Here is a 56,295-nt window from a genome sequence, read left to right as displayed (position 1 = left end):
GCGCTGGGAAATTCCATCGGCGCCCATCAGGACGGTGCCGAAGTTGCGCGCCAGGCCCGGCAACTGGGTGCGAAGCTGGCCGTGGCCTATGAAGTCAGCCAGGCCCCGGTCATTACGCCGGACCCGGCGCGTGGCGCACCGCTGTACGCTCAGCATTGCTCGGTCTGCCATGGCGATACAGGGGCCGGCGACGGCCCGGCGGGTGTCGGCATGACGCCAGCGCCGACCGATCTGCGTGATGCTTCACGGCTGGACCGCCTGAGCCTCTACGCGATCTACAGCACCCTCGGTCAAGGCATTGAAGGCACTGATATGCCGGCCTTCGCCGACCAGCTGGATGATCGTCAGCGTTGGGACCTTGCCACCTATATCGCCAGCTTCAGCAGCACCCCGGCGACGGCCAGTGCTGACAAAACCTACAACATTGCCGACCTGGCCCGTCAGACTCCGGCCGAAGTGCAGGCCGTCGAAGGCCCGCAAGCCGCCGCGACGTTCCGTGCCCAGCGGGCGCAACCGCCCCAGGTCAAGCGTGGCCCGGCACAACTGCTTGACTACACGGCGGCCACCCTGGACAAGAGCATCGCGGCGTATCGTGCCGGCGAGCATGATCAGGCTTATGACTTATCGGTAGCAGCGTATCTGGAAGGCTTCGAGCTGGTCGAGAGCTCGCTGGATAACATTGACGCCAACGTGCGTAAAGACACGGAAAAATCCCTGATGGCCTACCGTCAGTCGTTGCAGGACGGCTTGTCGGTGAGCGAGGTCGAGCAGCGCCTGGACGTGGCCAAGGACAAGTTGAAAGCATCGGCCGACTTGCTGGGTAGCGACGGTTTGAGCTGGTCGCTGAGTTACATTTCCGGCTTGCTGATTCTGCTGCGCGAAGGTCTGGAAGCGATCCTGGTGCTGGCGGCGATCCTGGCCTTCTTGCGTAACACGGGCCAACAGGCGGCGGTGCGCAGCGTCAACGTCGGTTGGGGCCTGGCATTTCTGGCCGGGTTAGGCACCTGGGCGCTGGCAGCCTATGTGATTGATGTCAGCGGTTCGCAGCGCGAGTTGCTGGAAGGCGCGACGGCGTTGTTTGCCAGTGTCATGGTGCTGTGGCTGGGCGTGTGGATGCATGACCGTCGTCACGCGGCGGCCTGGCAGGATTACATCAAGACCAGCCTGGTGGGTGGCGGTGGGCGTTTCGGCTTTGCGACACTGGCGTTTTTCTCGGTGTATCGCGAACTGTTCGAAGTGATTCTGTTCTACGAAACCCTGTGGCTGCAGGCAGGTCCCGCAGGGCACAACGCCGTGTTGGCCGGTGGGGCCACGGCGGTGGTGCTGCTGGTCGGCCTGGCCTGGGTGATTTTGCGCGGTTCGGCGAAGTTGCCGCTGGCGCTGTTCTTCAGCATCAACGCGGGTCTGCTGTGCGCCTTGTCGGTGGTGTTTGCCGGGCATGGCGTGAAAGCGCTGCAGGAAGCCGGGATTTTCGGCACGCGGCCGGTGCCGTTCTTTGACTTTGACTGGCTGGGGATCCATGCCGATGCGTATTCGTTGAGCGCCCAGGCCGTGGCGATCATTGCGATTGTCGTGTTGTATGGTCGTAGTCGGGTGGTTGAGAAGCAGCGGGTGCAGGTTTCTTAAACCGCATTCGCTTCGCTCACTTTCGCGGGCGAGCCACGCTCCCTCAGGTTTAGCGGCGCGTGGCTTGCCCGTGATGTTTTTCAAGAGAGGAAAAACCAATGCGTGTATGGATCGATGCCGATGCCTGTCCGCGGGCGGCCAAGGATCTGGTGGTGAAGTTCGCCCTCAAGCGCCAGTTTGAAGTGGTGCTGGTGGCCGGGCAGCCGCAGACCAAGCCGGGGCTGGCGCTGGTCAAGCTGATCGTGGTGCCGAGCGGCCCGGATGCGGCGGACGATTACCTGGTGGAGTACGCGGTGCCCGGTGAGCTGGTGATCTGTAGCGATGTGCCGCTGGCCGATCGTCTGGTGAAGAAGGGCGTGGCAGCGCTCGACCCACGGGGCAAGGAATTTGATGCGCAGAACATGGGGGAGCGGCTGGCGGTGCGCAACCTGTTCACCGATTTGCGCGAACAGGGGCAGATGGGGGGGGGGCCAGCGCCGTTTGGCGAGCGTGAGAAACAGGCGTTTGCCAATGCGCTGGACCGGATTTTGACTCGGCTCACCCGAAAAGCCTGAACCCCTGTAGGAGCGAGCTTGCTCCGGGCGGCGATCCGACGATGGACGTCAACGATGACGAGTGCTGGCTGGATGAACGCGGTGCGCTTACATCCATCGCGAGCAAGCTCGCTCCTACAGTTGTGTCAGGCGTCGTTTTCGTGGGTCAGTTCCAGCACCCGGTCTACCAGCTTGTTGATCCCCGACGCCACTTCACTGATCGATTGCGCCAGCATATAGGCCGGGGTGCTCACCAGTTTGCGTGCCTTGTCTTCGACGATGTCACTGACCGCGCAATCGGTATGGGTCGCGCCCATCTTGTTCATCGCGGCAGCGGTGTCGGTGTCATTGCCAATGGTGCAGGTGACGCCGGGACCGTAGATCTTGGCGGCCAGGGCAGGGGAAATGCACATCAACCCCACCGGCTTGCCAGCCTCGGCAAAGGCTTCGGTCAGTGCCAGGACATCCGGTTGAACGGTGCAGCCGGCGCCTTCAATGGCGAAGTTGGACAGGTTCTTGGCTGAGCCGAAGCCGCCGGGCACGATCAACGCGTCGAAGTCATCGACGTTCGCGTCACGAATGTCCTGGATGTTGCCCCGGGCAATCCGCGCCGACTCGACCAGCACGTTGCGCGATTCGGGCATTTCTTCGCCGGTCAGGTGATTGATTACATGCAATTGCGCGATGTTCGGTGCGAAGCACTGCACCTGCGCCCCGCGTTGATCCAGGCGCAGCAGGGTGATGACGCTCTCGTGGAGCTCGGCGCCGTCGTACACGCCACAACCGGAAAGGATCACTGCAACTTTTTTGCTCATGGGCTTTTCTCCAGATTCATGGCGTTAAATGTCCACTAATTTGTCACTCGTTGCCATAGGGTTAATTCGCAGTTACACATAGCATTTGTCTTCAGGATTCCGATCAGGGCGCGTCATGGACTTCATTCTGTACGCGGTGCCGTTCTTCTTTGCACTGATCGCCCTCGAACTGCTGGCCGACCGTCGGCGCGGGGTGAGCAACTATCGGGTGGCTGACGCGATCAACAGCATCAGCACCGGCGTGCTGTCGACCACCACGGGACTGCTGACCAAAGGCATTGGACTGGTGACCTACGCGTTCGCCTTCAAGCATCTGGCGTTGTTCGAGTTGTCGGCCGACAGCGTCTGGACCTGGGTGTTTGCCTTCGTCTTCTACGATTTCTGCTACTACTGGCTGCATCGCCTGGGCCACGAGCGCAACATTCTCTGGGCCGCGCATTCGGTGCATCACCAGAGCGAGGACTACAACCTGTCCACGGCGTTGCGCCAGACCAGCACCGGATTCCTCCTGGGCTGGATCTTCTATCTGCCGATGGCGGTGTTTGGCGTGCCGCTGCTGGTATTCGTCAGTGTCGCGGCGCTGAACCTGCTGTATCAGTTCTGGGTGCATACGCGGCACATTCCCAAGCTTGGCTGGTTCGAATGGTTTTTTGTCACGCCATCCAATCATCGGGCTCACCATGCACAGAACGCTCTCTACATGGATCGCAACTACGGCGGCGTGTTCATTATTTGGGACCGTCTGTTCGGTTCGTTCCAGGAAGAAGACGACAACGAGCCGGTGGTCTTCGGCGTGACCACGCCGCTGGCGAGCTGGAATCCCCTGTGGGCGAACGTGCAGTTCTACGCGCAGTTGTGGGCCGATGCGCGGCGTGCCGAAAGCACCTGGGACAAGCTGCGGATATGGTTCATGCGCACGGGCTGGCGCCCGGCGGACGTGGCGGCCAGATACCCGATGAACAAGCCGGACCTGAACCAGTTCCGCAAATTCGAGGTGCCGCTGGAAGGGCGTCAGCAGCTCTACGTCGTGTTGCAGTTCTGCGTCTATATCGCACTGGGCAGCTACTTGATGAATCTCGAGCCGAAGCTGTCAGTCGCCGCCCTGGTGCTGGGCTGGGGAGTGGTGGCGTTCGGTCTGTTTGTGCTGGGCGTGGCCCTAGAGAATCGCCCGTGGGCGTTGAAGCTGGAACTGGTGCGGCTGGCATCGAATCTGCCATTAGCATGGCTGGCCCCGATGGTGGGGCTGTGGCCGGCCAGCGCGGTGGGCTGGATCGGCCTGCTCAGTTACAGCCTGTTGAGTGGCATCGGTCTCTACTGTTGCAGGAACCGCATCACTCGGTTGGCGTCGTAGGGCCTTCGGTATTGGTCCGCGCAGCTTTCAGGGCCTGCTCGTCGGCATAGACCTGCTTGGCCAGGCGGGCATTCTTGAAGCGCCGGCGCAGCCACAGCACGAGGCCCAGGACCAGCAGGGCGCCGAGCACCCAAAGTTCGTACTTCTTCACACTGCCGAGCATGCCTTCGAGCACTGCGCCGAAATGGTAAGCGGCCGCCGCCAGGGCGGCGGCCCAGATCGCCGCGCCAATGCCGTTGAGCAGCAGGTAACGCCCCGGCGGATAGCCCGACAGCCCGATGGCCACCGGCATGACCGTACGCAAACCGTAGACGAAGCGGAAGCTCAGTACCCAGATGTCCGGATGCTTGCGAATGTGCTCCAGCGCCCGGTCACCCATCATCTGCCAGCGCGGCTTGCGCGCCAGCAGTTTTCGACCGTGCTTGCGTCCCAGGAAATACCACAGTTGGTCGCCGGCATAGCTGCCGAAGAAGGCCACGACCACCACCAGGTTGATGTCCATGTATCCACGGAACGCGAGGAAGCCCGCGAGTACCAGGATGGTTTCGCCTTCGAAGAACGTGCCTAGAAAAAGGGCAAAGTAGCCGAAGTCATGCAGAAATTGTTGGAGCATTGTCTGGGTGCTGGCGAAATGAACGCGCAGCCTAACCCTTCGGACACATTCAGGAAAGTGTCCAAATGTGTCTCGACGTGAACATTTCCTACAACGACAATGGAATGCGGCTACACGTCGCAGGGTGCACATAACTGTCATACGTTCGTCATAATGGGCACTTATAACTGTCACGCTCGCCCGTCTGCGCGGGCTCAGGAGTCTGCCGTGAGCTTTACCCCCGCCAACCGTCTGTTCCCCGCAACCCGCCTGCGCCGCAACCGTCGTGACGACTTCTCGCGTCGACTGGTCCGTGAAAACGTCCTGACCGTCGATGACCTGATCCTGCCGGTGTTCGTTCTGGACGGTGAAAACCGTCGCGAAGCGGTGGCTTCGATGCCGGGCGTCGAACGCCTGACCATCGACCTGTTGCTGGAAGAGGCGGCCAAGTGGGTCGAACTGGGGATCCCGGCGCTGGCGCTGTTCCCGGTGACGCCTTCGGAACTCAAGTCTCTGGATGCTGAAGAGGCCTGGAACCCGGAGGGCATCGCCCAGCGCGCCACCCGCGCGCTGCGTGCGCAATTCCCTGAGCTGGGCGTGATCACCGACGTCGCCCTGGATCCGTTCACCACCCACGGTCAGGACGGCATTCTTGATGAAGAAGGCTACGTGCAGAACGACATCACCGTCGACGCACTGGTCAGGCAAGCCCTGTCCCACGCCGAAGCCGGCGCTCAGGTCGTGGCCCCATCGGACATGATGGACGGTCGCATCCAGGCGATTCGCGAAGCCCTTGAAGTGGCCGGTCACGTCAATGTGCGGATCATGGCCTACTCGGCCAAGTACGCCAGTGCCTACTACGGCCCGTTCCGCGATGCGGTCGGTTCGGCGCTGAACCTGGGCAAGGCCAACAAGGCCTCCTATCAGATGGACCCGGCCAACAGCAACGAAGCCCTGCACGAAGTCGCGGCGGACTTGTCAGAAGGTGCGGACATGGTCATGGTCAAGCCAGGCATGCCGTACCTGGACATCCTGTGCCGGGTCAAAGAAGAATTCAAAGTGCCGACGTTTGTCTATCAAGTCAGCGGCGAATACGCCATGCACATGGCGGCGATCCAGAATGGCTGGTTGAGCGAAGGGGTTATCCTCGAGTCGCTGACCGCTTTCAAACGTGCAGGCGCCGATGGCATCCTGACGTACTTTGCCGTTCGTGCCGCTCAATTGTTACGAGAGCAAAAATAGCCCTCCCAGGAACATTCGATGAATACCGAAGTACTCACTGAAGTTGCCGTAAAAGACGCTCAACCGGTGGTGGAGCAAGTCGACGAGACCCCGCCGGAGCTGGAGCCAGCTCCGCCCGCGGCGGTCGTCGAACCCGCTGCGACAGCACCGGCGGTGGCCATTCCCGGTCTGGATGACAGCAGCCTGTACATTCACCGCGAACTGTCGCAACTGCAGTTCAACATCCGCGTGCTGGAGCAGGCGCTGGACGAGTCCTACCCATTGCTGGAGCGGCTGAAGTTTCTGCTGATCTTCTCCAGCAACCTGGACGAGTTCTTCGAAATTCGCGTTGCCGGCCTGAAGAAGCAGATCACCTTCGCCCGTGAACAGGCGGGCGCCGATGGTCTGCAGCCGCATCAGGCGTTGGCGCGCATCAGCGAACTGGTACACGGTCACGTCGACCGTCAGTACGCGATCCTCAACGATATTCTGTTGCCGGAGCTGGAGAAGCATCAGGTCCGCTTCATCCGTCGCCGCAATTGGACGACCAAGCTCAAGACCTGGGTGCGCCGCTATTTCCGCGACGAGATCGCACCGATCATCACCCCTATCGGCCTCGACCCTACGCACCCGTTCCCCTTGCTGGTGAACAAGAGCCTGAACTTCATCGTCGAGCTCGAAGGTATCGACGCCTTCGGTCGCGACTCCGGTCTGGCGATCATCCCGGCACCGCGTCTGCTGCCGCGCATCATCAAGGTGCCGGAAGAAGTCGGCGGCGCTGGCGACAACTATGTATTCCTGTCGTCGATGATCCACGCTCACGCCGATGACCTGTTCCAGGGCATGAAGGTCAAGGGTTGCTACCAGTTCCGCCTGACCCGTAACGCCGACCTCGCGCTGGACTCCGAAGACGTCGAAGACCTGGCCCGCGCCTTGCGCGGCGAGCTGTTTTCCCGTCGCTACGGTGACGCAGTACGCCTGGAAGTGGCCGACACGTGCCCGAAACATCTGTCCGACTACCTGCTCAAACAGTTCAACCTGAGCGAGACCGAGTTGTACCAGGTCAACGGTCCGGTGAACCTGACGCGGCTGTTCAGCATCACCGGCCTGGACAGCCAGCGCGAGCTGCAATACCTGCCGTTCACCCCGCAGATCCCGAAACTGCTGCAGAACAGCGAGAACATTTTCAGCGTGATCAGCAAGCAGGACATCCTGCTGCTGCACCCATTCGAGTCGTTCACCCCGGTGGTCGACCTGCTGCGCCAGGCCGCCAAGGATCCACACGTACTGGCGGTGCGCCAGACGCTGTACCGCTCCGGCGCCAACTCGGAAATCGTCGATGCGCTGGTGGATGCGGCGCGTAACGGCAAGGAAGTCACGGCGGTGATCGAATTGCGTGCGAGGTTCGACGAAGAATCCAACCTGCAACTGGCCAGCCGCCTGCAGGCAGCCGGTGCGGTAGTGATCTACGGCGTGGTCGGCTTCAAGACCCACGCCAAGATGATGCTGATCCTGCGTCGCGAAGCGGGCGAGATCGTGCGCTATGCGCATCTCGGCACGGGTAACTACCACGCCGGCAACGCCCGCCTGTACACCGACTACAGCCTGCTGACCTCCGACGACGCCCTGTGCGAAGACGTCGGCAAACTGTTCAGCCAGTTGATCGGCATGGGTAAGACGCTGCGCATGAAGAAGTTGCTGCACGCGCCGTTCACCCTGAAAAAGGGCATGCTCGACATGATTGCCCGGGAGACCCAGTTCGCCCTCGACGGCAAACCGGCGCACATCATCGCCAAGTTCAACTCGCTGACCGATCCGAAGATCATCCGCGCGCTGTACAAGGCCAGCCAGTCAGGCGTGCGCATCGATCTGGTGGTGCGTGGCATGTGCTGCCTGCGGCCGGGCATCGCCGGGGTCTCCCATAACATCCATGTGCGTTCGATCATCGGCCGTTTCCTGGAGCACACCCGGGTCTTCTACTTCCTCAACGGCGGCGATGAGCAGATGTTCCTCTCCAGTGCCGACTGGATGGAGCGCAACCTCGACAAACGCGTAGAGACTTGCTTCCCGGTGGAAGGCAAGAAACTGATCATGCGGGTCAAGAAAGAGCTGGAGCTGTATCTGACCGATAACACCCACAGCTGGAGCCTGCAGCCGGACGGTCGTTACGTCCGTAACACGCCGACCGGCAACCAGAACCCGCGCAGCGCCCAGGCGACATTGCTGGAGCGTTTGGGCAGTCCGATCCTCACGGTCCGGTAACGGGACTCGCGGGTGAAAAAAGGGCGATCCATGTGGATCGCCCTTTTTTGTATCGGCGCCGTTCCCTGTAGGAGCGAGCTTGCTCGCGATGGACGTGAACGATTATGCGTACTGCCTGGATAAACGCGTTGCCCTCAGGTTTTTCGCGAGCAAGCTCGCTCCTACAGGGGGGCGGTGGCTTAGCGGGCGGTCAACACGATGTCGACCCGGGTCAGCCACTGCGCTTCAATTTCAAAGTCGGCCTGGGTCAGCTGGTTTTCGTCCAGCCAGTTCTCCGGGAACACCACTTCCAGGCTGTTGCCATAAGCGTTCAGTTCCACCTGGGGCATTTGCTGGGTGCCGCGGATGTGGTGGAACAGGATCGCAAAGCGCAGTAGCACGCACAGACGAATCAATTTGACGCCGTCGTCGCCGAAATCGGCGAACTTGTCCTTGGGAATGTTGCGCCGGTGGCCGCGTACCAGCAGCGCGAGCATCAACTGGTCTTCGCGGGAGAATCCGGCGAGGTCCGAGTGCTCGATCAGGTAGGCGCCGTGCTTGTGGTACTGGTAGTGAGCGATGTCCAGGCCCACTTCATGGACCTTGGCCGCCCAGCCCAGCAGTTCGCGCCAGACGCCGTCTTCCAGGTCCCAGTCTTCGGCCACCTGGTCAAACGCGTGCAACGCCTTGCGCTCGACCCGTGCCGCCTGTTCCTGATCGACGTGGTAGCGCTCCATCAGCGAGGTGAGGGTGCGTTCGCGCACGTCCTCGTGATGATGGCGGCCCAGCAAGTCATAGAGCACGCCTTCGCGCAGGGCGCCTTCGCAGTGATCCATGCGTTGCAGTTCGAGGGAGTCGAAGATCGCTTCGAGGATCGCCAGGCCCGCCGGGAAGATCGCCCGGCGATCCGGCTTGATACCTTCGAAGTCGATTTTTTCGACGTCGCCCAGCTTCATCAGTTTGCGCTTGAGCCAGGCCAGGCCTTCGGCGTTGACCTCGCCGGTGCCGTGGCCGCCAGCCTTCAGCGCCAGACCGATGGCGCGGATGGTGCCCGAGGAGCCGATGGCTTCATCCCAGGTCAGGCGGTGCAGGGCGTGCTCGATGCTCATGATCTCCAGCCGCGCCGCCGTGTACGCCTGGGCGTAACGGGCCGGGGTGATCTTGCCGTCCTTGAAATAGCGCTGGGTGTAGCTGACGCAACCCATCTGCAGGCTTTCGCGCAGCAGTGGTTCGAAGCGCTGGCCAATGATGAATTCGGTACTGCCGCCGCCGATGTCGGCCACCAGGCGCTTGCCCGGGGTGTCGGCGAGGGTATGGGACACGCCGAGGTAGATCAGGCGCGCTTCTTCACGGCCGGAAATGACTTCCACCGGGTGGCCGAGAATTTCTTCGGCGCGATGGATGAATTCGGCGCGGTTGCGGGCTTCACGCAGGGCGTTGGTGCCGACGATGCGCACGGCCCCCGTGGGCATACCGCTGATCAGTTGGGCGAAGCGCTTGAGGCAGTCGAGCCCGCGTTGCATCGATTCTTCGTTGAGATGGCGCTCTTCGTCGATGCCGGCGGCCAGCTGAACCTTCTCCCCGAGACGCTCGAGAATACGGATTTCGCCGTTTTGGGCCTTGGCCACGACCATGTGAAAGCTGTTGGAGCCCAGGTCGATTGCGGCGATCAGGGACAGATTCTTGGCTTGGGATTGCGGCATGGTCGGGGGTCTCGGTCGATAACCTCGACATCGTGCCACGATCAAAGGCTGCCGCCAACGCGTAGGAGCTGCCGAAGGCTGCGATCTTTTACCACGGGGCTCTAGTGGTGCGGCCACTGGCCTCTTCGCGGGCAAGCCCGCTCCCACAGGTTTTTGCAGCGAATACGCAATCGTATTCCAGCAGAAGACCTTGTGGGAGCGGGCTTGCCCGCGAAGACGGCGTCAATAGCACCGCAGATCTTCAGACCGCCGCTTCAACCATCCCAATGAAGTTCGCCAGCTCCGCCGTCTGCGGATTGGCGAACAAAACTTTCGGATCCCCGACCTCATGCACCTTGCCCTGGTGCATGAACACCAACTTGTCCCCAACCTCCCGGGCGAAGCGCATTTCGTGAGTGACCATGATCAGTGTCATGCCTTCCCTGGCCAGTTGCCGGACCACGCTCAGCACTTCATTGACCAGCTCCGGGTCCAGGGCCGAGGTGATTTCATCGCACAGCAACACTTTCGGCGACATCGCCAGGGCACGGGCAATCGCCACCCGCTGTTGCTGGCCGCCGGACAGCCGATCAGGGAAGGCATCGAACTTTTCCCCCAGCCCGACCCGTTCCAGCATCTGTCGCGCCAGTTCGGCGGCCTTGGCCTTTGGCACCTTCTGCACCACTTGCGGCGCCAGCATGACGTTCTCACCCACGGTCAGGTGCGGGAACAGGTTGAACTGCTGGAACACCATGCCGACTTTCTGTCGCAGGCTGCGCAGGTCGGCGCGGGCGGCGTCGAGGTATTCGCCGTCGACTTCGATCACACCGTCGTTGATCGACTCCAGGCCGTTGAGGGTGCGCAGCAAGGTGGATTTTCCCGAGCCACTGCGGCCGATGATCGCCACCACCTGGCCTTCCTCGATGCTCAGGTCGATGCCTTTGAGCACATGATGGTCGCCGTAGTATTTATGCAGGGCGGAAATTCTAAGCAGAGGCATGCAGTCTCCTTTCCAGGTAGCGCGCACTGAGCGACAGGGGGTAGCAGAGCAGGAAGTAGCCGAGGGCGACGAGGCCGTAGACCATGAAGGGTTCGAAGGTCGCGTTGGCGAGCATGCCGCCGGTCTTGGTCAGTTCGGTGAAGCCGATGATCGAGGTGACGGCGGTGCCTTTGACCACTTGCACCGAGAAGCCCACGGTCGGCGCCACGGCGATGCGCAGCGCCTGGGGCAGGATCACATGGCGCAATTGTTCCAGCGGGTTCAGAGCCAGGCTCGCCGAGGCTTCCCACTGGCCGTTGGGGATTGATTCGACGCAGCCGCGCCAGATCTCCGCGAGGTAAGCGCTGGTGAACAGCGTCAGGGCAATCGCCGCTGCCATCCACGGCGAGATTTCCACCCCGGCCAGGGCCACGCCGAAAAACACCAGGAACAGCTGCATCAGCAGCGGCGTGCCCTGGAACAGTTCGATGTAGGTGCGGGCAAAGCTGCGCGGAAGGGATTTACCCGAGATGCGCATGACCATGATCAGCAGGCCGATCAGCCCGCCGCCAACGAACGCCACCAGCGACAGCGCCAGCGTCCATTGCAGGCCGGTGAGCAGGTTGCGCACGATGTCCCAGAAGGTGAAATCACTCATCGGCTGCTCCTTGCGATGAACCGTTGGCCGATCCAGTTCAGCAACTGGCGGATCAGCAGTGCCATGCACAGATAGAGCAAGGTGGTCAGGGCGTAGGTTTCAAAGGCGCGGAAGTTGCGCGACTGAATGAAGTTGGCGGCGAAGCTCAGCTCTTCGGTGGCGATCTGCGAACACACCGCCGAGCCGAGCATGACGATGATGATCTGGCTGCTCAGGGCCGGCCAGACTTTGCCCAGTGCCGGCAGCAGGACAACATGGCGGAACGCTTCGAAGCGCGTCATCGCCAGTGCCGCCGCAGCTTCCAGCTGACCCCGGGGGATCGCCTGGATGCCGGCGCGGATGATCTCGGTCGAATAGGCGCCGAGGTTGATCACCATCGCCAGCACCGCCGCCTGCCATTCGGAAATCTGCACGCCCAGGGACGGCAAACCGAAGAAGATGAAAAACAGCTGCACCAGGAATGGCGTGTTGCGGATCAACTCGACGTAGACCGCGAAAATCCCCGCGAAAGGCCGGATGTTCCACGCCCGCACCAGCGCCCCGACGATGCCCAGCCCCACGCCGAGCACAGCGCCGATGGCGGTCAGCTCAAGGGTGAACAACGCACCGCGCAGCAACAGATCAGTGTTGTTCACTACCGGCAAGAAGTCGAATTGATAAGCCATAACGTCTCTCCTGCACGCGAGATCAGAGGTCGGCCGGCAGTGGTTCTTTCAGCCAGGTCAGGGCGTTTTTCTCCAGCGCGCCGTCGCTCTTGGCGGTCACCAGGATCTGATTGACCTTGTCCAGCAGCGCCGGCTCGTTCTTGTTCACACCGACGTAGACCGGCGAATCCTTGAGCTTCACTTTCAGCGCCGGTACGCGTTTCGGACTCTTCTCGCTGATCGCGACCATCACCACGTTGCCGCTGGCGATCAGGTCGACTTGCCCGGCCAGATACGCGGCGATGGTCGAGTTGTTGTCTTCGAAGCGCTTGATGGTCACGCCTTCGGGGGCGACCTTGGTCAGCTCGATGTCTTCGATGGCGCCGCGGGTGACGCTGATGGTCTTGCCCTTGAGGTCGTCCAGGGTCTTGATGTCGGCGTCTGGCGGACCGAACACGGCGAGGTAGAAGGGCGCGTAGGCGCGGGAGAAGTCGATGACCTTCTCACGTTCCGGGTTCTTGCCGAGGCTGGAAATCACCAGGTCTACCTTGCCGGTGGTGAGGAACGGGATGCGGTTGGTGCTGTTGACCGGGGTCAGTTCGAGTTTGACCTTGAGTTGGTCGGCCAGCAGTTTCGCGGTGTCGATGTCGAGGCCACGGGGCTTCATATCCGGCCCGACCGAGCCGAAGGGCGGGAAGTCCTGAGGAACGGCCACCTTGAGGACGCCGCGCTTGACCACATCCTCCAGGCCGTCGGCGTGGGCGGGTGCCTGGGTCAGCATCAGGCTGGCAAACAGGGCGGCGAGGAGGGCGCTGAAACGCTGGGTCATGGCAAATCTCCAAATCGGCAAGAAGTGATTTCTGCCGATCGACAGAGCATGGGCCATGCCAACATAGGGTTTTGGGGGCGCCAGAGCGCGGTTTTGCTGGCGTCGAACGGTCTTACTGGTCTGAACAGTCAGGTTGTGTTTCGCACCCCGATGGCGCAACCGTGAAAATCACCGAACCCCCATGGGGCACGACTTGCCGGGCGTCGCGAATAGCTTTACAACTGAGCGCACATTGGCCTGGTTCGTCTGGAAAACCATGAACTCGATCTCCCGCGCCGTACCCGAAGTGGCGCTGCAAGCCATCCGCAAACTGATTACCGAACAGGGCTTCGGGCCGGGGGATGCCTTGCCCTCGCAACGGGACCTGGCGGTACAGTTGGGCGTAAGCCGGGCTTCTTTGCGCGAGGCGTTGTCGTCCCTGAGTGCGCTGGGTGTCATCAGCATCCAGCCGGGCAAAGGCGTATTCGTGCAGGCGCCGATGGAGTTGCCGCGAGGCGAGGCCGCACCGGGCTGGCCGTTTGCGGCGCAGGCTTCGCCGCTGGATATCTTCCAGTTGCGCTACGCGCTGGAGGGGTTTGCCGCGGGGCTGGCGGCCGTGACCTTGAGCACCGAGGAACTCGATGCGCTGGAAGACAATGTCGCCGCCATGCGCAACGAACTCAAAGCCGCTGATTTCGAAGCGGCGGCGCGCCTGGACTTCGAATTCCACCGGCGCATCCTGCTGGCCAGCGGCAATCAGGCAATGTTGAGTATCCTCACCGCCAGCGCCGATATCTTCCTGGAAAGCCAGAAACTACCGTTCATCCGGGCCGAGCGGGCCATGGAAACCTGGCAGGAGCACCGCAAGATCCTTCGCGCGCTGGCCCGCCGTGCCTCTGGCGCCGCGCAAAAAGCCATGCACGAGCACGTGCGCAACGCGGCGTTGCGCACCGGAATCGCCTTCATCGCTCCCGCTACGGTGTGACCCGGGCTATACCCAAACTCATGGAACACCATAGCGAGACTCAATCATCTGCAGCTTCCTGAACGAGGGAAGGGCAGCTATGATGGGCCACGTTTTTTTGCTTACAACCCTGGAGAATTCCATGAGCAGCGATCTTATCAAACACGTTAGCGACGCTAGCTTCGAGGCCGACGTACTCAAGGCTGAAGGCGCTGTACTGGTCGATTACTGGGCTGAGTGGTGCGGCCCTTGCAAAATGATCGCTCCTGTTCTGGACGAAATTGCCGAGACCTACAAAGGCAAGCTGACCGTCGCCAAGCTGAACATCGACGAAAACCAGGAAACCCCGGCCAAGCATGGCGTGCGTGGTATCCCGACCCTGATGCTGTTCAAGAACGGCAACGTTGAAGCGACCAAGGTCGGCGCACTGTCGAAGTCGCAACTGGCTGCTTTCCTCGACGCCAACATCTAAGCGTCGCTGCAAAGTGTCCTGAAAAAGCCTCGCAAATAGCGGGGCTTTTTGCGTATTCAGGGCTAGACGCTCCCAAACTCAGGTGGTACATTCGGCCCCGCACTGGTTTCTCCATTGCCCCCTGCTAGCCGTCGCCGACGCACTCCTTTTCGAATAAGTACGCGATCCTGTCGCCTTCTCTGCGGCGCGGCCTCATTAAGCCAAAAGCTTAATTTCCCCCCTCCATAAATGATTACGTCATTCCTATATGAATCTGACTGAACTCAAGCAAAAGCCGATTACCGAACTGCTCGAATTGGCCGAACAGATGGGCATAGAAAATATGGCCCGTTCGCGCAAGCAGGACGTGATTTTCTCCCTGCTCAAGAAGCACGCGAAAAGCGGTGAGGAAATCTCCGGTGATGGCGTGCTGGAGATTCTCCAGGACGGCTTCGGCTTCCTGCGCTCCGCTGACGCCTCCTATCTCGCCGGTCCAGACGATATCTACGTCTCGCCGAGCCAGATCCGTCGTTTCAACTTGCGCACCGGTGACACCATCGTTGGCAAGATCCGCCCTCCTAAGGAAGGCGAGCGTTATTTCGCGCTGCTCAAGGTCGACACGATCAACTTCGACCGTCCGGAAAACGCGAAAAACAAGATTCTCTTCGAGAACCTGACCCCGCTGTTCCCGACCGTGCGCATGAAGATGGAAGCCGGTAACGGTTCCACCGAAGACCTGACCGGTCGTGTCATCGACCTGTGCGCCCCGATCGGCAAAGGCCAGCGCGGTCTGATCGTTGCTCCGCCGAAAGCGGGCAAGACGATCATGCTGCAGAACATTGCTGCGAACATCGCGCGTAACAACCCTGAAGTTCACCTGATCGTGCTGCTGATCGACGAACGTCCGGAAGAAGTAACCGAAATGCAGCGCACCGTGCGCGGCGAAGTGGTTGCCTCGACGTTCGACGAGCCGCCAACCCGCCACGTGCAGGTTGCCGAAATGGTGATCGAGAAGGCTAAGCGCCTGGTCGAGCACAAGAAAGACGTGGTGATCCTGCTCGACTCCATCACCCGTCTGGCCCGTGCCTACAACACCGTGATCCCGAGCTCCGGCAAGGTACTGACCGGTGGTGTCGATGCCCACGCCCTGGAGAAACCGAAGCGTTTCTTCGGCGCCGCGCGGAACATCGAAGAAGGCGGCTCGCTGACCATCATCGCCACCGCGCTGGTTGAAACCGGCTCGAAGATGGACGAAGTGATCTACGAGGAATTCAAAGGCACCGGCAACATGGAGCTGCCTCTGGATCGCCGCATCGCTGAAAAGCGCGTATTCCCGGCCATCAACATCAACCGTTCCGGCACCCGCCGCGAAGAGTTGCTGACCGCCGACGACGAGCTGCAGCGCATGTGGATCCTGCGCAAGCTGCTGCATCCGATGGATGAAGTGGCTGCCATCGAGTTCCTGGTCGACAAGCTGAAAACGACCAAGACCAACGATGAGTTCTTCCTGTCGATGAAACGCAAGTAAGTCGAGCAGGCAAAGAGAGCCGGGGAAACCCGGCTTTTTGCTATCCGATTTTTGATCAGGTGGCAGTTCGTGGTTCTGAACCGAAGGGTTCGGCGCTAAACTGCCTGCCCCGAACGCCACGGCCAACACGAGGCTTACGCATGCAGTATCGCGACTTGCGCGACTTTATCAGCGGGCTGGAACAGCGCGGCGAACTCAAGCGCATTCAGGTTCCGGTGTCCCCAGTACTGGAAATGACCGAGGTCTGCGACCGCACCTTGCGCGCCAAAGGCCCGGCCCTGCTTTTCGAAAAGCCCACGGGTTTTGACATTCCGGTGCTCGGCAACCTGTTCGGTACGCCTGAGCGCGTAGCACTGGGCATGGGCGCGGAAGCGGTCAGCGAATTGCGCGAGATCGGCAAGCTGCTGGCGTTCCTCAAGGAGCCCGAGCCGCCGAAAGGCCTGAAGGATGCCTGGTCCAAGCTGCCGATCTTCCGCAAGATCATCTCGATGGCACCCAAGGTGGTCAAAGACGCGATCTGCCAGGAAGTGGTCATCGAAGGCGACGATGTTGACCTCTCGAAGTTGCCGGTACAGACCTGCTGGCCAGGCGACGTCGCGCCGCTGATCACCTGGGGCCTGACCGTCACCAAGGGGCCGAACAAGGACCGACAGAACCTCGGTATCTACCGTCAGCAGGTGATTGGCCGCAATAAAGTCATCATGCGCTGGCTGAGCCACCGTGGCGGTGCGCTGGATTATCGCGAGTGGTGCGAAAAGCATCCGGGCCAACCCTTTCCTGTTGCCGTTGCATTGGGCGCAGACCCGGCGACCATCCTCGGCGCCGTGACCCCGGTGCCCGACAGCCTTTCCGAATACGCCTTCGCCGGCCTGTTGCGCGGTAACCGCACTGAGTTGGTGAAGTGCCGCGGCAACGACCTGCAAGTGCCGGCCACCGCCGAAATCATCCTCGAAGGCGTGATCCATCCGGGCGAGATGGCCGATGAAGGCCCGTACGGCGACCACACCGGTTACTACAACGAAGTCGACAGCTTCCCGGTATTCACCGTCGAGCGCATCACCCACCGGATCAAACCGATCTACCACAGCACCTACACCGGCCGTCCGCCGGATGAGCCGGCGATCCTCGGCGTCGCGCTGAACGAAGTGTTCGTGCCGATCCTGCAGAAGCAGTTCCCGGAGATCACCGATTTCTACCTGCCGCCCGAAGGTTGCTCGTACCGCATGGCCATCGTGACCATGAAGAAGTCGTATCCGGGCCATGCCAAGCGGGTAATGCTGGGTGTCTGGTCGTTTTTGCGACAGTTCATGTACACCAAGTTCGTTATCGTCACCGACGACGATATCAACGCCCGGGACTGGAACGACGTGATCTGGGCCATCACCACGCGCATGGACCCCAAGCGCGACACGGTGATGATCGACAACACGCCGATCGACTACCTGGACTTCGCTTCGCCGGTGTCCGGCCTGGGGTCGAAAATGGGCCTTGATGCCACGCATAAATGGCCGGGCGAAACCACCCGTGAGTGGGGCCGTGTCATCGTCAAGGACGATGCGGTGACCCAGCGGATCGATGCCATCTGGAATCAGTTAGGAATAGATTGATGCGTGTAACCTTGCAGCCCTCCGGAGCAGTGCTTGAGATATTGCCCGGCGAGCGGATTCTCGATGGCGCGCGACGACTGGGCTACGAATGCCCGCAAAGTTGCCGCAACGGCAATTGCCACGTGTGCGCGGCGCTGCTGGTGGAAGGTCGGGTCGAGCAGGCCGGCAATGTGCGTGATCATGGCGAGTTCTACACTTGCATAGCGGAGCCGCTGGAAGACTGCATTGTGCTGTGGGATGGCGTGCTCGCCTTGGGAGAACTGCCGGTGCGCAGCGTGTCGTGTCAGGTCATTGAGTGCAAGGACGTGGGCGGCGATACCTGGCGCGTGCGTCTGCGGGCTCCGGCCGGCAAACCGCCGCGCTACCACGCCGGGCAGTACCTGATGATCGAGCGCGAGAACGGCGAAAAGTCCGCCTTTTCCCTCGCCTCGGCACCGCATGCGGGGCGCGATCTGGAAATCCACGTACTGGCGCGCGAGTCCAGTGCGCTGAGCCTGATCGAGCAGCTCCAGCGCAACAGCATGGTGCGGGTTGAGTTGCCGTTTGGCGATACCCACCTGGAGGAGTTGCCGGACGGCCCTCTCGTGCTGATCGCCGCTGGCACCGGCATGGGCCAGATCCACGGCCTGATCGAACATTGCCGGGCCACGGGTTTCAAGCATCCGGTGCATTTGTATTGGGGCGTGCGTCGTCCAGAAGACTTTTATCAAGTCGAGCACTGGAACGAATGGCTGAAACTACCCAACCTGTTCCTGCACAAGGTCGTCAGTGATCAATGCGGTTGGGAAGGGCGCTGCGGCATGTTGCATGAAGCGGTCTGTGAAGACTTTCCCGATCTCAAGGCCCTGCATGTCTACGCCAGTGGCTCGCCGGCCATGGTCTACGGTACGCTGGATGCGCTGGTGGAAGCGGGGATGGACGCGCACCAGATGCGCGCCGATGTGTTTGCCTACGCCCCCAGATCCTGATGCTACCCCCCTGTAGGAGCGAGCTTGCTCGCGATGGTCGTTAACGATTACGCGGGAAGTCAGGCTGCCCGCAGCGTTCTTGAGTCCATCGCGAGCAAGCTCGCTCCTACAGGGTTATAGGTTCATAACTCTCTATATAGCCCATCGGTATTTATAAAAAAATATAAATGCCAGTAGGTTATATTCAAGTCAGGTAATTAATTAAGAACTGTGCCATGGCATTCAAATTGCCTTAAAACATATGTGCCTTATTGTTACAGCTGTGCGTTCTATTAAGTAATTCTTCACCCGCGGGGAGCTGAACGCTATTCGCCATGAGCGCCATCGAATCTGCTTTTTTGAATCTGGCTTACCCTCCGCGGCTCGACTTGGGGCCGCAGCTCACTCACGAACAATTGCTCAGCTCGATGCAGTCGACCATGGCCCGTCACAAGGGTGGGCCGGTGTGGCTGTTTGCCTACGGCTCGCTGATCTGGCGGCCTGAATGCACGGCGGTTGAACGGGTTCGCGGCCGGGTGCATGGCTACCATCGCGGGTTGTATCTGTGGTCCCACGAACATCGCGGCACTCCGGAAATGCCCGGCCTGGTGTTCGGCCTGGATCGCGGTGGCTCTTGCAGCGGTTTTGCCTATCGCTTGCCCGAAGAGCAACTCGAAGCGTCGCTGTACGCACTTTGGCAGCGCGAGATGCCATTTCCTTCCTACCGCCCGCACTGGCTCAACTGCCGACTCGAAGATGGCAGCCAGGTTCAGGCCTTGGGGTTTGTGCTGGAGCGACATCTGCCCAGTTATGCCGGCAACCTGCCGGACCATGTGCTGAGCCATGTGTTCGAAAACGCTTGCGGGCGTTACGGCACCACTCGCGATTATGTCGAGCAGACCGCGCACGCCCTGCGTAGCCACGCCATGCCAGACCGGAATCTGGAGGCGCGGCTCAAGCGCTGTAAGTCAAAGGCTGATCAAGCGAGTGCTTCGCGGCCCTGACTGGCGACTTGTTTGTGTCGTAGCGTCGGGGCGAGGAAGGCCATCGCCAGCAGGCAGGCGCCCACCAGCAGCACGAAACCGCCGTCCCAACCAAAATGGTCCACGGTGTAGCCCATCGCTGCACTGGCCGCGACCGAACCGCCCAGGTAGCCGAACAGGCCGGTGAAGCCCGCCGCCGTACCGGCCGCTTTCTTCGGTGCAAGCTCCAGCGCCTGCAAGCCGATCAGCATGACCGGGCCGTAGATCAGGAAGCCTATTGAAAGCAGCGCGATCATGTCGATCATCGGGTTGCCGGCCGGGTTGAGCCAGTAAACCAGTGTCGCGACCGTCACCAGCGCCATGAACACCATGCCGGTCAGGCCGCGGTTGCCACGGAAGATCTTGTCCGACATCCAGCCGCACAGCAGGGTGCCCGGAATACCTGCCCACTCGTAGAAGAAATACGCCCACGAGGTTTTATCCACGGTGAAGCCCTTGGCTTCCTTGAGGTAGGTTGGTGCCCAGTCCAGCACGCCGTAGCGCAGCAGATAGACAAAGACGTTGGCCAGGGCGATGTACCAGAGCATTTTGTTGCGCAGCACGTATTTGACGAAGATTTCCTTGGCGCTGAATTCCTCTTCGTGGCTGGCATCGTAGCCTTCCGGGTAGTCGTTCTTGTACTGCTCAATCGGCGGCAGGCCAACCGATTGCGGGGTGTCGCGCATGGTTACAAAGGCAAACACCGCTACCGCCAGTGCCACCGCTGCCGGCACGTAGAACGCCGCATGCCAGTCATTGAACAGGCCCATGCCGATCAGGAACAACGGGCCGATCAGGCCGCCGCCGACGTTGTGCGCCACGTTCCACACGGACACCACGCCGCCACGTTCCTTCTGCGACCACCAGTGCACCATGGTCCGGCCACTCGGCGGCCAACCCATGCCCTGCGCCCAGCCGTTGATGAACAGCAGAATGAACATCATGGTCACGCTGGACGTCGCCCATGGCGCGAAACCGAAAATGAACATCACGCCAGCCGACACCAACAGCCCGAACGGCAGGAAGAAACGCGGGTTGGAACGGTCGGACACCAGGCCCATGAGGAACTTCGACAGGCCGTAGGCAATCGCGATGGCGGACATCGCCAGACCCAGCTGACCGCGGGAGTAACCCTCGTCGATCAGGTACGGCATGGCCAGGGAGAAGTTTTTGCGCAGCAGGTAGTAACCGGCATAGCCAATGAAGATGCCGGCGAAGATCTGCCAGCGCAGGCGTCGGTAGGTGCTGTCTATTTTTTCTTCAGGCAATGGAGCCTGATGTGCGGCAGGACGAAAGAAAGCAAACATTCAAGAGCTCCAGATTTCTTGTTTTGACTGCGGTTGCGAATGTTACAGTTTCGTTACCGAAAATAGCACCGGTTCTCATCGGCAAAACAGCGGAAATGTTGGATATCGCGCATTCCTTTATGAACATGTCGCTCAGGTGAAAGTGAAGGGCGTTGTAGGAAGCATCACCCACCCATGCTTTACGCGACTGATCCGTCCCGGGTAGGGCAATTCTTTAGGAAATGTCCTGCTCTGTTACCGGAAGCCGTGACCTTCAGTGCAGCACCCTTGAGCTTTAACCTTTGCCGTACAGCCAGTTGTGGCGTTTCAGGTGCGAGGGAGAGGAGGATGCGGTGGTTTTTGTTTGTGGTGCTGTTGTTTGTTGTGTCTGTTGAAAGCAGCGCAGGGGAGGTGTTCCTGATACCGGAAAACAACCCCAAGCCGATTTACCCACCGGCGCTGCATCGGGCTGGAGTCACCGGTAATGTCCGGGTCAGGTTCATGGCACATGCCAACGGCTCGGTCAGCAAGGTGAGCATTTTGCAAAGCGATCACCCTGATTTCGCCGAGGCGACCAGAGTCGCCATAGCGCAGTGGCGGTTCAAGCCATGGACCGTTGAGGGTGACAAGCCTGAGGAGCAGGAAGTCGTTGCGCCGATGATGTTCAGGTTCGATGTGCATCTACCGCTGCATCTCAACCAGTGGCTCAAGGCATTGAGATGCCGCGATCTCAATGAGGCACTGGCGCGTGCCCCGGAGCACGAGTGGATTGATTCCACCGCCTTCCATTACATCCGGGCTTATCTGTCGAACGCGTTTTCCACGGCAACACTGCCGACCGAACGGCGTCTGGCATTGATCGCCGATATGAACAGAAAGGTGCCGATCATTATCAGGCAATGCTCGAACAACCCGGGATCCAGGTATGTAAGGTTTTTGCCGGAAGACATCCGCCAGTTACTGTAGGGAAAGAGCCTGGACTCAGAGGTCCGGGCCCTTTGCCGGATTCAGCGAACCTGCACCACCACTTTCCCGACTGCTTTACGCTGGCCAAGATCGTTGATCGCCTGCGCCGCATTGCCCAGTGGATACACCTGCGACACCAGCGGCTTCAGCTTGCCTTCGGCAAACCAGCCAAACAGCTGCTGGAAGTTCGCCGCGTTGTCCTGCGGCTGGCGTTGGGCGAATGAGCCCCAGAACACACCGAGCACTGCTGCGCCTTTGAGCAGCGCCAGGTTGACCGGCAATTCGGGGATTCGCCCGCTGGCGAAGCCGACCACCAAAAGGCGACCGTTCCAGGCGATGGCGCGGATGGCCTGGTCGAACAGGTCGCCGCCCACCGGGTCGTAGATCACGTCGGCGCCCTGGCCATCGGTCAGGCGCTTGATTTCGTCCTTGAGGCTGGTTTCGCTGTAGTTGATCAGTTCATCGGCGCCGGCGGCCTTGGCCACGGCGAGTTTTTCCGCGCTGCTGGCCGCGGCAATCACCCGGGCGCCCATGGCTTTGCCGATTTCCACCGCCGCCAGGCCGACACCGCCGGAGGCACCCAGCACCAGCAGGGTTTCGCCCGGTTGCAGGTTGCCGCGCTGCTTGAGGGCGTGCATCGAGGTGCCGTAGGTCATGCTGAAGGCGGCAGCGGTGTTGAAGTCCATGGAGGGCGGAATCGGCAACACGTTGTAGCCCGGCACGGCAACCTGTTCGGCAAAGCTGCCCCAGCCGGTCAGGGCCATGACCCGGTCACCGACTTTCAGGTGGCTGACCTTCTCGCCGACTTCGCGGACCACGCCGGCCGCTTCGCCACCCGGAGAAAACGGGAAGGGCGGCTTGAACTGGTACTTGCCCTCGATGATCAGCGTGTCGGGGAAATTGACCCCGGCGGCGTGCACCTCCAGCAGGATTTCATTCTTCTTCGCGACAGGACTGGCGACGTCTTCCAGCACCAGCGATTCGGCAGGGCCGAAGGCTTTGCACAGCACGGCTTTCATCAGGGCTATTCCTTTGGGAGTGATGGCCGATAAGTGTAGGTGTGTGGGTCGAAGGGTCAACGAGCATGCCCGGCCCTGATAGTCAGCCATAAGCTTGTGCTTGCATGGCGGGTCGTTATGCTAGGCCGCAAACCGGATAAGGAGTGAATTGTGAAAGCGTGGATCATGTTGTTGCTGGCCCTGTCCCTGCCTGTGGCAGCGGTGGCCGAAGAAGCCAAAGAAGATACCGCTCCGAAGGTCAGTTACATCACCTTGAGCCCGCCGTTCGTGGGCAACTACGGCCTGGACGGCACGCCGAAACTGAAAGTCTACAAGGCTGATGTGGCGTTGCGGGTGACCGGTGACGAGGCTGCCAAGGCGGTGAAGGCCAATGAACCGTTGATTCGCAATCAATTGGTCGCGCTGTTCGCCCAGCAGACCACCGAGACGATGAACAATGTCGAGGCCAAGGAAAAGCTGCGTCAGGAAGCCCTGAAACAGACCCAGCAGGTGATGAGCGACGAAACCGGCAAGCCGGTGGTTGAGGATTTGTTGTTCAACAACCTGATCATCCAGTAAGTCTTCTGGCGCCTGTACCGGCCTCTTCGCGAGCAAGCCCGCTCCCACAGGGTTCTGTGGTGGACATGTGATTGTGCTTCAACACAAATCAACTGTGGGAGCGGCGGTGCGACGATTCGACTTGCTCGCGAAGAGGCCAGTCCGGGCGGTGAACGACTCAAGGCTTTAAAGCAATCACCGCCGCCCACTGCTCCGGCGTCACCGGCATCACCGACAGTCGCGAACCTTTCTGCACCAGCGGCAATTCGACCAGCGCCGTCTGCTGCTTCAGGTAATCCAGTTTCAGCACCCGGGCAAACGTCTCGACATGGGCGACATCGATCGCGCTCCAGGCGTTTTTCTCCGCCGTTGCCTTTGGGTCGTAGTAATGACTTTCAGGTTCCAGCGCCGTCGGGTCCGGATACGCGGCTTCGACAATCTTGCCGATACCGGCGATGCCCGGCTCCGGGCAGCTGGAATGATAGAAAAAGAACTCATCCCCCACTGCCATGGCCCGCAGGAAGTTGCGTGCCTGATAGTTGCGAACCCCGTCCCAGCGCGCTTTGCCGAGCTTTTCCAGCCCTTTGATCGAGAGTTCGTCGGGCTCGGATTTCATCAGCCAATAGGCCATGTCTTTTGCTCCTTGCGTGGTGATTGAGCAACTTGTCGGCAATTTTATGACAAACCGACAGTCGGTTGACGTCAGCATTTGCGCAGCGGTTCACGTTGTCGCAAAATGCCGGCCTTTAAAGCTTGACGCTGCTGCACGGCCTACAAACGGAAACCGCTGCTGTCATCGTGTAGATCTGCCTTTGGGGGGCAATCGATGAAACGCAAACCGGATTTACTATGGATTTTGGTCATTTTATTTGGCCTTGGCGTCGTGACCACCGGCTATGCCCAAAGCCTGTGGGCCAGCAAGACCGATGCACCGGTCGAGCTTGCCCAGTTGCAGCAACAGTCGACCGCCTTCAAGCGCTGATCCTGTTGTCCCGGCGTCGCTGATCGAAGTGACGCCTAGCCTGCGTAATACCAGGCCTTGTCTGTCACCGTTCCCTGCAGCGGCACATCCCAGCTCGCCTGAGCCAATCGCTCCACCTTCTGACACTCATGGGCCAGCCCCAACAGCGTCGGCTTGCGCCAGTCATTGCGACGCGCCAGATAGGCCAGGCTCCGATCGTAGAAGCCGCCGCCCATCCCCAGGCGTCCGCCAACATCGTCAAACCCCACCAATGGCAACAACACCAGGTCCAGCGCCCAGATTCTGCGTTGCCGGGCGAGGTTGGCCCGAGGTTCGAGAATGCGGAAGCGGTTGGGTTTGAGTTTTTCCCCTGGCCGGATGCGCTGGAACACCATTTTGGTGCGTGGCCAGGCACTCAGCACCGGCAGATACGTGGCCTTGCCCCGGCGCTGTGCGGCACGCAGCAACAGGCGCGGATCGATTTCACCGTCGGTCGGCAGATAAAGCGAGATGTGTCTGGCGCGGCGGAACAGCGGTTGCTGGGCCAATTGCTTGTACAGCCCGCGAGCGGCCTGGCGCTGCTGACTGGGTGTCAGTGCGCGACGGGCCTTGCGCAGCATGCGTCGAAGTTGCGGGCGGGGAAGCAGCGCAGGTTCGGTCATGGATTCGGACTTCGGCAGGACGGATACATGAAGCGTACCCGCAAAAACGCCAATGCCGGTATTTAAACCGGCATTGGACTGGAATCAGGCTCCCCGAATGTGTCGCTGTCGACTTAGCCCTTGAACCCGAAAGTTCAAGGTGGAAGATGCAGTAGGCTTTAAGGCTTTCCGTCTAGCGGACATGCACACCAGCCCAACGTGCAACCTCCAGGGTATAGCAAATCGGCTCAGGGACATCGCCAACTGGCAAACACCCCAGGGAGTGAGGGCAGTATACCGCAAGCGGCGACGCGAATCAGCCTTTGGTGACGTCCGGATCGGTCGCGAGGACCAGATCGACGCGATCGAGCAGGTCGCGAACTTGCTCACGGGTCGAGCCGCTGACTTGAACGTCCGGGCGATCTTCCTTGTGCAGCAGGTCGTGGGTGATGTTCAGCGCAGCCATCACGGCGATACGGTCGGCGCCGATGACTTTGCCGCTGCTGCGGATCTCGCGCATCTTGCCGTCCAGATAACGGGCGGCGCTGACCAGGTTGCTGCGCTCTTCCTGAGGGCAGATGATCGAATACTCTTTGTCGAGAATCTGCACGGTGACGCTATTGCTTGAACTCATGAGTCTTGCTCCAGGGCCTTGAGGCGCGAAATCATCGACTCGACCTTACGCCGGGCGATTTCGTTTTTTTCAATGAGATGCGCGCGTTCCTCGCGCCAGGTCTTTTCCTGAGCTAGTAAGAGTCCATTTTGACTCTTAAGTTGCTCGACTCGGGTAATCAGCAATTCGAGTCTGGCCATCAGCGCTTGCAGGTCGGTGTCTTCCATTGTCTTCACTGTCTGATGGGTGTTGGACTGTAGGAGCGAGCTTGCTCGCGATGGGCGCCAACGATAACGCCGGGTCCCTGACAACCCGCGGCGTTCTCGGGTTCATCGCGAGCAAGCTCGCTCCTACAGGGTTAGTCGATGTAGGATACAAGGCCTTCATTCTAGACATAGCGCCGTCTGGCGCCTAGCTGCCCATGACCATTCAGAATTCCCCGTACCAAGGCTTCGCCACCCTGCTGACTTCCAGCGGCCACAACGTCTCGCCTGCTGAACTGCACGGCCTGCTGCTCGGCCGCAGTTGCGCCGGCGCCGGTTTCGATGCCGAAGGCTGGCTGATCGATGCCGCCGAACTGCTCGAAAGCGAGCCGCAGGACAACGTTCGCAACGCCCTGATCGGCTTGCAAGAGATGGTAAAAGGCGAGCTCACCGGCGATGACGTGACCGTCGTTCTGCTGTTGCCGACCGACGACGCCCCGCTCACCGAACGTGCCGCCGCACTGGGCCAATGGTGCCAGGGTTTCCTCAGCGGTTTCGGCTTGAACTGCCGTGACAGCAGCGCCCTGAGCACCGAGGCCACTGAAGTGCTTCAGGATCTGGCGGCCATCTCCCAGGTGCAAGATGCGCTGGAAGAGTCCGACGACGGCGAAAACGACTATATGGAAGTCATGGAGTACCTGCGCGTCGCGCCGCTGCTGCTGTTCTCCGAGACCAAGAAAGACGTGCCGGCCGCCGCCAAACCGTCGCTGCACTAATCGTTTGCCAGGGAACGCCATCTGCCCATGATCCACATCCCTAAATCGGAATACAGCCGTCGCCGCAAGGCCCTGATGGCGCAGATGGAACCCAACAGCATCGCCATCCTGCCCGCCGCCGCGGTGGCCATTCGTAACCGCGACGTCGAGCACGTCTACCGCCAGGACAGCGACTTCCAGTACCTCAGCGGCTTCCCTGAACCTCAGGCGGTATTGGTGCTGATGCCGGGTCGCGTGCATGGCGAATACATCCTGTTCTGCCGCGAGCGCAACGCCGAGCGCGAATTGTGGGATGGCCTGCGTGCCGGGCAGGAAGGCGCGATTCGCGACTTCGGCGCCGATGACGCCTTCCCCATCACCGATATCGACGACATCCTGCCGGGCCTGATCGAAGGCCGTGACCGGGTGTATTCGGCCATGGGCAGCAACCCCGAATTCGACCGCCACCTGATGGAATGGATCAACGTGATCCGCTCCAAGGCCAACCTCGGTGCCCAGCCGCCGAACGAATTCGTTGCCCTGGATCATCTGCTGCACGACATGCGCCTGTATAAATCGGCGGCAGAAGTGAAAGTGATGCGCGAGGCGGCGCGGATTTCCGCCCAGGCGCACGTACGGGCAATGCAGGCCTGTCGCGCCGGGTTGCACGAATTCAGCCTGGAAGCCGAGCTCGATTACGAATTCCGCAAGGGCGGGGCGAAGATGCCGGCCTACGGGTCGATCGTCGCGGCGGGGCGCAACAGCTGCATCCTGCATTACCAGCAGAATGACGCGCTGCTCAAGGACGGTGACCTGGTGCTGATCGACGCCGGGTGCGAGATCGACTGCTACGCCAGCGACATCACCCGGACCTTTCCGGTCAGCGGCAAGTATTCAGCGGAACAGAAAGCGATTTACGAATTGGTGCTGGCCTCTCAGGAAGCCGCCTTTGCCGAAATCGCCCCGAACAAACACTGGAACCAGGCGCACGAGGCCACGGTCCGGGTCATCACGACCGGGCTGGTCAAGCTGGGGTTGCTCCAGGGTGAGGTTGACGAACTGATCGCCAGTGAAGCCTACAAGGCGTTTTACATGCACCGCGCCGGCCATTGGCTGGGTATGGATGTGCACGATGTCGGCGAATACAAGGTCGGCGGCGAGTGGCGCGTACTGGAGGTCGGCATGGCGTTGACCGTGGAGCCGGGGATCTACATTGCTCCGGACAACCAGAGTGTGGCGAAGAAATGGCGCGGCATTGGCGTGCGCATCGAGGACGACGTAGTGGTCACCAGAACCGGCTGTGAAATATTGACGGGCGGCGTGCCGAAAACCGTCAGCGAAATCGAGGCCCTGATGGCGCAAGCACGGACACAGGCGGCATGAGTCGAGTCAACCTGGCAATCATTGGTGGCGGGCTGGTCGGTGCGAGTCTGGCGCTGGCCTTGCAGGCCGGGGCCAAGGCCCGAGGCTGGAAGATCGTGCTGATCGAGCCGTTCGCCCCGGGGGATACGTATCAACCGAGTTACGACGCTCGTTCTTCGGCGCTGTCCTTTGGCTCGCGGCAGATTTACCAACGCCTGGGCGTCTGGCAGGAAGTTTCCCGCCGCGCCGAGCCGATCAAGCAGATTCATGTTTCCGACCGTGGTCGATTCTCGACGGCGCGGTTGTCGGCGATGGAAGAGGGGGTTCCAGCGCTGGGTTATGTCGTTGAAAACGCCTGGCTCGGCCAATGCCTGTGGCAAGGCCTGGACAAGGACGTGATCAGCTGGCGTTGCCCGGCGGAAGTCACCCGCATGGAGCCGCTGACCGATGGCTATCGCCTGACCCTCAATGATGAAACCACCCTTGAGTGCGACCTCGCGGTACTCGCTGACGGCGGCCGCTCCGGCCTGCGCGAGCAACTGGGGATCGGCATCCGCAAGCGTCCGTATAACCAGAGCGCGCTGATCGCCAACATCACCCCGAGCGAGGCTCACAACGGCATGGCCTTCGAGCGTTTCACCGACGAAGGCCCAATGGCGTTGCTGCCGCTGCCGGAAAACCGCTGTGCTCTGGTCTGGACCCGTCTGGGCATGGACGCGCAACGCCTGGCGGCCCTCGATGAGCGCAGTTTCCTCAGTGAATTGCAGGGTGTCTTCGGTTATCGCCTTGGTACGTTGAAGCAGGTCGGTGCACGACACCTGTATCCGCTGACACTGGTCGAGGCCGAAGAACAGGTACGTCCGCATCTGGCGGTCCTCGGCAACGCGGCGCACAGCCTGCATCCGATTGCCGGCCAGGGGTTCAACCTGTCCCTGCGCGATGCCCAGGCCCTGGCCGATGCCTTGCTCGCCAGCGAAAAGCCCTTGGGCGACTTTGCCACCTTGCAGGCCTATCGCGAACGTCAGCGTCTCGACCAGGACCTCACCGTGGGCTTCTCCGATCAGGTCACGCGCCTGTTCGGCAGTACCCAGCCGCTGGTGTCCCTGGGTCGCAACATCGGCTTGCTCGGCCTCGACCTGCTGCCACCGGCCAAACGCTGGTTTGCCCGACAGGCGATGGGGCTGGGGACGCGACCGGATGCCTAGCTGGTTGAACCGCCGATTTGGCAAGGCACGATTGATAAAAAACCTGCCGCACTTGCAGGTCGACGTTCATGACGGCGCCGGCCACCTGGTGGCGCGAGTCGGGAAAACCCTTTACGTGCGGCTCAAGCCGCAAGAGAGACAGGCTTAAAGCATGGAAATGCGCGCAGATCTGCTGATTGTCGGGGCCGGAATGGTCGGCAGCGCCCTGGCGCTGGCGTTGCAGAACAGCGGGCTGGAAGTCCTGCTGCTGGACGGCAGCCCCATGAGCGTCAAGCCCTTCAACGCTCAGGCTGCTTTTGAGCCGCGGGTGAGCGCCTTGTCGGCTGCGAGCCAACGGATCCTCGAACGCCTTGGCGTCTGGGACGGCATCGCCGGGCGGCGCAGCAGCCCCTACACCGACATGCAGGTCTGGGATGGCAGCGGCACCGGGCAAATCCACTTCTCGGCGACCAGCGTGCATGCCGAGGTGCTGGGGCATATCGTCGAAAACCGAGTGGTCCAGGATGCCTTGCTCGAGCGCCTGCACGACTGTGACCTGGGGTTGCTGGCCAATGCACGGCTGGAACAGATGCGCCGCTCCGGCGATGACTGGCTGCTGACCCTGGCCGATGGCCGCACCCTGCGTGCACCGCTGGTGATCGCAGCGGATGGCGCCAACTCGGCCGTGCGGCGCCTGGCCGGGGTCGCGACCCGCGAATGGGATTATCTGCATCATGCCATCGTCACCAGCGTGCGTTGCGCCAAGCCGCATCAGATGACGGCCTGGCAGCGCTTCACCGACAACGGTCCGTTGGCGTTTCTGCCACTGGAGCGCGACGGCGAACAGGATTGGTGCTCGATCGTCTGGTCGACCACGCCCGGCGAAGCCGAACGCTTGATGGCGATGGATGACCAGGGTTTCTGCAAGGAACTGGAGCGAGCCTTTGAGGGGCGGCTCGGTGAAGTGCTCAGCGCCGACCCGCGCCTGTGTGTGCCCCTGCGCCAGCGGCATGCCAAGCGTTATGTGGCGCAAGGCCTGGCGTTGATCGGCGACGCGGCCCACACCATTCACCCGTTGGCCGGGCAGGGTGTGAACCTCGGATTCCTCGATGCCGCCGTGCTGGCCGAAGTGTTGCTGCAAGCGGCAACCCGTGGCGAACGCCTGGCGGATGTGAAAGTCCTCAGCCGTTACGAGCGTCGGCGCATGCCCCACAACCTGGCACTGATGGCAGCGATGGAGGGCTTCGAGCGCTTGTTCCAGGCGGATCCGTTACCGGTGCGCTGGTTGCGTAATACCGGGTTGAAAATGGTTGAGAAGATGCCCGAGGCCAAGGCCTTGTTCGTGCGTGAAGCGCTGGGGTTGACCGGGGATTTGCCGGCGCTGGCCAAGCCCTGAGTTCTGCATAGCGGCTACTGGCCTCTTCGCGGGCAAGCCCGCTCCCACAGGTATCGCTTTGGGCACGGGAATTGTGAACGTTGTGGGAGCGGGCTTGCCCGCGAAGGTGTCAGCACAAGCACCACAAATTCCAGGCGGTGCAACATCCGGTAACTCCTCCGCGAACAGCTTCGATTGAGAAGCTAAATGTGAGTCCTTATCATTTGATCTCATTTTCCAATCGAGAGACCGCTCCCATGTTGGCACCGAAGCGTCTACTGACTGCACTGGCCCTGACCCTGATTGGCAGCACCGCCGCCCAGGCTGCTGACGAGGTGGTGGTCTACTCCTCGCGTATCGACGAGCTGATCAAGCCAGTATTCGATGCCTACACAGCCAAGACCGGCGTGAAGGTGAAGTTCATCACCGACAAGGAAGCGCCGCTGATGCAGCGGCTCAAGGCCGAGGGCGCGAATACGCCGGCCGACCTGCTGCTGACCGTCGATGCCGGCAACCTCTGGCAAGCCGAGCAGATGGGCATCCTCCAGCCGTTCACCTCGAAAACCATCGACGCCAACATTCCGCTGCAGTACCGGGCAGCTTCCCACGCCTGGACCGGCTTGAGCCTGCGGGCGCGGACCATTGCCTACTCCACTGACCGTGTGAAGCCGGGCGAACTGACCACCTACGAAGCACTGGCCGACAAGCAATGGGAAGGCCGCCTGTGCCTGCGTTCGGCGAAGAAGGTCTACAACCAGTCCCTGACCGCGACCATGATCGAAGTGCACGGCGCCGGCAAGACCGAGGAAATCCTCAAGGGCTGGGTCAAGAACCTGTCCACTGACGTATTCTCCGACGACACCGCGGTGCTCGAAGCGATCAATGCCGGCCAGTGCGATGTCGGCATCGTCAACACCTACTATTACGGCCGCCTGCACAAGCAGAAGCCGGATCTGCCGGTGAAACTGTTCTGGCCGAACCAGGCCGACCGTGGCGTACACATCAACCTGTCGGGTATCGGCCTGACCCAACACGCGCCACACCCGGAAGCGGCCAAGGCCCTGGTGGAGTGGATGACCACGCCTGAAGCGCAGAAGATCTTTGCCGACGTGAACCAGGAGTTCCCGGCCAACCCGGCCGTACAGCCATCGGCTGAAGTCGCCGCATGGGGCAAGTTCATCGCTGATACCTTGCCTGTGGAAATCGCCGGCAAGCGCCAGGCTGAGGCGATTCGCCTGATGGACAAGGCTGGCTGGAACTGATTTGCCCGATATACTGCGCCCCGCCTATGCGGGGCGTTTGTTTTTTTGTTGCGCGCTTCTGACTCTGTAGGAGCGAGCTTGCTCGCGATGAACGTCAGGGCACCGCGGATCGTCAGACTCCCCGCGTTATCGTTGACGTTTTTCGCGAGCAAGCTCGCTCCTACAGTGTCGATTTCACCCATTAATAGTAGAGAACCAAGCCTGTGGCCCACCCTGCCCAACGCCGCTGGTATCCCGTCGTCTTCGCCATTGCTGCGCTGGTCCTGTTGCCCCTGAGCGTCCTGCTGCTTTCCTGGCAAATCATCGATCAACAGATCTGGTCCCATCTATGGGACACACAGATGCCGCGTTTGCTGGGTAATACCCTGACCCTGGTGCTAGGCGTCGGTGTCGGTGTGACAGTCCTGGGTGTCAGCCTGGCCTGGCTTACCAGCCTTTGCGAATTCCCCGGCCGGCGCTGGCTGGACTGGGCGCTGATGTTGCCCTTCGCGATTCCGGCCTATGTGCTGGCCTTCGTCTTCGTCGGCCTGCTGGATTTTGCCGGGCCCGTGCAAACCCTGCTGCGCGAATGGTTCGGCAGCGGTCTGCGACTGCCGCGCGTGCGCTCCACGGGCGGGGTGATTGTGGTGCTGGTGCTGGTTTTCTATCCCTATGTGTATCTGCTGGCCCGCACGGCCTTCCTCGCCCAGGGCAAAGGCCTGATGGAAGCGGCGCGGGTCCTGGGTCAATCGCCCTGGCAAGCGTTCTGGCGTGTGGCATTGCCCATGGCGCGGCCGGCCATCGGTGCGGGCGTGGCATTGGCGCTGATGGAAACCCTGGCGGATTTCGGCGCAGTGTCGGTGTTTAACTTCGATACCTTCACCACGGCCATCTACAAGACCTGGTACGGTTTTTTCAGTCTGTCTTCCGCCGCGCAACTGGCCAGCTTGTTGCTGCTGGTGGTGATGCTCGTGCTCTACGGCGAACGGCGTGCTCGCGGGGCCAACCGGGCGGGCAACGAGCGGCCACGGGTCAAGGCGCTGTATCACCTGCGGGGCTTCAAGGCACTGGCGGCCTCGACCTGGTGCGGTCTGGTGTTTGCCTGCGCTTTTGTTATCCCGATGCTGCAATTGGCGGTGTGGTTCTGGCAGCGCGGGCGCTTCGATCTCGACGAGCGCTACACCGGGTTGATCGTCCATACCTTGTACCTGGGGGCGATGGCGGCGTTGATCACCGTCAGCGTCGCCTTGTTGCTGGCGTTTGCCCGACGCCTGGCGCCCACCCGGGTCATTCGTTCCGGGGTCAGTCTGGCCAACCTGGGTTACGCCTTGCCGGGCTCGGTGCTGGCGGTGTCGATCATGCTGGCGTTCAGTTACCTGGATCGCGAGCTGGTGATCCCGCTCTCGAGCTGGCTCGGTGGCGCGGGCAAGCCGCTGCTGCTGGGCAGTCTGTCAGCGTTGTTGCTGGCCTATCTGGTGCGCTTCATTGCGGTGGCCTACGGACCACTGGAAAGCAGTCTGGCGCGTATACGGCCATCTTTGCCCGAAGCGGCACGTAGCCTTGGCGTCAGTGGGCCGCGACTGTTTTTCAAAGTGTATCTACCGTTGTTGTTGCCCGGCACCTTGAGCGCGGCGCTGCTGGTGTTCGTCGACGTGCTCAAGGAAATGCCCGCGACCCTGCTGATGCGCCCGTTTGGCTGGGACACGCTGGCGGTGCGGATCTTTGAAATGACCAGCGAAGGAGAATGGGCGAGGGCATCTTTGCCAGCGTTGACCCTGGTGCTGGTCGGGCTGCTGCCGGTCATCGGATTGATCCGGCGCTCAGCGCATCGAAACAGCTAGGTGTCAGTCCTACACCTTGCGGCTACAATGCGCGGCATTCGGTGCGGTCCGTCTGACAGACCAGGTAGCTGAAATCGGCTAAAGGCCTTTTGTTTCAAGGCATTCAGTCCGTGCAGCACTTGCCCGCACCTTCGCCACGCCCGGAAGGAGAAACCCATGGGACAGCGTACGCCTCTGTATGACCTTCATCTCGCGCTCGGCGCAAAGATGGTCGATTTTGGCGGTTGGGACATGCCTCTGCATTATGGATCGCAGGTCGAGGAACACCATCAGGTGCGCCGCGATTGCGGTGTCTTCGATGTATCCCACATGACCGTTATCGACGTCGGCGGCCCCCAGGCCAAAGCCTGGCTTCAGCATTTGCTGGCCAATGATGTCGAACGCCTGCACAGCCCCGGCCGTGCGTTATACAGCACCATGCTCAACGAACAGGGCGGCATCGTCGACGACATGATCGTCTACCGTCTCGACGAGGGCTATCGCCTGGTGGTCAATGCCTCCACCCGCGATCAGGACATGGCCTGGATGCAAGCGCATCTCGACGGTTTCGACGTGCAGCTTCGCGAGCGTTCCGAGTTGGCGATGCTGGCCATCCAGGGGCCTCACGCCCGGCAAAAAATTGCCGAGCTGGTCAACCAGTCCCGCGGCAATCTGATCCAGCTCCTCAAGCCCTTCGAAGGCCTGCCCGATGGTGACTGGTTCATCGCGCGCACCGGTTATACCGGCGAAGACGGCCTGGAAATCATTCTGCCGGCGGATCAGGCACCCGGGTTCTTCAACGATCTGGTCGGTGCCGGGATTTCTCCCATCGGTCTTGGCGCGCGGGATACCTTGCGGGTCGAAGCCGGCATGAACCTTTACGGTCAGGATATCCAGCAGGATGTTTCACCCCTGGCTTCCAATATGGCCTGGACCATCGCCTGGGAACCTGCCACCCGGCAGTTCATCGGGCGCAAGGCCCTGGAAACCGAGCAAGCCGCTGGTGTACAGCACAAACTGGTCGGTCTGGTCCTTGAGGAGCGTGGTGTTTTACGCGCTCATCAGGTCGTGCGCATCGCCGATGTTGGCGAAGGGGAGATCACCAGTGGTAGTTTCTCTCCTACGCTTAGCAAGTCGATAGCGCTGGCGCGCGTGCCGATGGCAACTGCCGACCGCGCTGAAGTGGAAATTCGTGGCAAGTGGTACCCGGTTCGGGTGGTCAAACCGACCTTCGTACGCCACGGCAAAACCTTGATCTAATCTTTTCCAGCGGTTAACGACCGCTGACAATTTCCTGAGGACACAGAACATGAGCAATATCCCTGCCGACCTGCGTTTTGCCGAAAGTCACGAATGGGCACGTCTGGAAGCCGATGGCACCGTCACCGTGGGCATCAGCGATCACGCGCAGGAAGCGCTGGGTGATGTGGTGTTCGTCGAGCTGACTGAAGTCGGTAACGTGTTTGCCGCTGAAGATCAGGCTGGTGTCGTTGAATCGGTTAAAGCCGCTTCCGATATCTACTCCCCGATTGCCGGTGAAGTGATCGCGGTCAACGAAGATCTGAGCGCTTCGCCGGAACTGCTCAACAGCGACCCGTACGGCGCGTGGATCTTCAAGCTCAAGCCAAGCAACACCGCCGATCTGGAAAAACTGCTGGATGCCGCCGGCTACAAGGCCGCCATCGGCGAGTAATACTCGCCCCCCGTAGGAGCTGCCGCAGGCTGCGATCTTTTGCTTTTGTTTTTAAAATCAAAAGATCGCAGCCTGCGGCAGCGCCTGCAAAGGCTGAGTCAAGACCGCAAGACGGCTTTGCTCATCGCCGTGAACATGCCCTCCTTAAAACCGCGCTCGCGGTAAAGGCTCAACAGGTGAATCGGTGGGTAGTGATAGCCGATCCCGACCCCCCAATGCCTGCATCTGCGCCATGAAAGTCGCGCGTGCCTGGGCCGTATCCTTTGCGCGTCACCGGGTCGATGTCGGCAAACACCGGGGTGGCGGAGCCGGATTGGCTGACGACGCCACGCCATCCACGCGAAGATCGACTGCTATGCTGGTTTGACCGTGTTGCATCGACGCTGAGCGCCAGTCAAGAGAGAGCCCGTCATGTCCCAGTTGCCGTCCCTGAGCCAGTTACACGACCCCAATGCCTTTCTGCGCCGCCACCTAGGACCCGATGCCGCCGAGCAACAGGCGATGCTCGACAGCCTTGGCCTGGGCAGCCGGGTCGAATTGATCGAGCAAACCGTGCCGCCGGGCATCCGCCTCAACCGGGCGCTGGACCTGCCCCCGGCCCTCGATGAAGAGGCCGCCCTGGCCAGGCTGCGTGGGTATGCCGAGCAGAACCAGGTCTGGACCAGCCTGATCGGCATGGGCTACCACGGTACCCTCACTCCGGCGGTCATTCTGCGTAACGTGCTGGAAAATCCCGGCTGGTACACCGCGTACACACCCTATCAACCGGAGATCGCCCAAGGGCGGCTCGAAGCGCTGCTGAACTTCCAGCAATTGACCATCGATCTGACCGGTCTGGAGCTGGCCAACGCCTCGCTGCTCGATGAGGCCACCGCCGCGGCGGAAGCCATGGCCCTGGCCAAGCGGGTCGCCAAGTCCAAAAGCAACCTGTTCTTTGTCGACGAAAACTGCCACCCGCAAACCATTTCCGTAGTGCAGACCCGCGCCGAAGGTTTCGGCTTCGAGCTGATCGTCGACGCTGTGGATAACTTGAAGCAGCACCAGGTGTTCGGCGCGCTGCTGCAATACCCTGACACCCACGGCGAGATCCACGACCTGCGGCCGCTGATCGATCACCTGCACGCGCAACAGGCCCTGGCCTGTGTCGCCACGGATTTACTGAGCCTGTTGCTGCTGACCCCGCCGGGTGAACTGGGCGCCGATGTGGTGTTCGGCTCGTCCCAGCGGTTTGGTGTGCCTATGGGCTACGGTGGGCCGCACGCGGCATTTTTTGCCAGCCGCGATGAGTACAAACGGGCGATTCCCGGGCGCATCATCGGTGTTTCCAAAGATGCGCGAGGCAACACCGCCCTGCGCATGGCCCTGCAAACCCGCGAGCAGCACATTCGCCGGGAGAAGGCCAACTCCAACATCTGCACGGCCCAGGTGCTGCTGGCCAATATCGCCAGTTTCTATGCGGTCTACCACGGCCCGGAAGGGCTCAAGCGGATCGCCCAGCGGGTTCACCGGCTGACCTGCATCCTGGCCGCCGGGCTTGAGCGCAAGGGTATCACCCGGGTCAACCGGCACTTCTTCGACACCCTGACGCTGGAAGTCGGCGGAACCCAGACTGCGATCATCGAAAGTGCCCGGGCCGCGCAGATCAACCTGCGCATTCTCGGGCGCGGCCAACTGGGCTTGAGCCTCGACGAGGCCTGCGACGAAACCACCGTGGAGAGGCTGTTCGACGTGTTTCTGGGGGCCGATCACGGGCTCAGTATCGAGGACCTGGATGCCGAAGTCCTGCCTGGCGGAATTCCCCAAGGGTTGGTGCGAACTTCGCCTTATCTGCGCCATCCGGTATTCAGCGCCCATCACAGCGAAACCGAGATGCTGCGCTACCTCAAGCAACTGGAAAACAAGGACCTGGCGCTCAATCAATCGATGATCCCGCTGGGCTCCTGCACCATGAAGCTCAACGCCACCAGCGAGATGATCCCGATCACCTGGCCGCAGTTCGCCAACCTGCACCCGTTCGTGCCGAAAGAGCAGGCCGCCGGGTACGGGCTGATGATCGAGGAACTGGAACGCTGGTTGTGCGCGATCACCGGTTTCGATGCCATCTGCATGCAGCCCAACTCCGGTGCCCAAGGCGAATACGCCGGGCTGCTGGCGATCCGCAAATACCATGAGAGCCGGCAACAGGGCGGCCGCGATATCTGCCTGATTCCTTCGTCGGCGCACGGCACCAATCCCGCGTCGGCGCAAATGGCCGGGATGCGCGTGGTGATCGTCGAGTGTGACGAGGCGGGCAACGTCGACCTGGATGACCTCAAGGAAAAAGCCGCGCAGGCCGCCGACAAACTCGCCTGCCTGATGGCGACCTATCCTTCGACCCATGGCGTGTACGAGGAAGGCATCAGCGAAATCTGTGAAGTGATCCACCAGCATGGCGGTCAGGTGTACATGGATGGCGCCAACCTCAACGCCCAGGTCGGGCTGGCGCGGCCGGCGGATATCGGCGCCGATGTTTCGCACATGAACCTGCACAAGACCTTCTGCATTCCCCATGGTGGCGGCGGTCCTGGCATGGGCCCGATTGGTGTTCGGGCACATCTGGCGCCGTTCGTGGCCAACCATCCGGTGGTGCCGATCGACGGGCCGCAGCCGCAAAATGGCGCCGTCAGCGCAGCGCCCTGGGGCAGCGCAAGCATTCTGCCAATCAGCTGGATGTACATCGCCATGATGGGGCCGCAACTGGCGGACGCCAGCGAAGTGGCGATCCTGGCTGCGAATTACCTGGCGCGGCATTTGTCCGGTGCCTTTCCGGTGCTCTACACCGGGCGCAACGAACGGGTGGCCCACGAATGCATCCTTGACCTGCGGCCGCTCAAGGCGTTGACCGGCATCACCGAAGAGGATGTCGCCAAGCGCCTGATGGACTACGGCTTCCATGCTCCGACCATGTCGTTCCCGGTGCCGGGGACGCTGATGGTCGAGCCGACCGAAAGTGAATCGAAGGCGGAGCTGGACAGGTTTATCGGGGCGATGCTGAGCATCCGCGCGGAAATCAACGAGGTGCAGAACGGTAACTGGCCGGCGGAAGAAAACCCGTTGAAAGGTGCGCCCCATACGCTGGCCGATATCACCGGCGTGTGGGAGCGGCCGTACAGCATCGAGCAAGCCGTCACGCCGGACGCGCATACCAAGGCCCACAAATACTGGCCGGTGGTGAACCGGGTGGACAATGTGTATGGGGATCGGAACCTGTTTTGTGCGTGTGTGCCGGTTGACGACTACCGCTGACCTCCCAGGCAATACATAACCCCTGTGGGAGCGGGCTTGCTCGCGAATGCGGTGTGACAGTCAATGAAGTTTTTACTGATCCACCGCATTCGCGAGCAAGTCGGATCGCCGCACCGCCGCTCCCACAGGGTTTTGTGTGGGACAAAAAAATGCCGCTCATGTGAGCGGCATTTTTCATTCGCAACGCTTATTCAGACGCCACGGCATTCTTCGCCAGGATCGCGTTCGCCAACTCCATGTCCGTGGCTTGCAGGCCCGGGTTGTCGGCGCGGACTTTCTGCATGGCCGCTTCCAGGTACGGGCCGCGGATACCGCCATCACTGGCGACGAAGCTGCTGGCATCGTCCTGGGCTGCGACGACCAACTTGTGATCCTTGGATGTCAGATAGCTCGAACCGGTGGTTGCACCGGACGTAAGAACGTTACGCCAAAAAGTATCGGCCATCGCCGAACCGACAGGCAGGGACAACAGCGCGACGGTAGCGACAGCAAGTTTGAAACGCATGACAGGGTGACTCCACTGGGTTGACTACGCGGTTGGATTGCCAACCCCCAATCGAGTTCCGTGACTGCCTATTCCGTCGTTTCGACCAGCAGGATCGCGCCTTGCTGGCCGACCACTCGCACGCGGCTGCCAATGGCAGCGTCCGGCCCGCGGGCCATCCACACGCCGTCGGCCACCTTGATTTTGCCGCGACCGTCGACAATTGCTTCATGCACCACGAAGGTCTTGCCGATCAGTTCCTGGCCACGCAGGTTCAGGTGCGGCTGATCGCTCAGGCGAGTCGCTGTGCGCTGACGCCGCCACCAGTACAAGGCGGTGGCGATCGACAGCAGGCCGAACAACAGAAATTGCCATTCCCACGACAGGCCTGGCAGGAAGAAGGTCAGGACACCCACGGCAGCCGCTGCCATACCGATCCACAGCAGGTAGCCGCCGGCGCCGAACACTTCAAGAATCAACAACACCGTGCCCAGCGCCAACCAGTCCCAGAACGAAAGATGCTGCAAAAATGCCCACATGGCGCGCCTCAGGCTTTCTTGTTATCGAAAGTGGCTTTGACGATTTCGCCAATGCCGCCCACCGCGCCGATCATCGAACTGGCTTCCAGCGGCATCAGGATCACTTTGCTGTTGTTGGCCGAAGCCAGGTTGCCCAGCGCGTCGATGTACTTCTGCGCCACGAAGTAGTTGACCGCTTGCACGTTACCGCTGGCAATCGCTTCGGACACCACTTTGGTGGCCTGGGCTTCTGCCGCGGCTTGCCGCTCCCGGGCTTCGGCCTCCAGAAAGGCGGCCTGCCGACTGCCTTCGGCTTCGAGGATCTGCGCCTGCTTCTTGCCTTCGGCAGTCAGGATCGCTGCGGCACGCAGGCCTTCGGCCTCGAGGATCTGTGCACGCTTGATTCGTTCGGCTTTCATCTGCCCACTCATCGCCGCCATCAGGTCGGCGGGTGGGCTGATGTCCTTGATCTCGATCCGGGTGATCTTGATGCCCCACGGCGCGGTCGCTTCATCGACGGTGCGCAGCAGTTTTTCGTTGATGCCGTCGCGCTGGCTGAGCATGGCGTCGAGCTCCATCGAGCCGAGCACCGTGCGGATGTTGGTTTGTAACAGGTTACGAATGGCGTGCTCGAGGTTGTTGACCTCGTAGGCAGCCTGGGCCGTGTTGACCACCTGGAAGAAGCACACGGCGTCGATTTGCACCGTGGCGTTGTCGGCGGTGATGACTTCCTGTGGTGGAATATCCAGCACGCTTTCCATCACATTCATCTTGCGCCCGATGCGGTCCATGACCGGAACGATGACGTTCAGCCCCGGTTTGAGCGTGTTGGTGTAGCGCCCGAAACGCTCGACGGTCCATTCAAAACCCTGGGGCACGACCTTGAAGCCCATGAACAGAATGGCGACCACCAGGCCGACAAAAAGCAAAAGCACACTACCGATCTGCATAACGATTCCTTGTTGATGTGTGGATCTGTGGAGTAGCAATCGTTGGAGTGTAGCGGTGCCGATGGCGGATAAGAACAGCCGGGCTCAGTTCTGCTCGCTCTGGGGCGTCACGCGCAGAACCTCCTCGATGGTCGTCAGCCCGGCGGCGACCTTTTGCGCCCCCGACAGCCGCAGGCTGCGCATGCCTTCCTTGAATGCCTGGCGTCGCACGGCCAGCAGATCGGTATCGGGACTGATCAACGCTTTGATGCCATCGCTGAGTTGCATGATTTCGTAGACCCCGGCGCGGCCGCGATAACCGGTATCGCGGCATTCCACGCAACCGACGGCGCGCTGGGCATTGCCTGGCAGCGGTGCCTGCCAGGGGCGGGTCAGGGTTTGCCAATCGTCTTCGCCCAGCGCCAGTGGCGCCTTGCAGTGCGGGCACAGGGTTCGCACCAGTCGCTGGGCCATGACGCCAAGCACTGTGGCCTTGATCAGGTAATGCGGCACGCCGAGTTCCAGCAGGCGGCTGATGGCGCCGGGCGCATCGTTGGTGTGCAGGGTCGATAGCACCAGGTGCCCGGTGAGCGCCGCCTGGATCGCCATTTCCGCGGTTTCGAGGTCGCGGATTTCGCCGATCATGATGATGTCCGGGTCTTGCCGCATCAGCGCACGCACGCCGGCGGCGAAGGTCAGGTCGATGTTGTGCTGGACCTGCATCTGGTTGAAGGCCGGCTCGACCATTTCAATCGGGTCTTCGATGGTGCAGAGGTTGACCTCCGGCGTCGCCAGTTTTTTCAGGGTGGTGTAGAGGGTGGTGGTCTTGCCCGACCCCGTCGGCCCGGTGACGAGGATGATGCCGTGGGGCTGGCGGGTCATGTCCTGCCAGCGGCGCAGGTCGTCGGTGGAGAAGCCGAGTTGGTCGAAGTCCTTGAGCAGGACGTCCGGGTCGAAGATCCGCATGACCATTTTTTCGCCGAAGGCGGTGGGCAGAGTCGACAAACGCAGTTCAACTTCGCCGCCGTCCGGGGTCTTGGTTTTCACCCGACCGTCCTGGGGTTTGCGTTTCTCCGCGACGTTCATGCGCCCCAGGGTTTTCAGGCGACTGACGATGGCCATGGTGACCTGGGGCGGGAATTGATAGACGTTGTGCAGCACGCCGTCGATGCGAAAGCGCACCGTGCCTTGCTCGCGACGGGGCTCGATGTGGATGTCGCTGGCGCGTTGCTGGAACGCGTACTGGAACAGCCAGTCGACGATGTTGACGATGTGGGCATCGTTGGCGTCCGGCTCCTGGTCGCTGGCGCCGAGGTTGAGCAACTGTTCGAAATTGCCGAGGGTGCTGACGTGCGGGTCGGCGCTGTTGGCCCCGGTGACCGACTTGGCCAGACGGAAAAATTCGACGCTCAAGCGCTGGATGTCCACCGGGTTGGCCACCACGCGCTTGATCGGCAATTTGAGCACGTGGGTCAGGTCAGCCTCCCAGCCGCTGACATAAGGCTGGGCGCTGGCCACGGTCACCGCATCACGGTCGATCGCTACCGCGAGGATCTTGTGGCGCTGGGCGAAGGCATAGGACATCAGCGGGGTCACGGCCGCGACGTTGATTTTCAACGGATCGATGCGCAGATAAGGCTGTCCGGCCTGCCGGGACAGCCACAGGGTCAGGCTTTCCAGGTCCAGCAGTTTGCCGGGGCGGCTGAGGTCGCCCAACTGTTGGCTGGCAATGAACTCCAGCGGATGCATTTGGCCATGGGTAGCGTTGCGGCGGCGGGCATTGAGCGCGTGTTCGGCTGAATCCTGGCTGATAAAGCCCTGCGCAACCAGTTCGCGCAGCACATCATTGAGATCCAGCCAGCGGTCCTGAAAGGCGAGTTGTACGGACATGCGGGCTCCTTTTGAACGACAGTGCGCAAAGGATAGCCGTGGCCCGGCTGACCGCTGGGCCACTACCCGACGAAGCCGTTTCGGCGTTTTTCAGCCCGCCGCCTGTAGCGTCTCGGCCCAGGCAGAGTCAGCTTCCTGCAGCTCAACCGAGCAGACGCAGATCAGGTTACGAAGTTTTTCCGCTATCACTTGCGCGCGGTGCCAGCTCAAACCGTCGATGACGATATCGATAGTCAGCCAGTCGTCCTGGCGCTGCACGTTGACCTGTTCCGGCGTGAGCAATTGCAAGGCGAACAGATTGAGGACGCGACACAGCAGGTCCGGTTCGGCCTCGGCCAGCATTTGATAGTGAACACGGCAATGGGCATTGCTGACGCTCCAGACATCGGCGCGGGCAGGTGGGGTGTTCAGGGCTTCGAGATACGGCATGGTCAGGCTCCAGAATTACTGGAGAAATATTTACATCCTGTGCCGGGTATTTCTTCTCTATGATTGGTCAAATGGCAGGCATGCAGACTTAATCAATTCACCTATTTAGATATTAAAGGTTTTTTTATGCAAAGCGAACTGGACAGCTACGACCGCAAGATCCTCGCCTTGCTGCAAGAGGACGCTTCGCTCTCCAGCGCGCAGATCGCCGAGCAGGTGGGGCTCTCGCAATCGCCTTGCTGGCGGCGGATTCAGCGGATGAAAGAGGAGGGCATCATTCGCGGCCAGGTGACCTTGCTCGACCGCAAGAAAATCGGCCTGAACACGCAGATCTTCGCGGAGGTGAAACTCAATGCCCACGGGCGTTCGAACTTCACCGAATTCACCGAGGCGATTCGCGGCTTTCCGGAGGTGCTGGAGTGTTATGTGCTGATGGGGGCGGTGGATTTTCTGCTGCGGATTGTCACGGCGGACATCGAGGCGTACGAGCGCTTCTTCTTCGAGAAGCTGTCGATGGTGCCGGGGATTCAGGAGGTCAACTCGATCGTGGCGTTGTCGGAGATCAAGTCGACCACCAGTTTGCCAGTCTGAAATGTGTAGTGAATGTGCTGGCCTCTTCGCGGGCAAGCCCACTCCCACAGGGTTTCGGTGATGCCCTGTGGGAGCGGGCTTGCCCGCGAAGGCGGTATTACAGACGCAGCAGCATTTTCCAGGCACGGTTCTGATACACCGCAATCGCCTGCTGCTTGCGCGCATCCAGGACTTCGTCGGTGATCGATTCGTTGGCCAGTTGCGCCAGTTTGTTCAGCTCGCCGTACAGGCGATCCATTTCCGGGATCTCCAGCACGTTACGCGCATGGTGCAGCCAGACCTGGATGCGTTCGATGCGCGGCAGTTGCTCGGCCAGGTCTTCCGGTTGTTGCTGATAGCGTTGCAATTGCAACGAAGTGGCTTCTTCGCCCAGCAGGCGCGGCAACCAGCTGCCCAGTTGCGCAGCGCCCTGGCGATTGCCACGGGTGTTGCGGTCGGCAGCCCAGGTGCGGGCCAGCAGCCAGCGTGAGGTCGTCAGTGAGAACAGGCCCCAGCGCGGGTCTTCGAGTTCTTCAAGGAACTGCTCGGGCGCGGCTTTGCGCACGTCTTCATCGTCCAGGCCGGCCTGGACCAGCGGACGCCAGTCTTCCAGCAAGGCATCAAGGGCGATGCGCAGGTCGTGAGTTGACTGACGTGGTGCGGCTTGACCCAGGCTGCTGATCAGCGCGCGCATTTCGGCCAGGCACTCGACCCAGTCCTGCAACAAGCGCCAGTGACCGTTGAAGCGATATTGCTCGGCCAGGCGCTGGCTGCTGCCGAGCAGGTGCCAGCTCAGCGCGGCGAACGCGTCGTCCAGCGGCGTTTCAGCAGAGATCTGCGGCGCCGGCAGGCTCAATGAATAGCTATGGGCGTCGTACAGGCGATAACCGCGCTCGGCCTTGCTGATATCGCATGGCATCAGCGCCAGTTTTTCGGCCAGCTCGGCGGCCAGCTCCAGCAATGCGGCCGGCTCGCCTTCACGCAGCTCCAGCTCCAGCTCGCAGATTTCTTCTTTCTGCTTGCCGACCACGACGTGGCCAAGGTCCAGGGCGGCTTCGATGACCACTTTGGTCTTGCCGCGGCCCCAGGCGATTTCCGCGCGCTCGCGGACGAAGTCGGTGGTGAAGATCGGCTTCAGGGTTTTTTTGTCCAGTTCGGCCAGTTCCTCGGGCCAGCATTCGCCGTCGAGTTTCTTCAGGTCGAGCTTGGCTTTGGGCAGGTTCCAGTCGTACTCGTTACGCACCGACAGGCCGGCGACGCTCTGGCCGCGGGTCTTGAGGGTCTGGATCACTTCTTCGCCATCCTTGCGCAGGCGCAGGGCGACTTTGGCCTGGGCCAGATCGCGCTCTGGGGTGTCGAAGTACTGATTCATCAACTCACGGCGTTCCCAGCCACTTTTGTTGCGCTTTTTCAGTAAGGGGTGCTCGCGCAGGGCGGCGAGGGTTTCGCGGCTGACGCGGAGTTTGATTTCGGTTTCTTTCTGCATGGCCGGAAAATCCAGGATCGGGAGCGCAGCCGGGGGAATGTGTGGCTGCCAAGGTCGTGCAGTGTACAGGACTCAAGGTTAGTACGCGCCGAGACGGTTTATTCCTGTCATCGGTTGGTTCTATGATGAACCTCAATTCGGGTGCCGGGAGTCAGCGATGCCATTGCCGTCGATGAAAGAACAGTTCGCTGCGCTGATCGCCGCGCCGTCCGTCAGTTGTACCCAGCCCAGACTCGATCAAAGCAACCGTCCGGTCATCGATCTGTTGGCGACGTGGCTCGGTGAGCTGGGTTTTACCTGCGAGATCCAGCAGGTCAACCCCGGCAAGTTCAACCTGCTGGCCAGTTTCGGTTCCGGCCCCGGCGGCCTGGTGCTGGCCGGGCACAGCGACACCGTGCCGTTCGACGGTGCGCTGTGGCAAACCGACCCGCTGAAGCTGACGGAAGTCGACGGTCGTTGGGTCGGCCTGGGCAGTTGCGACATGAAGGGCTTTTTTGCCCTGGCGATCGAGGCGGTCATACCGCTGCTCGATCAGCCGTTCAAACAGCCGTTGCTGATTCTCGCCACCTGCGATGAAGAAAGCTCGATGTCCGGTGCCCGCGCGCTGGCCGAAGCGGGGCGGCCGCTGGGACGGGCAGCGGTGATCGGCGAGCCGACCGGGCTCAAGCCGATCCGCATGCACAAAGGCATCATGATGGAACGCATCGACATCCTCGGGCAGAGCGGTCACTCTTCCGACCCGCGCCTGGGCCACAGCGCCCTGGAAGCCATGCACGATGCCATGGGCGAACTGCGTGGCCTGCGCTTGTTGTGGCAGCGCGAATTTCGCAATCCACAGTTTGGCGTGCCGATGCCGACGATGAACTTCGGCTGCATCCATGGCGGTGACAATCCCAACCGCATCTGCGGCCAGTGCTCGCTGGAATTCGATTTGCGACCGTTGCCCGGCATGGACCCCAAGGTCCTGCGTGCCGAGATCCTGCAGAAGCTCAAGCCGGTTGCCGAGCGGCATCAGGTCAAGATCGATTACGCGCCGTTGTTCCCCGACGTGCCGTCGTTCGAACAGGCCGAGGACGCAGAGCTGGTGCGCCTTGCCGAAAAGCTCACCGGTCACAGCGCCGAAGCAGTGGCGTTTGGCACCGAAGCACCTTATCTTCAGCGCCTTGGCTGTGAAACGCTGGTGCTTGGCCCGGGTGATATCGCTTGCGCCCATCAGCCGGGGGAATACCTCGAAATGTCACGTTTGCAGCCTACGGTGCATCTATTAAGGCAACTGATCGAACACTATTGCCTGACACCGGCCCAAACTGAGGCCCTGTAGGAACGAGCTTGCTCGCGATGAACGCAAGGGCCACGCGTCCATTCAGACAGGTCGCGTAATCGTTGAAGTCCATCGCGAGCAAGCTCGCTCCTACAGGGGCTGTGATTTGCCTGACAAGCCGTATAAATTGCCGATGTCCCAACCCGTATTCATGAGGAGAGCGCGCGTGTCGCCAAGCCTGTTCCGACGATAACCATCAGCCCGCTGTGCGTTTTCAGTTTCGCCCTTTTTTCGGCTGCTATTTATTACAGGCCCAGGTTCATGCCCGAATACGTCAATTGGCTTCGTCACGCTTCGCCTTACATCAACGCCCACCGCGATTGCACCTTTGTCGTCATGCTGCCCGGCGACGGCGTTGAACACCCGAACTTCGGCAATATCGTCCACGACCTGGTGCTGTTGCACAGCTTGGGCGTGCGCCTGGTGCTGGTTCACGGCTCCCGCCCGCAGATCGAAGCGCGCCTCGCGGCCCGTGGCCTGACCCCGCATTACCATCACGGCATGCGTATCACCGATGCCGCGACCCTGGAGTGCGTGATCGACGCGGTTGGCCAGTTGCGCATTGCCATCGAGGCTCGCCTGTCGATGGACATGGCTTCGTCGCCCATGCAGGGCTCGCGCCTGCGGGTGGCCAGCGGCAACCTGGTGACGGCACGGCCGATCGGCGTGCTTGAAGGCGTCGACTATCACCACACCGGCGAAGTGCGCCGGGTCGACCGCAAGGGCATCAACCGTCTGCTGGACGAGCGCTCGATCGTGCTGCTGTCGCCGCTGGGCTATTCGCCGACCGGTGAGATTTTCAACCTGGCCTGCGAAGACGTCGCCACCCGCGCGGCCATCGACCTGGGTGCCGACAAGCTGCTGCTGTTCGGTGCCGACCTGGGCCTGATCGACGAACACGGGCGCCTGGTGCGCGAACTGCGTCCGCAGCAAGTGCCGGCGCATCTGCAACGCCTGGGCAGTAACTATCAGGCAGAGTTGCTCGATGCCGCTGCCGAGGCTTGCCGTGGCGGCGTGGCCCGCAGCCATATCGTCAGTTACGCCGAAGACGGTGCGTTGTTGACCGAGCTGTTCACTCGCGACGGCGGCGGCACCCTTGTGGCCCAGGAACAGTTCGAAGTGGTACGCGAAGCGGCCATTGAAGACGTCGGTGGTTTGCTGGATTTGATCAGTCCGCTGGAAGAGCAGGGCATCCTGGTGCGCCGTTCCCGCGAGGTGCTGGAGCGCGAAATCGAGCAGTTCAGTGTGGTTGAACGCGAAGGCATGATCATCGCCTGTGCGGCGCTGTATCAGATCGCCGATTCGGACGCGGGTGAACTCGCGTGTCTGGCGGTGAATCCAGAGTACCGTCATGGCGGTCGCGGTGATGAGCTGCTGGAGCGTATTGAAACCCGCGCGCGGGCGCAGGGATTGAAAACCTTGTTCGTCCTCACCACCCGCACCGCGCACTGGTTCCGCGAGCGTGGCTTTGAACCTAGCAGCGTCGACCGGCTGCCGTCGGCGCGGGCGTCGCTGTACAACTATCAGCGTAATTCCAAGATCTTCGAAAAAGCCCTTTGATCAGGATGCGGTCCCTGTAGGAGCGAGCTCGCTCGCGAAAATCGTGAACGATAACGCGTAAAACCAGATGTCCCGTGGCGTCCTTGGGTTTTTCGCGAGCAAGCTCGCTCCTACAGAGGTCGGTGGTGTTACTCAGTGACAAACTTCGCGCTGACATACGGCGAATAATCCGGCAGCACCGTCTCCACTTTCCCTTGCTCCTTCAAGAATTTCGCCGTCTCGCCAATGGCCTTGGCCGTGCCGCCGTCCAGCAGCGCGGTGCTCTGTTGCGCCTTGGCATCGGGGAATGCGGAACCGGCCAGTAACTCCGGCACATCGGCGGCGTTAGCACCGGTCAGTTTGGCGATTTTCTGGACGGGCACCGAATCAACGGTCCATTGGTCCTTATGGGCGGCGTAGTCGGCGAACGAATCCAGGGTGACCTTGGCGAATTTGGCTACCACCTCTGGGTGCTTCTCTGCGTAATCCTTGCGCGCCACCCAGACCTCAAAGGTTGGCGCGCCCCATTGGCCGACCTGCGCAGCGTCGGTCAGGGTCTTGCCAGTCTTGCGGATTTCTCCCAGTGCGGGCGACCAGACAAACGCGCCGTCAATATCACCACGCTTCCAGGCTGCCGCGATTTCCGCCGGCTGCAGGTTCACCACTTTGACTTTCGAACTGTCCAGGCCCCAGTGCTTCAGCGCACCGAGCAGGCTGTAGTGGGAGGTTGAAACGAAAGGCGTGGCGATGGTCTTTCCGATCAGATCTTGCGGTTTTTCGATGCCGCTGCCGTTACGTACCACCAGCGCTTCGGCGGCATTGATCTGGGCCGAGACGATGAACGCGACAATCGGCAGGTTGCGCGAGGCGGCAGCGGCCAGCGGACTGGAGCCGAGATTGCCGATTTGCACATCGCCCGAGGCAATCGCCGTGACCACTTCCGGGCCGCTGTTGAAGCGCCGCCAGTCGATGGGCTGGCCGATGGTTTTTTCATAAAGGCCATCGGCCTGGGGGACTTTGCTGGGGTCGATTCCGGTTTGATAACCGACGGTGAGGTTCGCCGCCTGAGCGGTGAAAGAAAGTGCGAGAGATACACAAACTGTAACAATTGATCCGGATAGTGCGCGTTTGGTCGTCATGGGGCCGCCTTTCGGTAAAGGATTTGTTTCCGAATTGCGTCAAAACTAAACGATATAAAAAAGTAAAAATAAATACCTATTAGGAATTAGCTTATGAGCCAAACCCTCTATTCAGGGGGTTTCTCGAAATTGGGAGCTAAATTCCTAAACGGTATTAGAAAAGAATCGAGTAATTCTTTTCAGGTTCATGACGAGTTCATGACCCTGCAGGGACCAAAAAACCGGGGGTTAGACTATGGTCGTAGACACACATGGTTACGATTGACTTGTGGGTCACGGTCTGGCGCTAATCGCGCATCTTAGGATTTCGGGCGACGACTCGAGACCAGGAATACAAGAATTAGAATCGAGAGGAGCTTCACAATGAACAAGTCCACCTTGGCTTTGGCCGTGGCCGTAGGGGTAGTGGCGCAGCAGGCAGGCGCAGCAGGTTTCCTGGAAGACAGCAAGGCGTCCATCAGTTCCCGGACCATGTATTACAACAACGATAACCGTGAAGGCGGTGCGGATCAGAGAGAGTCCGCAGAAGGCCTGAAATTCGATTATCTGTCCGGTTTCACCCAAGGCACAGTCGGTTTCGGTATCGACGCCCAGGCACTGCTGGGTATCCACCTGGACGGCGGCAAGGGTCACCACCCAGACAACAACACCTTCTTCCCAAGCGACAGCGATGGTTCGGCCGTGTCCGAATGGAGCCGTGCAGCCGCTAACGTCAAGGCGCGCTTCTCGAAGACCGAAGCCCACCTGGGTGGCGCTCTGGCACCCAACTTGCCGATCCTGGTCGCGAACGACAGCCGTCTGCTGCCACAGACCTTTGACGGTGGCACCATCACTTCGAAAGAAATCGACAACGTAACCTTCAACGCAGGCCAGTTGGAGCATTCGGCAGGTCGCGCCTCTTCGAACTCCACCGGCCTGGCCGTGGCTGGCGGTACAGAGGGCAGCAACAAGTTCTACTACGGTGGTGCTGACTGGAAGGTCACCAAGGACCTGACCCTGCAGTACTACCACTCGAATCTGAAGGACTACTACAAGCAGGATTTCCTGGGCTTGATCCACGTGCTACCGATCAGCGCCAACCAGTCCTTCAAGACGGATATTCGTTACTTCGACAGCAGCTCCGACGGCAGGAACGGTGATCCGGGTTTCCGTTTCAACAACAACAACGGTTTCGCCAAGAATCCGGGCGAGGTCGATAACAAGACCTGGAGCGCCATGTTCACCTACACCCTGGGCGGCAACGCTTTCCTGCTCGGTCATCAGCGCGTCAGCGATGACGGTGGTTTTGTCTACCTGAACCAGGGCAACGTGGTCGATGGCAATGGCCGTCCGGAAGGGAACGGCGGCGCCAGCTTCTACCTGTTCACCGACTCCATGATCAACGGATTTGTTCGTGCCGGTGAAAACACCACTTTCGGCCAGTACTCCTATGACTTCGCAGCGCTGGGTGTGCCGGGCCTGAAAACTTCGATCGCCTACCTGCACGGCGATGACATCAAGGCGACCAACGGCAGTGGTCCTGACAGCTCCGAGTGGGAGCGCGACATGCGGATCGACTACACCATCCAGCAGGGTGCTCTCAAAGGTTTCGGCGTAACGCTGCGTAATGGCGTCTACCGTGGCAGTGAAGTCTCCAACAACCCTGACGTTGACCAGACTCGCCTGATCTTCAACTACACCTACAGCTTCCTGTAACAAGCCTTGTGAAAAAGCCTCGCCGGTTGGCGGGGTTTTTTTTGAGCTGATTTTTATATTCCATAATGATCTTTGTTGATTATTTATTATTCTTTTTAGTTTTTATTCATCCCGCTTAAAGTGCGCCTGTCCGACACTCATCCCTGAGCTCGGATTCGGCATTTTCGTCCCTCGACAATTGATCAGTTTCAGGAATCGGCCTTGCCGCCGATACCTCGATTCTGCCGTGGGAAGCCATATTCCGCAGTGCTATTAAAAACACTTAAACAATTCTTTCTGGCTTTAAGGCCATGTATCCTGCGGCCCGCCAAACGACCGGCCTAGACGGTTTGCCGCGAATTTATGCATTCAGGATCCCGGGCAATCGATTCGGGACCAGGAACATCAGAACTAGAAACGAGAGGAGCGAAACATGAACAAATCCACCTTGGCCATGGCTGTGGCCGTCGGGGTATTGGCCCAGCAGGCAAACGCCGCGGGTTTCATCGAAGACAGCAAGGCAACACTGGGGCTGCGTAACTTCTATATCAACACTGACTACCGCGACGGTACCGGTCCCAACAAAAACGAAGAGTGGGGCCAAGGCTTCGATCTGCGTTTCATCTCCGGTTACACCCAAGGCACCGTCGGTTTCGGTATCGATGCGATCGGCCTGTTGGGCGTCAAGCTGGATTCGGGCGGCGGTACCAACGGTGCCACGGCGACCTCTTACGGCGGCACGGTTTTCCCGAGCAAATCCAATGGCGAGGCGGTAGATGATTTCTCCAGCCTGGGCCTGACCGCCAAAGCCAAGGTTTCCCAGACTGAACTGAAGCTGGGCACCCTGCAGCCGAAAAACCCGGTGATCGTGACCAACGATGGTCGTCTGCTGCCGCAAACCTGGCAGGGTGGCCAGATCACTTCCGCCGAGATCAAGGACCTGTCGCTGGTCGGTGGTCAGATCGAAGCCGTTAAAGGCCGTAACTCCAGCAACAACGATCAAATGTCGATTTCCGGTGCGAACACTCGCGGTACCAAGTTCCGCGACAGCAACAAGTTCATCTATGCCGGTGGCGACTACAAGATCACCAAGGACCTGACGGCCCAGTACTACTACGGCAAGCTGGAAGAGTTCTACAAGCAGCACTTCCTGGGTCTGGTTCACAACTGGGCAATCGGCCCGGGCGTGTTGAAGTCGGATTTCCGTTATTTCAACAGCTCTGATGATGGTGCCAACGGTCACGACCCGCTGTATTACACCACTGGCAATTACAACGCGCCAAACGGTAAAGGCAAGGTCGACAACAACCTGTACAGCGGCCTGTTCCTGTATTCGGTTGCCGGTCATACCTTCGGTGGCGGTTATCAGGTCAGCAACGGCAGCAGCGACTTCCCTTGGCTGAACCAGGGTGACGGTTCGTCGAACTACACCATCACCGATTCGCAAATCCAGAAGTTCGGCCGTGCGGGCGAGAAAACCTGGCAAGCACGTTACTCGTTCGACTTCGCCAAGGTCGGCGTGCCTGGCCTGACCGCGGGTCTGGTGTACCTGCACGGCGACAGCATCGATACCGTCAACGCCAAGGGTGGCCAGGCGGCCAACGGTGCTTCCGAGTGGGAGCGTGACCTGAGTGTTGCCTACGTGGTGCAGGAAGGTCCGTTGAAGAACCTGGGCCTGGCGTGGAAAAACGCTACCTGGCGCACCGATCTGCCGAACACCCGTTCGCAGGACGAAAACCGCCTGATCGTCAGCTACTCGATCCCGCTGTTGTAATAGCGCTCGCGTAACCGATGCAAAAAAGCCCCGCCCGGTATTGCACCGGGCGGGGCTTTTACATGTTCAGGACGGGTTCACCCCCGTAATCCCGTCCTGAAGTTCCCTCTTTGCAGCAACTCAAGGCCTTCTCGAACCTCGTGGTCGATCTTCGACGGGTTGTGCATGAACGTCCAGTGAACAGATCTTTAATATTTCTTAATGATCTAAATAAATCGATATTTATTCTTTTTAATAGATAAAAAACACAGGCACAGTTGAACCCATCAAGCACTCACAAGGAGCAGCACCATGGGTCTCAGACTGGGCGATATCGCCCCCGATTTCGAACAGAACTCCAGCGCCGGCATCATCCGTTTCCACCAGTGGCTGGGCGATAGCTGGGGTGTGCTGTTTTCCCATCCGGCGGATTTCACGCCGGTATGCACCACCGAACTGGGTTTCACCGCCAGGCTCAAGGATGAGTTCGCGGCACGCGGTGTCAAGGCTATCGCACTGTCCGTGGACCCTGTGGAGTCGCATCACCGATGGATCGAGGACATCAATGAGACGCAGAGTACCGTGGTCAACTTTCCGATCCTGGATGACGCCGACCGCAAGGTCTCGGACCTCTACGACCTGATCCATCCCAACGCCAACGACACCCTGACCGTGCGTTCGCTGTTCGTGATCGATCCGAACAAAAAGGTTCGGTTGACGATTACCTACCCGGCGAGCACCGGGCGCAATTTCAACGAAATCCTGCGGGTGATCGACTCGCTGCAACTCACCGACAACTACAAGGTGGCCACGCCGGCCAACTGGCAGGACGGTGATGAAGTGGTGATCGTGCCGTCGCTCAAGGATGAAGAGGAAATCAAACAGCGCTTTCCCAAGGGCTATCGGGCGGTCAAGCCTTACTTGCGCCTGACGCCGCAGCCCAATCGGTAAGTCACCGGTATCGGCGGTGTGGCTGATGCCGTCTTCGCGAGCAAGCCCGCTCCCACATTTGTCCGCGTCCATCTGGGGGAGCGGGCTTGCTCGCGAAGGCGTCGGGTCAGACACCACAAGCACCCACAAAGCAGGGGATTTCAGGCCGTTTCGACGGCCTTTTTTTTGCTCGAATGAAGTCGATTTGTATATTTCTTTAAAGAATAACCAAATGAATAAATATGATTTATGGATATATAAATCAGCTGTTAAGGTCACTCCATCGAAGCGAGATCGCAAACCGCGAATCGCCAACACCGCTCAAGGAATCGTCTGAATGTTGGTCGTCTCACTCGGAGGCAGTCCCAGTCAGCGCTCCCGTTCCGGGGTGCTGCTGGACCGCTCCAAGCGTTGGTTGCAAGAACAGGGCGTGGAGGTGGTGAGTTATCAGGTACGGGACTTCCCGGCCGAAGACTTGCTGCATGCACGCTTCGACAGCCCGAAGGTCATTGACCTGCTGCAACAGATAGAAAACGCCGATGGCCTGCTGATCGCTACGCCGGTGTACAAGGCTTCGTTCTCCGGCGCGTTGAAAACCGTGCTGGATCTGCTGCCCGAACGCGCCCTGAGCCACAAGGTGGTGTTGCCGATGGCAACCGGCGGCAGCATCGCCCACATGCTGGCGGTGGACTACGCGCTCAAGCCGGTGCTGTCGGCGTTGAAAGCCCAGGAAATGCTCCACGGGATTTTCGCCGTCGACAGCCAGATCGCTTACGGCGAAGGCAGCGCCCTGGCGCAGTTGGCGCCCGAGTTGGAACAGCGCCTGGACGAGTCGCTGGAGCTGTTTCTCAGTGCCATGGCACGACGGCCCAAGCCGCTCGATCCGAACCTGTTGAATGAACGTTTGTTGAGTGCTCGCTGGAGCATATGAGCTCCACCGAACATTAGCCCCACCCGAAAATTGAAGTACTGGCCTTACTCGCCCGACAACGGGCAAGCAGGTGCAGCCAAAACCCAACTGCAAAAGGAGAGCGCCATGCGCCCTGTCATTTTGCGTCGTGGTCTGGTCGCTCTGTTTGCTGCGGCTGTCACCTTCGGCGCCATTACTCAAGCCCAGGCCGAGACGTTACGAATCGGCTATCAGAAATACGGCACCCTGGTGCTGCTCAAAGCCAAAGGCACCCTGGAAAAACGCCTCGCTGCCCAAGGCGTGGACGTGCAATGGACTGAATTCCCCGGTGGCCCGCAACTGCTTGAAGGCTTGAACGTCGGCTCCATCGACTTCGGCGTTACCGGCGAAACCCCTCCCGTGTTCGCTCAAGCGGCTGGCGCTGATCTGCTCTACGTAGCCTACGAACCGCCAGCGCCGCACAGTGAGGCGATTCTGGTGCCGAAGGACTCGCCGATCAAGTCGGTGGCAGAGCTCAAGGGCAAGAAGGTCGTGCTCAACAAGGGCTCCAACGTTCACTACCTGCTGGTGCGTGCGCTGGAAGACGCCGGCCTCAAATACACCGACATCCAGACCGTCTTCCTGCCGCCGGCCGATGCCCGCGCTGCGTTCGAGCGTGGCAGTGTCGACGCCTGGGTCATCTGGGACCCGTACCAGGCCGCCGCCGAACAACAGTTGCAAGCGCGCACCCTGCGCGATGGCCAAGGCATCGTCGACAACCATCAGTTCTACCTGGCGACCAAACCCTACGCGCAAAAAAATCCCGAGGTGATCAAGACCCTGGTCGAAGAAGTGCGCGCAGTGGGCGACTGGTCACGGGCCAATCCTGAAGACGTGACCCAGCAAGTCTCGCCACTGCTCGGCCTGTCGGCAGACATCACCCGCACTTCGGTGAAACGCCAGGGCTACGGCGCGTTGTTCCTGACTCCGGAAGTGGTCGCGGCGCAGCAGAAAATCGCCGACACCTTCTACCAGCTCAAGCTGATTCCAAAGCAATTGAGCATCAAAGACGTGATCTGGACGCCGCCGGCCGCCGTTGCGAAAGCCCAATAATTCGATCCCCCAAGGAGACCACTCCATGAGCCTCAATATCTTCTGGTTCCTGCCTACCCACGGCGACGGCCATTACCTTGGCACCGCCGAAGGCGCACGCGCCGTTGACCACGGTTACCTGCAACAAGTCGCGCAAGCGGCGGACCGACTGGGTTTCGGCGGCGTGCTGATTCCCACCGGGCGCTCCTGCGAAGATTCGTGGCTGGTGGCGGCGTCGCTGATCCCGGTGACCCAGCGTTTGAAATTCCTTGTCGCCCTGCGCCCCGGGATCATTTCCCCGACGGTGGCGGCGCGTCAGGCCGCGACCCTGGATCGGCTGTCCGGCGGTCGTGCGCTGTTCAACCTGGTGACGGGCGGTGATCCGGAAGAGTTGGCGGGCGATGGTCTGTTCCTCAGCCACGAAGAACGCTACCAGGCGTCCGTGGAGTTCACCCGTATCTGGCGTCGCGTGCTGGAAGGTGAAACCGTTGATTACGACGGCCAGCACATCAGCGTGAAGGGCGCGAAACTGCTCTATCCACCGATCCAGCAGCCGCGCCCGCCGCTGTACTTCGGCGGCTCTTCGGATGCCGCGCAAGACCTGGCTGCCGAACAGGTGGAAATGGTCCTGACCTGGGGCGAGCCGCCAGCCGCCGTGGCGGAAAAAATCGAACAGGTCCGGGCCAAGGCCGCGAAGCTCGGACGCACCGTGCGCTTTGGCATTCGCCTGCACGTGATTGTGCGCGAAACCAACGATGAAGCCTGGAAAGCCGCGGATCGACTGATCTCCCATCTCGACGACGACACCATCGCTCGTGCCCAGGCGTCGCTGGCGCGCTTCGATTCGGTCGGTCAGCAGCGCATGGCCGCATTGCATGGCGGCAGCCGCGACAACCTGGAAGTCAGCCCGAATCTGTGGGCCGGTGTCGGCCTGGTGCGTGGCGGTGCCGGTACGGCGCTGGTGGGCGATGGCCCGACCGTGGCCGCCCGCGTGAAGGAGTACGCGGACCTCGGCATCGACACCTTTATTTTCTCCGGTTAT

Annotated in this window: 52 protein-coding genes, 1 other RNA gene and 2 pseudogenes (2 of these 55 cut by a window edge); 33 read left to right on the top strand and 22 right to left on the bottom strand. The window is 60.7% G+C overall.

Features of this window, described 5'->3' with window-relative positions:
* Together BSF40_RS05025 and BSF40_RS05020 are read left to right on the top strand one after the other, a co-directional pair.
* Positions 1–1,626 carry the 3' portion of an FTR1 family protein gene (locus BSF40_RS05025; protein WP_095964298.1) on the top strand. Its footprint begins 273 nt before the window's first position, so the window shows 1,626 of its 1,899 coding nt (coding positions 274–1,899); its start codon lies beyond the left edge, outside the window; the stop codon is at positions 1,624–1,626.
* 98 nt (positions 1,627–1,724) lie between these two features.
* The gene (locus BSF40_RS05020) at positions 1,725–2,180 is read left to right on the top strand and encodes a YaiI/YqxD family protein (protein WP_095964297.1); all 456 of its coding nucleotides are present in this window, start codon (positions 1,725–1,727) and stop codon (positions 2,178–2,180) included.
* A 125-nt stretch (positions 2,181–2,305) separates the two neighbouring features.
* On the opposite strand, the gene elbB is transcribed toward BSF40_RS05020, so the two are convergent.
* Positions 2,306–2,974: an isoprenoid biosynthesis glyoxalase ElbB gene (gene elbB, locus BSF40_RS05015; protein WP_007978857.1), complete on the bottom strand. Its 669-nt coding sequence runs from the start codon at positions 2,972–2,974 to the stop codon at positions 2,306–2,308.
* A gap of 115 nt (positions 2,975–3,089) precedes the next feature.
* On the opposite strand from elbB, the gene BSF40_RS05010 reads away from it, so the two are divergent.
* A complete protein-coding gene (locus BSF40_RS05010) occupies positions 3,090–4,325 on the top strand; it encodes a sterol desaturase family protein (RefSeq protein ID WP_095964296.1) in 1,236 nt (411 codons plus the stop codon).
* Here BSF40_RS05010 and BSF40_RS05005 read toward each other — a convergent pair.
* A complete protein-coding gene (locus BSF40_RS05005) occupies positions 4,306–4,938 on the bottom strand; it encodes a DedA family protein (protein ID WP_007978862.1) in 633 nt (210 codons plus the stop codon). The genes BSF40_RS05010 and BSF40_RS05005 overlap by 20 nt on opposite strands.
* Positions 4,939–5,145: 207 nt before the next feature.
* Here BSF40_RS05005 and hemB point away from each other — a divergent pair, with 207 nt between their 5' ends.
* Entirely contained in the window at positions 5,146–6,159 is a 1,014-nt protein-coding gene (gene hemB / locus BSF40_RS05000; protein WP_007978864.1) for a porphobilinogen synthase, read from the top strand.
* 18 nt (positions 6,160–6,177) lie between these two features.
* Positions 6,178–8,400 carry a polyphosphate kinase 1 gene (gene ppk1 / locus BSF40_RS04995; RefSeq protein WP_095964295.1) on the top strand — a complete coding sequence of 741 codons (2,223 nt, stop codon included), beginning with the start codon at positions 6,178–6,180 and terminating at the stop codon, positions 8,398–8,400.
* A gap of 179 nt (positions 8,401–8,579) precedes the next feature.
* Here ppk1 and ppx read toward each other — a convergent pair whose 3' ends face one another.
* From ppx to BSF40_RS04970, 5 genes are all read right to left on the bottom strand, one after another.
* Complete coding sequence (gene ppx, locus BSF40_RS04990; protein WP_095964294.1) at positions 8,580–10,082, bottom strand: exopolyphosphatase; 1,503 nt, start codon at positions 10,080–10,082, stop codon at positions 8,580–8,582.
* Positions 10,083–10,323: 241 nt separating this feature from the next.
* Positions 10,324–11,061: an amino acid ABC transporter ATP-binding protein gene (locus BSF40_RS04985; RefSeq protein ID WP_007978870.1), complete on the bottom strand. Its 738-nt coding sequence runs from the start codon at positions 11,059–11,061 to the stop codon at positions 10,324–10,326.
* The gene (locus BSF40_RS04980; protein ID WP_095964293.1) at positions 11,048–11,698 is read right to left on the bottom strand and encodes an amino acid ABC transporter permease; all 651 of its coding nucleotides are present in this window, start codon (positions 11,696–11,698) and stop codon (positions 11,048–11,050) included. Before BSF40_RS04980 ends, BSF40_RS04985 begins: the two co-directional genes overlap by 14 nt.
* Complete coding sequence (locus BSF40_RS04975) at positions 11,695–12,363, bottom strand: amino acid ABC transporter permease (RefSeq protein ID WP_007978873.1); 669 nt, start codon at positions 12,361–12,363, stop codon at positions 11,695–11,697. Before BSF40_RS04975 ends, BSF40_RS04980 begins: the two co-directional genes overlap by 4 nt.
* Before the next feature lie 22 nt (positions 12,364–12,385).
* On the bottom strand, positions 12,386–13,171 hold the full coding sequence (locus tag BSF40_RS04970; protein WP_095964292.1) for a transporter substrate-binding domain-containing protein: 786 nt from the start codon (positions 13,169–13,171) through the stop codon (positions 12,386–12,388).
* A gap of 256 nt (positions 13,172–13,427) precedes the next feature.
* Between BSF40_RS04970 and BSF40_RS04965 the strand changes: the two genes are divergently transcribed.
* The 6 genes from BSF40_RS04965 (at position 13,428) to BSF40_RS04940 (ending at position 19,651) form a co-directional block, all read left to right on the top strand.
* A complete protein-coding gene (locus BSF40_RS04965; protein ID WP_095964440.1) occupies positions 13,428–14,135 on the top strand; it encodes a FadR/GntR family transcriptional regulator in 708 nt (235 codons plus the stop codon).
* A gap of 121 nt (positions 14,136–14,256) precedes the next feature.
* Positions 14,257–14,586, top strand: a complete 330-nt coding sequence (trxA, locus tag BSF40_RS04960) for a thioredoxin TrxA (protein ID WP_003206727.1) — start codon at positions 14,257–14,259, stop codon at positions 14,584–14,586.
* Between the two features lie 247 nt (positions 14,587–14,833).
* The gene (gene rho / locus BSF40_RS04955; protein WP_003206716.1) at positions 14,834–16,093 is read left to right on the top strand and encodes a transcription termination factor Rho; all 1,260 of its coding nucleotides are present in this window, start codon (positions 14,834–14,836) and stop codon (positions 16,091–16,093) included.
* Positions 16,094–16,233: 140 nt separating this feature from the next.
* A complete protein-coding gene (gene ubiD, locus BSF40_RS04950; protein WP_095964291.1) occupies positions 16,234–17,700 on the top strand; it encodes a 4-hydroxy-3-polyprenylbenzoate decarboxylase in 1,467 nt (488 codons plus the stop codon).
* Positions 17,700–18,668, top strand: coding sequence for a CDP-6-deoxy-delta-3,4-glucoseen reductase (locus BSF40_RS04945; protein ID WP_095964290.1), 969 nt, complete (start codon positions 17,700–17,702; stop codon positions 18,666–18,668). Before ubiD ends, BSF40_RS04945 begins: the two co-directional genes overlap by 1 nt.
* 314 nt (positions 18,669–18,982) lie before the next feature.
* Positions 18,983–19,651 carry a gamma-glutamylcyclotransferase gene (locus BSF40_RS04940; protein WP_007978886.1) on the top strand — a complete coding sequence of 223 codons (669 nt, stop codon included), beginning with the start codon at positions 18,983–18,985 and terminating at the stop codon, positions 19,649–19,651.
* On the opposite strand, the gene glpT is transcribed toward BSF40_RS04940, so the two are convergent.
* Entirely contained in the window at positions 19,627–20,976 is a 1,350-nt protein-coding gene (gene glpT / locus BSF40_RS04935) for a glycerol-3-phosphate transporter (protein ID WP_015097309.1), read from the bottom strand. The genes BSF40_RS04940 and glpT overlap by 25 nt on opposite strands.
* Before the next feature lie 327 nt (positions 20,977–21,303).
* On the opposite strand from glpT, the gene BSF40_RS04930 reads away from it, so the two are divergent.
* Entirely contained in the window at positions 21,304–21,921 is a 618-nt protein-coding gene (locus BSF40_RS04930) for an energy transducer TonB (RefSeq protein ID WP_095964289.1), read from the top strand.
* A gap of 41 nt (positions 21,922–21,962) precedes the next feature.
* Here BSF40_RS04930 and BSF40_RS04925 read toward each other — a convergent pair whose 3' ends face one another.
* Complete coding sequence (locus BSF40_RS04925; protein ID WP_095964288.1) at positions 21,963–22,940, bottom strand: NADPH:quinone oxidoreductase family protein; 978 nt, start codon at positions 22,938–22,940, stop codon at positions 21,963–21,965.
* Positions 22,941–23,090: 150 nt separating this feature from the next.
* Here BSF40_RS04925 and BSF40_RS04920 point away from each other — a divergent pair, with 150 nt between their 5' ends.
* Positions 23,091–23,498, top strand: a complete 408-nt coding sequence (locus BSF40_RS04920) for a flagellar basal body-associated protein FliL (protein WP_095964287.1) — start codon at positions 23,091–23,093, stop codon at positions 23,496–23,498.
* Between the two features lie 157 nt (positions 23,499–23,655).
* On the opposite strand, the gene BSF40_RS04915 is transcribed toward BSF40_RS04920, so the two are convergent.
* A complete protein-coding gene (locus BSF40_RS04915; RefSeq protein ID WP_095964286.1) occupies positions 23,656–24,108 on the bottom strand; it encodes an EVE domain-containing protein in 453 nt (150 codons plus the stop codon).
* 195 nt (positions 24,109–24,303) lie between these two features.
* On the opposite strand from BSF40_RS04915, the gene BSF40_RS32665 reads away from it, so the two are divergent.
* Entirely contained in the window at positions 24,304–24,459 is a 156-nt protein-coding gene (locus tag BSF40_RS32665) for a hypothetical protein (RefSeq protein WP_007978897.1), read from the top strand.
* A gap of 35 nt (positions 24,460–24,494) precedes the next feature.
* Here BSF40_RS32665 and BSF40_RS04905 read toward each other — a convergent pair whose 3' ends face one another.
* The 4 genes from BSF40_RS04905 to BSF40_RS04890 all read right to left on the bottom strand — a co-directional run bounded on the left by BSF40_RS04905 (position 24,495) and on the right by BSF40_RS04890 (position 25,919).
* Complete coding sequence (locus BSF40_RS04905; RefSeq protein WP_007978899.1) at positions 24,495–25,100, bottom strand: 5-formyltetrahydrofolate cyclo-ligase; 606 nt, start codon at positions 25,098–25,100, stop codon at positions 24,495–24,497.
* 86 nt (positions 25,101–25,186) lie between these two features.
* Positions 25,187–25,365: non-coding RNA, 6S RNA (gene ssrS / locus BSF40_RS04900), on the bottom strand.
* A 30-nt stretch (positions 25,366–25,395) separates the two neighbouring features.
* A complete protein-coding gene (locus tag BSF40_RS04895) occupies positions 25,396–25,713 on the bottom strand; it encodes a cell division protein ZapA (RefSeq protein ID WP_007978902.1) in 318 nt (105 codons plus the stop codon).
* Positions 25,710–25,919, bottom strand: a complete 210-nt coding sequence (locus BSF40_RS04890; RefSeq protein ID WP_007982902.1) for a TIGR02449 family protein — start codon at positions 25,917–25,919, stop codon at positions 25,710–25,712. Before BSF40_RS04890 ends, BSF40_RS04895 begins: the two co-directional genes overlap by 4 nt.
* A 194-nt stretch (positions 25,920–26,113) precedes the next feature.
* On the opposite strand from BSF40_RS04890, the gene BSF40_RS04885 reads away from it, so the two are divergent.
* From BSF40_RS04885 to gcvH, 9 genes and pseudogenes are all read left to right on the top strand, one after another.
* Positions 26,114–26,671, top strand: a complete 558-nt coding sequence (locus tag BSF40_RS04885) for a YecA family protein (protein WP_095964285.1) — start codon at positions 26,114–26,116, stop codon at positions 26,669–26,671.
* A gap of 27 nt (positions 26,672–26,698) precedes the next feature.
* Positions 26,699–28,033: a Xaa-Pro aminopeptidase gene (gene pepP / locus BSF40_RS04880; protein ID WP_095964284.1), complete on the top strand. Its 1,335-nt coding sequence runs from the start codon at positions 26,699–26,701 to the stop codon at positions 28,031–28,033.
* Positions 28,030–29,217, top strand: a complete 1,188-nt coding sequence (gene ubiH / locus BSF40_RS04875; RefSeq protein ID WP_095964283.1) for a 2-octaprenyl-6-methoxyphenyl hydroxylase — start codon at positions 28,030–28,032, stop codon at positions 29,215–29,217. The genes pepP and ubiH overlap by 4 nt, the downstream gene beginning before the upstream one ends.
* 37 nt (positions 29,218–29,254) lie before the next feature.
* Positions 29,255–29,365 (top strand): annotated as a pseudogene (locus BSF40_RS04870) (tetrameric acyl-CoA thioesterase); the annotation flags it as partial.
* Positions 29,366–29,374: 9 nt separating this feature from the next.
* Positions 29,375–30,592: a 2-octaprenyl-3-methyl-6-methoxy-1,4-benzoquinol hydroxylase gene (locus BSF40_RS04865; protein WP_172435672.1), complete on the top strand. Its 1,218-nt coding sequence runs from the start codon at positions 29,375–29,377 to the stop codon at positions 30,590–30,592.
* Between the two features lie 236 nt (positions 30,593–30,828).
* Entirely contained in the window at positions 30,829–31,833 is a 1,005-nt protein-coding gene (locus BSF40_RS04860) for an extracellular solute-binding protein (protein WP_015097299.1), read from the top strand.
* Between the two features lie 203 nt (positions 31,834–32,036).
* Positions 32,037–33,653 (top strand): iron ABC transporter permease, encoded by a 1,617-nt coding sequence (locus tag BSF40_RS04855; RefSeq protein WP_095964281.1) that lies wholly within the window; start codon positions 32,037–32,039, stop codon positions 33,651–33,653.
* 156 nt (positions 33,654–33,809) lie between these two features.
* Positions 33,810–34,892 (top strand): glycine cleavage system aminomethyltransferase GcvT, encoded by a 1,083-nt coding sequence (gene gcvT, locus BSF40_RS04850; protein WP_095964280.1) that lies wholly within the window; start codon positions 33,810–33,812, stop codon positions 34,890–34,892.
* Positions 34,893–34,941: 49 nt separating this feature from the next.
* Positions 34,942–35,325 (top strand): glycine cleavage system protein GcvH, encoded by a 384-nt coding sequence (gene gcvH / locus BSF40_RS04845; protein ID WP_007978918.1) that lies wholly within the window; start codon positions 34,942–34,944, stop codon positions 35,323–35,325.
* A gap of 131 nt (positions 35,326–35,456) precedes the next feature.
* Here gcvH and BSF40_RS33435 read toward each other — a convergent pair.
* Positions 35,457–35,589, bottom strand: a pseudogene (locus tag BSF40_RS33435) (DegT/DnrJ/EryC1/StrS aminotransferase family protein); the annotation flags it as partial.
* A 147-nt stretch (positions 35,590–35,736) separates the two neighbouring features.
* On the opposite strand from BSF40_RS33435, the gene gcvP reads away from it, so the two are divergent.
* The gene (gene gcvP / locus BSF40_RS04840) at positions 35,737–38,610 is read left to right on the top strand and encodes an aminomethyl-transferring glycine dehydrogenase (protein WP_095964279.1); all 2,874 of its coding nucleotides are present in this window, start codon (positions 35,737–35,739) and stop codon (positions 38,608–38,610) included.
* 187 nt (positions 38,611–38,797) lie between these two features.
* Here the strand turns inward: gcvP and BSF40_RS04835 are convergent, their stop codons facing one another.
* The 5 genes from BSF40_RS04835 to BSF40_RS04815 form a co-directional block, all read right to left on the bottom strand.
* Complete coding sequence (locus tag BSF40_RS04835; protein ID WP_085723777.1) at positions 38,798–39,115, bottom strand: DUF2388 domain-containing protein; 318 nt, start codon at positions 39,113–39,115, stop codon at positions 38,798–38,800.
* A 68-nt stretch (positions 39,116–39,183) separates the two neighbouring features.
* Positions 39,184–39,633 carry an NfeD family protein gene (locus BSF40_RS04830; protein WP_095964278.1) on the bottom strand — a complete coding sequence of 150 codons (450 nt, stop codon included), beginning with the start codon at positions 39,631–39,633 and terminating at the stop codon, positions 39,184–39,186.
* 8 nt (positions 39,634–39,641) lie between these two features.
* A complete protein-coding gene (locus BSF40_RS04825; RefSeq protein WP_095964277.1) occupies positions 39,642–40,562 on the bottom strand; it encodes an SPFH domain-containing protein in 921 nt (306 codons plus the stop codon).
* An 84-nt stretch (positions 40,563–40,646) separates the two neighbouring features.
* The gene (locus tag BSF40_RS04820) at positions 40,647–42,431 is read right to left on the bottom strand and encodes a GspE/PulE family protein (protein WP_095964276.1); all 1,785 of its coding nucleotides are present in this window, start codon (positions 42,429–42,431) and stop codon (positions 40,647–40,649) included.
* Positions 42,432–42,521: 90 nt separating this feature from the next.
* A complete protein-coding gene (locus BSF40_RS04815; protein ID WP_095964275.1) occupies positions 42,522–42,860 on the bottom strand; it encodes a hypothetical protein in 339 nt (112 codons plus the stop codon).
* A 126-nt stretch (positions 42,861–42,986) separates the two neighbouring features.
* Here BSF40_RS04815 and BSF40_RS04810 point away from each other — a divergent pair, with 126 nt between their 5' ends.
* The gene (locus BSF40_RS04810; RefSeq protein WP_008015415.1) at positions 42,987–43,451 is read left to right on the top strand and encodes an Lrp/AsnC family transcriptional regulator; all 465 of its coding nucleotides are present in this window, start codon (positions 42,987–42,989) and stop codon (positions 43,449–43,451) included.
* Positions 43,452–43,548: 97 nt separating this feature from the next.
* Here the strand turns inward: BSF40_RS04810 and BSF40_RS04805 are convergent, their stop codons facing one another.
* On the bottom strand, positions 43,549–44,916 hold the full coding sequence (locus tag BSF40_RS04805) for an inorganic triphosphatase (protein ID WP_095964274.1): 1,368 nt from the start codon (positions 44,914–44,916) through the stop codon (positions 43,549–43,551).
* A gap of 157 nt (positions 44,917–45,073) precedes the next feature.
* Between BSF40_RS04805 and argE the strand changes: the two genes are divergently transcribed.
* Positions 45,074–46,237, top strand: a complete 1,164-nt coding sequence (gene argE, locus BSF40_RS04800; RefSeq protein ID WP_095964273.1) for an acetylornithine deacetylase — start codon at positions 45,074–45,076, stop codon at positions 46,235–46,237.
* Positions 46,238–46,498: 261 nt separating this feature from the next.
* The gene (gene argA, locus BSF40_RS04795; RefSeq protein WP_007978929.1) at positions 46,499–47,797 is read left to right on the top strand and encodes an amino-acid N-acetyltransferase; all 1,299 of its coding nucleotides are present in this window, start codon (positions 46,499–46,501) and stop codon (positions 47,795–47,797) included.
* A 128-nt stretch (positions 47,798–47,925) separates the two neighbouring features.
* On the opposite strand, the gene tauA is transcribed toward argA, so the two are convergent.
* Entirely contained in the window at positions 47,926–48,915 is a 990-nt protein-coding gene (tauA, locus tag BSF40_RS04790; RefSeq protein ID WP_095964272.1) for a taurine ABC transporter substrate-binding protein, read from the bottom strand.
* A gap of 363 nt (positions 48,916–49,278) precedes the next feature.
* Here tauA and BSF40_RS04780 point away from each other — a divergent pair, with 363 nt between their 5' ends.
* The 6 genes from BSF40_RS04780 to ssuD all read left to right on the top strand — a co-directional run.
* The gene (locus tag BSF40_RS04780) at positions 49,279–50,610 is read left to right on the top strand and encodes an OprD family porin (protein ID WP_095964270.1); all 1,332 of its coding nucleotides are present in this window, start codon (positions 49,279–49,281) and stop codon (positions 50,608–50,610) included.
* A gap of 412 nt (positions 50,611–51,022) precedes the next feature.
* Positions 51,023–52,363 carry an OprD family porin gene (locus BSF40_RS04775; RefSeq protein WP_095964269.1) on the top strand — a complete coding sequence of 447 codons (1,341 nt, stop codon included), beginning with the start codon at positions 51,023–51,025 and terminating at the stop codon, positions 52,361–52,363.
* Between the two features lie 291 nt (positions 52,364–52,654).
* A complete protein-coding gene (locus BSF40_RS04770; RefSeq protein WP_015097285.1) occupies positions 52,655–53,293 on the top strand; it encodes a peroxiredoxin in 639 nt (212 codons plus the stop codon).
* A gap of 316 nt (positions 53,294–53,609) precedes the next feature.
* Positions 53,610–54,203 carry an NADPH-dependent FMN reductase gene (gene ssuE, locus BSF40_RS04765; protein ID WP_015097283.1) on the top strand — a complete coding sequence of 198 codons (594 nt, stop codon included), beginning with the start codon at positions 53,610–53,612 and terminating at the stop codon, positions 54,201–54,203.
* 105 nt (positions 54,204–54,308) lie between these two features.
* The gene (locus BSF40_RS04760) at positions 54,309–55,274 is read left to right on the top strand and encodes a sulfonate ABC transporter substrate-binding protein (RefSeq protein WP_007976344.1); all 966 of its coding nucleotides are present in this window, start codon (positions 54,309–54,311) and stop codon (positions 55,272–55,274) included.
* A gap of 25 nt (positions 55,275–55,299) precedes the next feature.
* A protein-coding gene (gene ssuD / locus BSF40_RS04755; protein ID WP_015097281.1) for an FMNH2-dependent alkanesulfonate monooxygenase crosses the window boundary here: on the top strand, positions 55,300–56,295 show its 5' portion. The gene runs 153 nt beyond the window's last position; 996 of the gene's 1,149 nt are visible here — the first part of the coding sequence; it begins with the start codon at positions 55,300–55,302; the stop codon falls past the right edge of the window.

It is taken from the genome of Pseudomonas sp. ACN5 (genome assembly GCF_002303975.1).
Classification (GTDB): Bacteria; Pseudomonadota; Gammaproteobacteria; order Pseudomonadales; family Pseudomonadaceae; genus Aquipseudomonas; species Aquipseudomonas laurylsulfatiphila.
This window is presented reverse-complemented; position numbering and strand designations above follow the sequence as displayed.

Excerpts from the sequence above, each read along its gene's own strand:
- BSF40_RS04925 (WP_095964288.1), bottom strand. The coding sequence starts at position 22,940 with ATGAAAGCCGTGCTGTGCAAAGCCTTCGGCCCTGCCGAATCGCTGGTG.
- BSF40_RS04905 (WP_007978899.1), bottom strand. The coding sequence starts at position 25,100 with ATGACCGAACCTGCGCTGCTTCCCCGCCCGCAACTTCGACGCATGCTG.
- BSF40_RS04915 (WP_095964286.1), bottom strand. The coding sequence starts at position 24,108 with ATGGCCTATTGGCTGATGAAATCCGAGCCCGACGAACTCTCGATCAAA.
- BSF40_RS04970 (WP_095964292.1), bottom strand. The coding sequence starts at position 13,171 with ATGACCCAGCGTTTCAGCGCCCTCCTCGCCGCCCTGTTTGCCAGCCTG.
- BSF40_RS04835 (WP_085723777.1), bottom strand. The coding sequence starts at position 39,115 with ATGCGTTTCAAACTTGCTGTCGCTACCGTCGCGCTGTTGTCCCTGCCT.
- BSF40_RS05020 (WP_095964297.1), top strand. The coding sequence starts at position 1,725 with ATGCGTGTATGGATCGATGCCGATGCCTGTCCGCGGGCGGCCAAGGAT.
- ubiH (WP_095964283.1), top strand. The coding sequence starts at position 28,030 with ATGAGTCGAGTCAACCTGGCAATCATTGGTGGCGGGCTGGTCGGTGCG.
- BSF40_RS04865 (WP_172435672.1), top strand. The coding sequence starts at position 29,375 with ATGCGCGCAGATCTGCTGATTGTCGGGGCCGGAATGGTCGGCAGCGCC.
- BSF40_RS04805 (WP_095964274.1), bottom strand. The coding sequence starts at position 44,916 with ATGCAGAAAGAAACCGAAATCAAACTCCGCGTCAGCCGCGAAACCCTC.
- ppk1 (WP_095964295.1), top strand. The coding sequence starts at position 6,178 with ATGAATACCGAAGTACTCACTGAAGTTGCCGTAAAAGACGCTCAACCG.
- rho (WP_003206716.1), top strand. The coding sequence starts at position 14,834 with ATGAATCTGACTGAACTCAAGCAAAAGCCGATTACCGAACTGCTCGAA.
- BSF40_RS32665 (WP_007978897.1), top strand. The coding sequence starts at position 24,304 with ATGAAACGCAAACCGGATTTACTATGGATTTTGGTCATTTTATTTGGC.
- gcvH (WP_007978918.1), top strand. The coding sequence starts at position 34,942 with ATGAGCAATATCCCTGCCGACCTGCGTTTTGCCGAAAGTCACGAATGG.
- BSF40_RS04860 (WP_015097299.1), top strand. The coding sequence starts at position 30,829 with ATGTTGGCACCGAAGCGTCTACTGACTGCACTGGCCCTGACCCTGATT.
- elbB (WP_007978857.1), bottom strand. The coding sequence starts at position 2,974 with ATGAGCAAAAAAGTTGCAGTGATCCTTTCCGGTTGTGGCGTGTACGAC.
- BSF40_RS05010 (WP_095964296.1), top strand. The coding sequence starts at position 3,090 with ATGGACTTCATTCTGTACGCGGTGCCGTTCTTCTTTGCACTGATCGCC.
- BSF40_RS04975 (WP_007978873.1), bottom strand. The coding sequence starts at position 12,363 with ATGGCTTATCAATTCGACTTCTTGCCGGTAGTGAACAACACTGATCTG.
- BSF40_RS04965 (WP_095964440.1), top strand. The coding sequence starts at position 13,428 with ATGAACTCGATCTCCCGCGCCGTACCCGAAGTGGCGCTGCAAGCCATC.
- gcvP (WP_095964279.1), top strand. The coding sequence starts at position 35,737 with ATGTCCCAGTTGCCGTCCCTGAGCCAGTTACACGACCCCAATGCCTTT.
- BSF40_RS04760 (WP_007976344.1), top strand. The coding sequence starts at position 54,309 with ATGCGCCCTGTCATTTTGCGTCGTGGTCTGGTCGCTCTGTTTGCTGCG.
- BSF40_RS04890 (WP_007982902.1), bottom strand. The coding sequence starts at position 25,919 with ATGGAAGACACCGACCTGCAAGCGCTGATGGCCAGACTCGAATTGCTG.
- argE (WP_095964273.1), top strand. The coding sequence starts at position 45,074 with ATGCCATTGCCGTCGATGAAAGAACAGTTCGCTGCGCTGATCGCCGCG.
- pepP (WP_095964284.1), top strand. The coding sequence starts at position 26,699 with ATGATCCACATCCCTAAATCGGAATACAGCCGTCGCCGCAAGGCCCTG.
- BSF40_RS04985 (WP_007978870.1), bottom strand. The coding sequence starts at position 11,061 with ATGCCTCTGCTTAGAATTTCCGCCCTGCATAAATACTACGGCGACCAT.
- BSF40_RS04885 (WP_095964285.1), top strand. The coding sequence starts at position 26,114 with ATGACCATTCAGAATTCCCCGTACCAAGGCTTCGCCACCCTGCTGACT.
- ubiD (WP_095964291.1), top strand. The coding sequence starts at position 16,234 with ATGCAGTATCGCGACTTGCGCGACTTTATCAGCGGGCTGGAACAGCGC.
- BSF40_RS04940 (WP_007978886.1), top strand. The coding sequence starts at position 18,983 with ATGAGCGCCATCGAATCTGCTTTTTTGAATCTGGCTTACCCTCCGCGG.
- BSF40_RS04780 (WP_095964270.1), top strand. The coding sequence starts at position 49,279 with ATGAACAAGTCCACCTTGGCTTTGGCCGTGGCCGTAGGGGTAGTGGCG.
- BSF40_RS04775 (WP_095964269.1), top strand. The coding sequence starts at position 51,023 with ATGAACAAATCCACCTTGGCCATGGCTGTGGCCGTCGGGGTATTGGCC.
- ppx (WP_095964294.1), bottom strand. The coding sequence starts at position 10,082 with ATGCCGCAATCCCAAGCCAAGAATCTGTCCCTGATCGCCGCAATCGAC.
- BSF40_RS04815 (WP_095964275.1), bottom strand. The coding sequence starts at position 42,860 with ATGCCGTATCTCGAAGCCCTGAACACCCCACCTGCCCGCGCCGATGTC.
- BSF40_RS04980 (WP_095964293.1), bottom strand. The coding sequence starts at position 11,698 with ATGAGTGATTTCACCTTCTGGGACATCGTGCGCAACCTGCTCACCGGC.
- BSF40_RS04820 (WP_095964276.1), bottom strand. The coding sequence starts at position 42,431 with ATGTCCGTACAACTCGCCTTTCAGGACCGCTGGCTGGATCTCAATGAT.
- argA (WP_007978929.1), top strand. The coding sequence starts at position 46,499 with ATGCCCGAATACGTCAATTGGCTTCGTCACGCTTCGCCTTACATCAAC.
- gcvT (WP_095964280.1), top strand. The coding sequence starts at position 33,810 with ATGGGACAGCGTACGCCTCTGTATGACCTTCATCTCGCGCTCGGCGCA.
- BSF40_RS05005 (WP_007978862.1), bottom strand. The coding sequence starts at position 4,938 with ATGCTCCAACAATTTCTGCATGACTTCGGCTACTTTGCCCTTTTTCTA.
- ssuE (WP_015097283.1), top strand. The coding sequence starts at position 53,610 with ATGTTGGTCGTCTCACTCGGAGGCAGTCCCAGTCAGCGCTCCCGTTCC.
- trxA (WP_003206727.1), top strand. The coding sequence starts at position 14,257 with ATGAGCAGCGATCTTATCAAACACGTTAGCGACGCTAGCTTCGAGGCC.
- BSF40_RS04945 (WP_095964290.1), top strand. The coding sequence starts at position 17,700 with ATGCGTGTAACCTTGCAGCCCTCCGGAGCAGTGCTTGAGATATTGCCC.
- glpT (WP_015097309.1), bottom strand. The coding sequence starts at position 20,976 with ATGTTTGCTTTCTTTCGTCCTGCCGCACATCAGGCTCCATTGCCTGAA.
- BSF40_RS04825 (WP_095964277.1), bottom strand. The coding sequence starts at position 40,562 with ATGCAGATCGGTAGTGTGCTTTTGCTTTTTGTCGGCCTGGTGGTCGCC.
- BSF40_RS04810 (WP_008015415.1), top strand. The coding sequence starts at position 42,987 with ATGCAAAGCGAACTGGACAGCTACGACCGCAAGATCCTCGCCTTGCTG.
- tauA (WP_095964272.1), bottom strand. The coding sequence starts at position 48,915 with ATGACGACCAAACGCGCACTATCCGGATCAATTGTTACAGTTTGTGTA.
- BSF40_RS04895 (WP_007978902.1), bottom strand. The coding sequence starts at position 25,713 with ATGAGTTCAAGCAATAGCGTCACCGTGCAGATTCTCGACAAAGAGTAT.
- BSF40_RS04930 (WP_095964289.1), top strand. The coding sequence starts at position 21,304 with ATGCGGTGGTTTTTGTTTGTGGTGCTGTTGTTTGTTGTGTCTGTTGAA.
- BSF40_RS04830 (WP_095964278.1), bottom strand. The coding sequence starts at position 39,633 with ATGTGGGCATTTTTGCAGCATCTTTCGTTCTGGGACTGGTTGGCGCTG.
- BSF40_RS04770 (WP_015097285.1), top strand. The coding sequence starts at position 52,655 with ATGGGTCTCAGACTGGGCGATATCGCCCCCGATTTCGAACAGAACTCC.